The 51,722-nt window shown below is 57.7% G+C and carries 48 protein-coding genes and 1 CRISPR repeat array (1 of these 49 cut by a window edge); of the genes, 11 read left to right on the top strand and 37 right to left on the bottom strand.

Annotated features, from left to right (window positions below):
- Positions 1–13 precede the first annotated feature (13 nt).
- Positions 14–1,797: direct repeats of the CRISPR family, unit length 33 nt; unit sequence GTCGCACCCTGTATGGGGTGCGTGGATTGAAAT.
- Between the two features lie 382 nt (positions 1,798–2,179).
- From F4V43_RS10095 to F4V43_RS10080, 4 genes are all read left to right on the top strand, one after another.
- Positions 2,180–3,025 carry a copper amine oxidase N-terminal domain-containing protein gene (locus tag F4V43_RS10095; RefSeq protein WP_150458114.1) on the top strand — a complete coding sequence of 282 codons (846 nt, stop codon included), beginning with the start codon at positions 2,180–2,182 and terminating at the stop codon, positions 3,023–3,025.
- Between the two features lie 199 nt (positions 3,026–3,224).
- Positions 3,225–4,391 carry a hypothetical protein gene (locus F4V43_RS10090; protein WP_150458113.1) on the top strand — a complete coding sequence of 389 codons (1,167 nt, stop codon included), beginning with the start codon at positions 3,225–3,227 and terminating at the stop codon, positions 4,389–4,391.
- Positions 4,392–4,473: 82 nt separating this feature from the next.
- Entirely contained in the window at positions 4,474–5,151 is a 678-nt protein-coding gene (locus F4V43_RS10085; RefSeq protein ID WP_150458112.1) for a response regulator transcription factor, read from the top strand.
- Positions 5,151–6,506, top strand: coding sequence for a sensor histidine kinase (locus tag F4V43_RS10080; protein WP_150458111.1), 1,356 nt, complete (start codon positions 5,151–5,153; stop codon positions 6,504–6,506). Before F4V43_RS10085 ends, F4V43_RS10080 begins: the two co-directional genes overlap by 1 nt.
- 95 nt (positions 6,507–6,601) lie before the next feature.
- On the opposite strand, the gene F4V43_RS10075 is transcribed toward F4V43_RS10080, so the two are convergent.
- Together F4V43_RS10075 and F4V43_RS10070 are read right to left on the bottom strand one after the other, a co-directional pair.
- Entirely contained in the window at positions 6,602–8,044 is a 1,443-nt protein-coding gene (locus tag F4V43_RS10075) for a carboxylesterase/lipase family protein (protein ID WP_150458110.1), read from the bottom strand.
- A 139-nt stretch (positions 8,045–8,183) separates the two neighbouring features.
- The gene (locus F4V43_RS10070) at positions 8,184–8,933 is read right to left on the bottom strand and encodes a metal-dependent hydrolase (RefSeq protein WP_150458109.1); all 750 of its coding nucleotides are present in this window, start codon (positions 8,931–8,933) and stop codon (positions 8,184–8,186) included.
- A gap of 161 nt (positions 8,934–9,094) precedes the next feature.
- Here F4V43_RS10070 and F4V43_RS10065 point away from each other — a divergent pair, with 161 nt between their 5' ends.
- Both F4V43_RS10065 and F4V43_RS10060 read left to right on the top strand, forming a co-directional pair.
- Positions 9,095–10,123: a DMT family transporter gene (locus F4V43_RS10065; RefSeq protein ID WP_150458108.1), complete on the top strand. Its 1,029-nt coding sequence runs from the start codon at positions 9,095–9,097 to the stop codon at positions 10,121–10,123.
- 18 nt (positions 10,124–10,141) lie between these two features.
- Positions 10,142–10,948 (top strand): Cof-type HAD-IIB family hydrolase, encoded by an 807-nt coding sequence (locus F4V43_RS10060; protein ID WP_150458107.1) that lies wholly within the window; start codon positions 10,142–10,144, stop codon positions 10,946–10,948.
- Positions 10,949–11,133: 185 nt separating this feature from the next.
- Here the strand turns inward: F4V43_RS10060 and F4V43_RS10055 are convergent, their stop codons facing one another.
- Positions 11,134–12,372 carry an MFS transporter gene (locus F4V43_RS10055; protein ID WP_150458106.1) on the bottom strand — a complete coding sequence of 413 codons (1,239 nt, stop codon included), beginning with the start codon at positions 12,370–12,372 and terminating at the stop codon, positions 11,134–11,136.
- A 281-nt stretch (positions 12,373–12,653) separates the two neighbouring features.
- Between F4V43_RS10055 and F4V43_RS10050 the strand changes: the two genes are divergently transcribed.
- Positions 12,654–13,448 (top strand): PaaX family transcriptional regulator C-terminal domain-containing protein, encoded by a 795-nt coding sequence (locus F4V43_RS10050; protein WP_191089548.1) that lies wholly within the window; start codon positions 12,654–12,656, stop codon positions 13,446–13,448.
- Positions 13,449–13,534: 86 nt separating this feature from the next.
- On the opposite strand, the gene F4V43_RS10045 is transcribed toward F4V43_RS10050, so the two are convergent.
- Positions 13,535–14,134: a GNAT family N-acetyltransferase gene (locus F4V43_RS10045; protein ID WP_150458104.1), complete on the bottom strand. Its 600-nt coding sequence runs from the start codon at positions 14,132–14,134 to the stop codon at positions 13,535–13,537.
- 73 nt (positions 14,135–14,207) lie between these two features.
- On the opposite strand from F4V43_RS10045, the gene F4V43_RS10040 reads away from it, so the two are divergent.
- Positions 14,208–14,651, top strand: coding sequence for a MerR family transcriptional regulator (locus tag F4V43_RS10040; RefSeq protein WP_191089547.1), 444 nt, complete (start codon positions 14,208–14,210; stop codon positions 14,649–14,651).
- Positions 14,652–14,694: 43 nt separating this feature from the next.
- Here F4V43_RS10040 and F4V43_RS10035 read toward each other — a convergent pair whose 3' ends face one another.
- From F4V43_RS10035 to cysT, 5 genes are all read right to left on the bottom strand, one after another.
- Entirely contained in the window at positions 14,695–15,471 is a 777-nt protein-coding gene (locus tag F4V43_RS10035) for an MBL fold metallo-hydrolase (protein WP_150458102.1), read from the bottom strand.
- Between the two features lie 139 nt (positions 15,472–15,610).
- Positions 15,611–16,678: a sulfate ABC transporter substrate-binding protein gene (locus tag F4V43_RS10030; protein ID WP_411898457.1), complete on the bottom strand. Its 1,068-nt coding sequence runs from the start codon at positions 16,676–16,678 to the stop codon at positions 15,611–15,613.
- Positions 16,679–16,698: 20 nt separating this feature from the next.
- Entirely contained in the window at positions 16,699–17,763 is a 1,065-nt protein-coding gene (locus tag F4V43_RS10025) for a sulfate/molybdate ABC transporter ATP-binding protein (protein WP_150458100.1), read from the bottom strand.
- A gap of 1 nt (position 17,764) precedes the next feature.
- Positions 17,765–18,562, bottom strand: a complete 798-nt coding sequence (locus F4V43_RS10020) for a sulfate ABC transporter permease subunit (RefSeq protein WP_150458099.1) — start codon at positions 18,560–18,562, stop codon at positions 17,765–17,767.
- Positions 18,559–19,374, bottom strand: a complete 816-nt coding sequence (cysT, locus tag F4V43_RS10015) for a sulfate ABC transporter permease subunit CysT (RefSeq protein WP_150458098.1) — start codon at positions 19,372–19,374, stop codon at positions 18,559–18,561. The genes F4V43_RS10020 and cysT overlap by 4 nt, the downstream gene beginning before the upstream one ends.
- Before the next feature lie 226 nt (positions 19,375–19,600).
- On the opposite strand from cysT, the gene F4V43_RS10010 reads away from it, so the two are divergent.
- A complete protein-coding gene (locus F4V43_RS10010) occupies positions 19,601–20,002 on the top strand; it encodes a secondary thiamine-phosphate synthase enzyme YjbQ (RefSeq protein WP_150458097.1) in 402 nt (133 codons plus the stop codon).
- 113 nt (positions 20,003–20,115) lie between these two features.
- On the opposite strand, the gene F4V43_RS10005 is transcribed toward F4V43_RS10010, so the two are convergent.
- From F4V43_RS10005 to F4V43_RS09995, 3 genes are all read right to left on the bottom strand, one after another.
- Positions 20,116–20,697 (bottom strand): TetR/AcrR family transcriptional regulator, encoded by a 582-nt coding sequence (locus tag F4V43_RS10005; protein ID WP_150458096.1) that lies wholly within the window; start codon positions 20,695–20,697, stop codon positions 20,116–20,118.
- Between the two features lie 5 nt (positions 20,698–20,702).
- Entirely contained in the window at positions 20,703–21,335 is a 633-nt protein-coding gene (locus F4V43_RS10000) for a YigZ family protein (RefSeq protein ID WP_150458095.1), read from the bottom strand.
- 136 nt (positions 21,336–21,471) lie between these two features.
- Positions 21,472–22,827 carry a glucose-6-phosphate isomerase gene (locus F4V43_RS09995; RefSeq protein WP_150458094.1) on the bottom strand — a complete coding sequence of 452 codons (1,356 nt, stop codon included), beginning with the start codon at positions 22,825–22,827 and terminating at the stop codon, positions 21,472–21,474.
- 197 nt (positions 22,828–23,024) lie between these two features.
- On the opposite strand from F4V43_RS09995, the gene F4V43_RS09990 reads away from it, so the two are divergent.
- Positions 23,025–23,912: an NAD(P)-dependent oxidoreductase gene (locus F4V43_RS09990; RefSeq protein ID WP_150458093.1), complete on the top strand. Its 888-nt coding sequence runs from the start codon at positions 23,025–23,027 to the stop codon at positions 23,910–23,912.
- Between the two features lie 194 nt (positions 23,913–24,106).
- Here the strand turns inward: F4V43_RS09990 and F4V43_RS09985 are convergent, their stop codons facing one another.
- From F4V43_RS09985 to F4V43_RS09915, 16 genes are all read right to left on the bottom strand, one after another.
- Positions 24,107–24,427 carry a pyrimidine/purine nucleoside phosphorylase gene (locus F4V43_RS09985; protein WP_150458092.1) on the bottom strand — a complete coding sequence of 107 codons (321 nt, stop codon included), beginning with the start codon at positions 24,425–24,427 and terminating at the stop codon, positions 24,107–24,109.
- Between the two features lie 33 nt (positions 24,428–24,460).
- The gene (gene tkt / locus F4V43_RS09980) at positions 24,461–26,512 is read right to left on the bottom strand and encodes a transketolase (protein WP_150458091.1); all 2,052 of its coding nucleotides are present in this window, start codon (positions 26,510–26,512) and stop codon (positions 24,461–24,463) included.
- 163 nt (positions 26,513–26,675) lie between these two features.
- The gene (locus F4V43_RS09975) at positions 26,676–30,578 is read right to left on the bottom strand and encodes a hypothetical protein (RefSeq protein WP_150458090.1); all 3,903 of its coding nucleotides are present in this window, start codon (positions 30,576–30,578) and stop codon (positions 26,676–26,678) included.
- Between the two features lie 15 nt (positions 30,579–30,593).
- Complete coding sequence (locus tag F4V43_RS09970) at positions 30,594–32,849, bottom strand: hypothetical protein (RefSeq protein WP_150458089.1); 2,256 nt, start codon at positions 32,847–32,849, stop codon at positions 30,594–30,596.
- Complete coding sequence (locus F4V43_RS09965; protein WP_150458088.1) at positions 32,846–33,481, bottom strand: hypothetical protein; 636 nt, start codon at positions 33,479–33,481, stop codon at positions 32,846–32,848. Before F4V43_RS09965 ends, F4V43_RS09970 begins: the two co-directional genes overlap by 4 nt.
- 104 nt (positions 33,482–33,585) lie before the next feature.
- A complete protein-coding gene (locus tag F4V43_RS09960) occupies positions 33,586–34,083 on the bottom strand; it encodes a hypothetical protein (protein WP_150458087.1) in 498 nt (165 codons plus the stop codon).
- Positions 34,084–34,095: 12 nt separating this feature from the next.
- Positions 34,096–34,476, bottom strand: coding sequence for a hypothetical protein (locus F4V43_RS09955; protein ID WP_150458086.1), 381 nt, complete (start codon positions 34,474–34,476; stop codon positions 34,096–34,098).
- Positions 34,477–34,485: 9 nt separating this feature from the next.
- Positions 34,486–34,629: a hypothetical protein gene (locus F4V43_RS19710; protein WP_191089546.1), complete on the bottom strand. Its 144-nt coding sequence runs from the start codon at positions 34,627–34,629 to the stop codon at positions 34,486–34,488.
- Positions 34,626–34,820, bottom strand: a complete 195-nt coding sequence (locus F4V43_RS09950; RefSeq protein ID WP_150458085.1) for a hypothetical protein — start codon at positions 34,818–34,820, stop codon at positions 34,626–34,628. Before F4V43_RS09950 ends, F4V43_RS19710 begins: the two co-directional genes overlap by 4 nt.
- Positions 34,821–34,878: 58 nt before the next feature.
- Positions 34,879–35,748 carry a hypothetical protein gene (locus tag F4V43_RS09945; RefSeq protein ID WP_150458084.1) on the bottom strand — a complete coding sequence of 290 codons (870 nt, stop codon included), beginning with the start codon at positions 35,746–35,748 and terminating at the stop codon, positions 34,879–34,881.
- 14 nt (positions 35,749–35,762) lie between these two features.
- Positions 35,763–36,803 (bottom strand): hypothetical protein, encoded by a 1,041-nt coding sequence (locus tag F4V43_RS09940; RefSeq protein ID WP_150458083.1) that lies wholly within the window; start codon positions 36,801–36,803, stop codon positions 35,763–35,765.
- A 1-nt stretch (position 36,804) separates the two neighbouring features.
- A complete protein-coding gene (locus F4V43_RS09935; protein WP_150458082.1) occupies positions 36,805–38,361 on the bottom strand; it encodes an ATPase, T2SS/T4P/T4SS family in 1,557 nt (518 codons plus the stop codon).
- Complete coding sequence (locus F4V43_RS09930; RefSeq protein WP_150458081.1) at positions 38,358–39,422, bottom strand: hypothetical protein; 1,065 nt, start codon at positions 39,420–39,422, stop codon at positions 38,358–38,360. The genes F4V43_RS09935 and F4V43_RS09930 overlap by 4 nt, the downstream gene beginning before the upstream one ends.
- A gap of 28 nt (positions 39,423–39,450) precedes the next feature.
- Positions 39,451–40,170 (bottom strand): hypothetical protein, encoded by a 720-nt coding sequence (locus F4V43_RS09925; RefSeq protein ID WP_150458080.1) that lies wholly within the window; start codon positions 40,168–40,170, stop codon positions 39,451–39,453.
- Positions 40,171–40,399: 229 nt separating this feature from the next.
- Entirely contained in the window at positions 40,400–41,299 is a 900-nt protein-coding gene (purU, locus tag F4V43_RS09920; RefSeq protein ID WP_150458079.1) for a formyltetrahydrofolate deformylase, read from the bottom strand.
- Between the two features lie 2 nt (positions 41,300–41,301).
- Entirely contained in the window at positions 41,302–42,423 is a 1,122-nt protein-coding gene (locus F4V43_RS09915) for a deoxyribonuclease IV (RefSeq protein WP_150458078.1), read from the bottom strand.
- An 82-nt stretch (positions 42,424–42,505) separates the two neighbouring features.
- Between F4V43_RS09915 and F4V43_RS09910 the strand changes: the two genes are divergently transcribed.
- The gene (locus tag F4V43_RS09910; protein WP_150458077.1) at positions 42,506–43,411 is read left to right on the top strand and encodes a TIGR01777 family oxidoreductase; all 906 of its coding nucleotides are present in this window, start codon (positions 42,506–42,508) and stop codon (positions 43,409–43,411) included.
- Here F4V43_RS09910 and F4V43_RS09905 read toward each other — a convergent pair.
- The 9 genes in view from F4V43_RS09905 to F4V43_RS09865 are tightly spaced (at most 52 nt apart) and all read right to left on the bottom strand, a layout consistent with a single transcriptional unit that may run on beyond the window.
- Positions 43,390–45,018, bottom strand: coding sequence for a DUF6382 domain-containing protein (locus F4V43_RS09905; protein WP_150458076.1), 1,629 nt, complete (start codon positions 45,016–45,018; stop codon positions 43,390–43,392). The two genes, F4V43_RS09910 and F4V43_RS09905, sit on opposite strands and share 22 nt — an antisense overlap.
- Positions 45,019–45,046: 28 nt before the next feature.
- A complete protein-coding gene (locus F4V43_RS09900) occupies positions 45,047–45,562 on the bottom strand; it encodes a prepilin peptidase (RefSeq protein WP_150458075.1) in 516 nt (171 codons plus the stop codon).
- An 18-nt stretch (positions 45,563–45,580) separates the two neighbouring features.
- Entirely contained in the window at positions 45,581–46,591 is a 1,011-nt protein-coding gene (locus tag F4V43_RS09895) for a pilus assembly protein (protein WP_150458074.1), read from the bottom strand.
- A 13-nt stretch (positions 46,592–46,604) separates the two neighbouring features.
- Positions 46,605–48,866, bottom strand: a complete 2,262-nt coding sequence (locus tag F4V43_RS09890; protein ID WP_150458073.1) for a hypothetical protein — start codon at positions 48,864–48,866, stop codon at positions 46,605–46,607.
- Positions 48,867–48,918: 52 nt separating this feature from the next.
- Complete coding sequence (locus F4V43_RS09885) at positions 48,919–49,563, bottom strand: TadE/TadG family type IV pilus assembly protein (RefSeq protein WP_223879846.1); 645 nt, start codon at positions 49,561–49,563, stop codon at positions 48,919–48,921.
- Between the two features lie 34 nt (positions 49,564–49,597).
- Entirely contained in the window at positions 49,598–49,786 is a 189-nt protein-coding gene (locus tag F4V43_RS09880) for a Flp1 family type IVb pilin (protein WP_150458071.1), read from the bottom strand.
- A 13-nt stretch (positions 49,787–49,799) separates the two neighbouring features.
- Positions 49,800–50,678, bottom strand: a complete 879-nt coding sequence (locus tag F4V43_RS09875; protein ID WP_150458070.1) for a type II secretion system F family protein — start codon at positions 50,676–50,678, stop codon at positions 49,800–49,802.
- Positions 50,679–50,691: 13 nt separating this feature from the next.
- Positions 50,692–51,609 (bottom strand): type II secretion system F family protein, encoded by a 918-nt coding sequence (locus tag F4V43_RS09870; protein ID WP_150458069.1) that lies wholly within the window; start codon positions 51,607–51,609, stop codon positions 50,692–50,694.
- Positions 51,518–51,722: the 3' portion of a CpaF family protein gene (locus tag F4V43_RS09865; RefSeq protein ID WP_150458068.1), read on the bottom strand. The gene runs 1,133 nt beyond the window's last position; the window shows 205 of its 1,338 coding nt (coding positions 1,134–1,338); the start codon falls outside the window, past its right edge; the stop codon is at positions 51,518–51,520. Before F4V43_RS09865 ends, F4V43_RS09870 begins: the two co-directional genes overlap by 92 nt.

The following is a 51,722-nucleotide window of genomic DNA, read 5'->3' as shown; positions in this document are numbered from 1 at the left end:
CGGCAAGGATGCCGTCGCACCCTGTATGGGGTGCGTGGATTGAAATCACCGGTATACGTACCTTGGTCTGGATTTTTAAGTCGCACCCTGTATGGGGTGCGTGGATTGAAATACCCGTACGCCATTTTGTTTCTTCCAAATGCAGAGTCGCACCCTGTATGGGGTGCGTGGATTGAAATTTGGCGGAGACGGTAAGGGGCGGCGGGGACTTAGTCGCACCCTGTATGGGGTGCGTGGATTGAAATCACGTAGCTGAGATTCCGCTTGCCCGAAACGACCGTCGCACCCTGTATGGGGTGCGTGGATTGAAATATATATCACGTAGGTGCCCCCGACTATCGGACCCCGTCGCACCCTGTATGGGGTGCGTGGATTGAAATTCGCTCCGCTTATCCTCTGTCATTAGGAGTCACAGTCGCACCCTGTATGGGGTGCGTGGATTGAAATAAATCGCTGAACAAGCCGATCACCGTTAGTGACATGTCGCACCCTGTATGGGGTGCGTGGATTGAAATAGAAAAAAGGATTTTCGTAGCTACCAAAACAAGGTCGCACCCTGTATGGGGTGCGTGGATTGAAATAGGCGGAAGCCGGCGCTGCCCGAACGGAAGTCCTCGTCGCACCCTGTATGGGGTGCGTGGATTGAAATCGGAACTTCGTCCCACGTCCCGGCACCGAGAAGATGTCGCACCCTGTATGGGGTGCGTGGATTGAAATCGCTGTTAATTTATCGATTTTTGCCATGTTTATGGTCGCACCCTGTATGGGGTGCGTGGATTGAAATTCGGACAATACACTAAGCGGCATCCACGGATCGGCGTCGCACCCTGTATGGGGTGCGTGGATTGAAATAGGGTCAGGCGGTACTTTTGCAGCGTCACCGGCGGTCGCACCCTGTATGGGGTGCGTGGATTGAAATTTCAGACACATATCGGAACTCCGGTGAACCCGCGCGTCGCACCCTGTATGGGGTGCGTGGATTGAAATCGTGTGCTGGACAACAACCAGGAACACAGCATCAGTCGCACCCTGTATGGGGTGCGTGGATTGAAATGAGCAGCGACGCCATATGGACTGGTCCGCCGCCCGTCGCACCCTGTATGGGGTGCGTGGATTGAAATTTTTCGGCGGAGCGGGACATGGTGACGGCCTACATGGTCGCACCCTGTATGGGGTGCGTGGATTGAAATTCACTTCTCCTTGGAGCACGTCAAGGACTTCTTGGTCGCACCCTGTATGGGGTGCGTGGATTGAAATCGAGCGTGATTAAACGCTCTCCGGTCTCTCGTCGTCGCACCCTGTATGGGGTGCGTGGATTGAAATCCGTGTTAAGCGAGGCATTGACGGACTGGGCGGAAGGGGTCGCACCCTGTATGGGGTGCGTGGATTGAAATCATCAGATTTGCGACAAGTGTTTTGCACTTGGCGTCGCACCCTGTATGGGGTGCGTGGATTGAAATAAATTTGGCGTATAATGTATATAACAATCTGACTCGTCGCACCCTGTATGGGGTGCGTGGATTGAAATCGCCCAGCTTACCCAGGTCGCCGACCACTCCGCCGTCGCACCCTGTATGGGGTGCGTGGATTGAAATAACCCGATTGCCCCGGGCGAAACAGGCGCGCGCTAGTCGCACCCTGTATGGGGTGCGTGGATTGAAATTTGCTTACAAGGGGGCGGCGCTGATGGACTTCGTGTCGCACCCTGCATGGGGTGCGTGGATTGAAATCAGATGATGCGTAAAAGTATTCATATTCTAGCCCGTCGCACCCTGCATGGGGTGCGTGGATTGAAATTTTTCGTTCGGAGAACAATACGTCATAGTACTTGGTCGCACCCTGCATTGGGGTGCGTAAATTGAAATCTGCTCTTCGACCGGGGTTTCCCGGGTGTTATCTTGTCGCACCCTGCATGGGGTGCGTGGATTGAAATTCGACCTCGGCCAGATGCGCCGTCTCCTTGATGCGTCGCACCCTGCATGGGGTGCGTGGATTGAAATCGTTATTCGGCGTCATGGCCCGGGGCGACGGTCGGCGTCGCCCCCTGTATCGGGTGCGTGCATTGAAATCCCTTTGTCAAGTTCCCGTCGAATGGTCTTTAACAAGTCGCGTCCCGTACGGACTTCGTGCTTTGACTAATAAGAAGGTTCATTTTACAAAGTAAGAGGAGGACGTCCTCATGAAGCTCTTAAAATTCGGACTGGCTGCTGTACTAGCGAGCACTTTATCTTGGTTTCCCTCCAATTCTTCTTTTGCTGCGCCTGCTGCAACCACTAAATCCCCGGTGTTATTGCAGATCAACGATTATGCCGTTATCTACACATATCCCAAAGCCCCTTATCTGGATCGCCAACAACGGCTGATTGTCCCCCTCCGCGCGGTAAGTGAATTACTGGGGGCATCGGTAACGTATGACGCGGAACTGAAGCAGGCGACAATCCGAAAGAATGGAAAAGAGCTTATTTTAACCGCGAAATCGAACCAAATTCTTGTCGATCATGTACCCAAGACGATGGATACGGTTCCGACTATAGACCAGCAGTCTTTCCTGCTCCCTGTTCGTGTACTGCTGGACAATTTAGGTTTAAAGGGAACCCGGGACAGCCAGACCGGTATTTTGCACGTGGAAGAGGACGCAATCAATGATTTCCCTATGATAAGGGACAGCAAGGAATGGGACCTTTCCGCCGATAATTTTGCCAGTTCTAATGGAATTACAGCAACCTCTTATGAGTTGACGCTTCAAGCATCCGACAAAAGTCAGCTTCAGCACGGCAGTCTCCAATTATCTGCACAAAACCGCACCGGTCACTCTATCCCCGCGGGCAAGGAAGATCTGCATCTATTGTTTGTGTTCAATAACACCTATCAAATGGAGGCTGACCTGAATCCGGAGCTGGAACAGAAACGCCCTCGCCCCGCTCTCGCCAACGGTCAAGTTTTCCACCGAACCACGGATTTTGCAGGCGCCAACTATGGGGACACCTTGAAATATATCTTTGCCGTGGGCAGGGTGCTCAAATAACATAATGCTCACGCAAAAACGAGCCTCTGGAATAGCATCCGGGGCTTGTTATACGTTTTGGGGATTCCGGTGCGCGCCGCTGACCTAATCGGTGTCAATTTGCGGATAAATGGGGTGTGATCTGATTCAGCGTGTAGTCATAAGGATAGGATTGGCCATCGTTCGGATATCTTGTCTCTTGGGGGATGGGTAAATGTACATGAGAAGCATGATTGTATTATCCCTGTTTCTGCTTCTGACCGCTGTTCCTGGCTCTTCAGCGGATGCGGCGCCCGCTTCCCGTGCAGGGCTCGACAGCAGCCTTCGGGATGCCATTCTAACGGAGCTTATGCTTGACGGCGGCGTGCCCCGGCAATCGGTCGGCATCGCGGGTCTTAACGGTTCTGATTTTGACTCCGGTCTCAACCGGATGTTGTCCGATGGCAGGGTGAAGCCGGACACGAAGCAGAAGATCGAACAATTAAGGAACGGAGAAGTCTTTCGTCTTACAATCGGCGCAGACGGCGCTCTTCTGGAAGCAACCAGCTCCAAGCACGGCGACATTCGGGCAGAGATCGAGAAGCAGCCGGCCGCAGGCAGACGGGAAGCCGCTGTTGACTCGGCGTTCCGGACAACCCCCCTCGGCAGTCAGGGCAGCAGCAGCGGCAGGCAGACGGGCGCTTATCACCGGCTGCAGACTCCGGCAAGCGGTTCCACGATCTATAACGGACTCGTAGCGGATTCGCTCACCTTCCCCGGCTATCCGATAGCCGAGGCCTACAATCAGGGGGAAGCCGCCTACCTGTACGCCGGTATCGACGGAATCGCAGAGGTCGGATTCGCAGGCATCATTTCGCAGATTACGCCTGCCGGCTGGTATCCGGTCTTCCATGCCAGAGTCACCCATCAACTGGAGCGCGGCGACGACAACGGCAATCTGCCGCTTGCGGCATCGGAATATACCTACGTCCACCGTTCGAAACGATACCGGAGCGGCGACACCGTCAGCGGCTACAAGGTCTATTATTACTCCACCGACAAGAACTTGACGATTCGGGAGCAGATCAATTACAGCGATGTCTATATCGTTACGTTCCTGGGGCAGCCGTCGACCGGACGCTCAGTCAAAAGAGTCACCGCCCTTGCCATGAACCGCTCTGCCTCCGCTTCGTCTAGCTATCATTATTCGTTCACGACGCCGGCCGTCTGGAGGAATATGCGCTTTCTGATTAACAACAGCGCAGACGTGCTCTATCCCGACGAGATTCCGGGTCTTGCCGACGATGTCTGGCTTCACGGCGGACGTATCGAATACCTCTCCAACCACGCGAAGGACCGCAGCCGGATCGAGAGCTATCGGTTCCTGAAAGAAACGGGCCCGGCCTGAAGAGCCTCCTTAAGGTTCATTAAAGCTTATCCTGCTATAATGATCCCTGTACCGCTGAACCATAGGGAAAGGGGATCGCCCCATGCGAATATTGATTGTGGAAGACGAGCAGCACCTGGCCGAGGCCGTAACCCAGATTCTGAAGAAGCACAACTACTCCGTGGACGCCGTCCACGACGGCCGAAGCGGGCTGGATTACGCGCTGAGCGGCATCTATGACCTGCTGCTGCTGGATATTATGATGCCCGAGCTGGACGGGATCGGCTTGCTGAAAGCGCTGCGGAGCCAGGGAATGGCGACGCCGGTCATTTTTCTGACGGCCAAAGGCGAAATTCACGATATGGTGACAGGGCTGGACCACGGCGCGGACGATTATATTGCCAAGCCGTTCTCCTCGGAAGAGCTGCTGGCCCGGATCCGGGCGGTGCTGCGCCGCAGGGGCGAAGTGCTGCCGGACGACGCGCTGAAATTCGGCGATCTGGAGCTGAACACCACCAGTCTGCGGCTGGCCGTGAACGGCAAGGAGATGAAGCTCGGGCTGAAAGAGAGCGAACTGCTGGAACTGCTCATCACCCGGCGGCAGGCCGTGACGTCCAAGGAGCAGATTATCGAGAAGCTCTGGGGATTTGATTCGGAGGCCGAACATAACAATGTGGAGGTCTATGTCTCTTTTCTGCGCAAAAAACTGACGTTTCTCGGGTCGGAGACCCGGATCTCGACTATCCGCGGCGTCGGTTATGTGCTTGAGGGGAATGCCTGATGTTCAAAAAACTCCGAAATCGCTTTCTGATTGTCAATCTGGTCACGATTTCTCTGACCATGCTGCTGGCCTTTGCGGCCATCTATTTCATCACCTACCAGGATGTCAGCGGCGATATTTCGCTGGACCGGCAGAATATTGTGGAATTCTACGAGAAGTTCCCGGCAGACCGGATCAACGGCGGCCAGGAGCGTCCTGCGGATACCCAGGTGCCGCCGGCAGACAGTCCGGTAAGCGGGACCGGGACAGCTGATGCGGTCTCGCCGGGAACCGGAGACGGAGGCCTGCTGCATCAGGGCGGGCGGGGCGTGCACGGAATCGGCGGGCCGCCGCCGGAGCGGTCGGTCTCCTTCATGCTGCTGACCGACAGCGACTGGAAGGTGACCGCCAAGGAATCGCGGGTCCCGGTGGACGACACGCTCTACGAAGACGCGCTTCAGAAGGCGGTGGCGCAGAACCGGAACACGGGCGAGTTCACGCTTGACGGCAGCCGCTGGACCTTCGAAATTCAGCCGACGCCGCAAGGTCACATGCTCGTCTTCCTGGATATTACCGCCCGCCGCGACATTCTGACCGAGATGATTTATACGTTCAGCATCGTGGCCGTCGTCATGCTGGTCATTCTGTTCTTCGTCAGCCGCACCTTTGCCAACCGGTCCATCAAGCCTGTGCGGGAAGCGTTCGACAAGCAGAAACAGTTCATTGCCGATGCCTCCCATGAGCTGAAGACTCCGCTCGCCGTCATCAACACCAATACGGAAGTGCTGCTTGCCAATCCGGATGAGACGGTCGGTTCCCAGGCCAAATGGCTCCAGTACATCAAGTCGGAGACCGAACGCATGTCCCGGCTGACAAGCGATCTGCTCTACCTGACTCGGATGGACGATGCCCGGATCGGCGAAGTCCACGCGCCTTTTGATCTGAGCGAAGCCGTGATGGACATTATGCTGACGATGGAGGCGGTCATCTACGAGCAGAATGTCCTGCTGGACTATGACATCGCCCCCGGCCTTACCGTGCAGGGCAGCCGTGAAGGGATCAAGCAGGTGGTGATGATTCTGCTCGACAATGCCGTCAAATACTCCGGCTCATCCGGCAAGGTAGCCTTGACGCTGAAACGGCAGCAGGGCGAGTCGCTGCTGACCGTATCCAACACGGGAGAAGGCATCGCCCCCGAGCATCTGGAGCGTATCTTCGACCGCTTCTACCGCACGGACACCTCCCGGTCCCGGGCACAGGGCGGCCACGGCCTCGGCCTCGCGATTGCCAAGTCGATTGTGGAGCAGCACAAAGGCCGCATCTATGCCAGAAGCATTCCCGGCGAACGAACGACGTTCTATGTGCAGCTCCCCTGAATCGGCGCGACCTGAAGCAGCCCGAACCGGACAAGCCGGTTCGGGCTGCTTCAGGTGGAACGGAGCCGCGCGGTGAGCCGGGCGGCAGAGAAGCGCTACAGGCCCAGCAGCTCCCGCCGGTCTCCGTCGGGGTCTGCCGCTACGGCAGGCGGCCGGCCGAAGATCATCGTCTCCCGCCGCTTCGGATCATAAGCCGGCCAATCTTGAAGCGGCGGCCGGCCGTGCGCGAATGCTGTCCAGGCCTCCTGCATCTTCGCGGCCAGCTCCCAAGCGTCCGGCGGCAGCTTGACCCCGTAGGCTTCCAGCAGGGAGAGCGTCCCCCAGACGAACGGGATTTCCGCAGCGTGAATGGCCTGTCGAAGCAGCGGATGGCTGTCGTCCGTCCAGTCGAACCGGTACATCCAGACCGGCGCATGGGCGCTCTGGGCGGAGGCGAACTGCACGGCGCCGCGCCAGAAATACAGCTCGGTCATCATCCGGGCCTGCCCCCGCCCGTCCTTCGGGTACAGCGGAACGAGCCTGGCCGCATCCGTCATCCCCGTCATGACCGACAGGGCGTAGCCGAGCGCCGCCTCGGGCATCGGCGGCGAATCCGGGCGGAAGAACATGCCGCCCTCGTCCCGGTTCGTTCCGATCAGCAGCGGAATCTTCGCCGCAGCTCCCTGCTCGGCCGCGGCGGCCGGCGATACCGGCAGCGACGCCGGGTCCAGCACCGGCTGGAACGGGAGCATCATCCCGCCGAGCGATTGTTTCATCCGGCTCATGGCGGCAACCAGTTCTCCGGCCGGCAGTTCCCGCAGCTTGTGCGCCTGACCTGCGCTAAGGCCCAGCTCGGAGAGCAGACCGGCCGCAGACCGCTGCGCCTGCCGGGGCGCCGCAGCCTGGGAAGCGCCGCTCTGCAGGATCGCCCGGCTGAACAGTCCCCGGGCGGCAGGCATAGCCATCAGCGCGGCAATGCTCATTGCGCCCGCGGACTCCCCGAATACCGTCACGCGCGCCGGATCGCCGCCGAAGGCGGCAATTTCGCGCTGAACCCACTCGAGGGCGGCGATCTGGTCCAGCAGGCCGACATTGGCTGCCGCATCCGGCACCCCGAAGGCGCTCCAGTCGGAGAAGCCGAACGGACCCAGACGGTAATTCATTGTAACCACAACCACCCGTCCCTGCCGGGCCATCTGTTCTCCGTTATAGAAGGGAAGACTTCCCGAGCCTGTCTCGAAAGCGCCGCCATGAATCCAGACCATAACCGGCAGCGGCTCCCGCTCCGGCTCCGGCAGACCGGGCGCCCAGATATTCAAATAAAGACAGTCCTCGGACATGTCCCCAACCTCTCCGATTCCGCCGGCCGGCTGCGGGCAGGAGGGCCCGTATGCCGCGGCGCTGCGGATTCCTTCCCAGCCGCCGGGCGGCGCGGGAGCCCGGAAGCGAAGCGGTCCCACGGGAGGCGCTGCGTAGGGAATGCCTTTCCAGGAGCGGACGCCGTTCGCCGCCTGTCCTTCCAGGCGGCCTTGACGCGTCGTTACGATAAGTTCTGTCATAGCAGGAGCACCTCTTTCTGGTAGCAGGATGGAATGCTCTTCCATTATAGAACCGGCACTCTGCGAACACAAAAAAACGGCCGGGACGTTATCCCGGCCGCAGACTGGCCTTCTTCGGCTTCCCTGCACTCCGTTCTCTTTATCTCGGCAGCACAAACGCATACATCGCCAGAGCTGCCGTCAGCAGCACGCAGACCTTCTCGACCGCGCTTCCCTGCTTGGTGCCGGTGCTCATCAGCTTCAGCCGCAGCTTCAGCGGAAGGGGCGGCAGCGGGGTAATCCCCCGCTGGGTCATGGCATCCGCCAGCAGATGCAGCAGATAAGACAGGCCGCCGGCGACCCAGAGATGGCGCGGATCGGCGCCGAGGCGCAGCTCCGGCAGGCCGTGGCCGGCGACAAGCCCGCCGCCGGCCGCATAGAGCAGCAGCGCCCAGGCTCCGGTGGCATAGAACGTATGGGTCAGCCCCCGGTGCGGAACCAGTGTGGCGAGAATCAGCACACCGCCGATGACATAGTTCCAAGGGTCGAAGCGTTCGGCAAAAGCCATCAGTCCCAGCGCCGCCAGCAGCATCGCAAGCTGGCGCAGCCGCCGGCCCGGCAGGAACGCCACGCTGGCGACCAGCAGCGACAGCGTCAGATTCCAGGGCCATTCCAGGCCGCCCTGCCAGTAGAGGCCAATTCCGGCGGCCAGCAGGACAAGCTGGAGCACGCGGATGAGCCAGGGCGGCAGCGCCCCCCGTACCAGCATCGAATTCGGCTCATCAATATCGGGCAGTACGGAGCTGACCGCCGCCACGGCGATGGCCGGAATGGTGATCCGGTAACCGGCCAGTTCCATGAGCGACAGAGTGACGCCGGTTCCGATCACGAGATGGGAGCGTCCCATCATGGGCGATCACTCCTTTCTTGGCAGTTCAACAATAGGAACAAGTGTGCGGCTATCGCAGTATAGCAAGCCGTAGGATTTTTGTCCAGCCGTCCGATTGCTTGTCGTTCCCCCGGATATAAGATACAATTTGGTCAACTTGCCTGCAGAAAGGATGAACTGCCGTGAACCGCTCCCGCTGGGCGGACCTTGGCCTCCTGCTGGTGGCGATGATGTGGGGCTGCACCTTCCTGATGGTGCAGGCCGCAGTTCGGGTCCTGCCGCCGCTGGCCTTCAACAGTATCCGGTTCCTGGGCGCGGCGCTGCTGCTTGCCCTGATTACGGCGCTGCTTTACCGGGAACAGTGGCGTTCCGTCACTCCCCGGATGGCGCTGCATGCCCTGCTCCTGGGCGGGACGCTGTTTCTGGGCTATGCCTTCCAGACCGTCGGCCTGCTGTATACGACGACATCCAATACCGGGTTTATTACCGGCCTGTCCGTCGTGCTGGTGCCCTTTCTGTCGCTCCTTCTGGCGCGGACGAAGGTCTCCCGCTACACCTGGATCAGCGCGGCGCTGGCAGCGGCCGGCCTCTACCTGATCGCTTTCGCGGGTTCGGCCTTCTCGCTGAACAAGGGCGACGGCCTGGTGCTGCTGGGCGCCGTCAGCTTCGCGCTTCAGATTGTGCTAACCGGCTTCTATGCGCCCCGGCACCCGGCGCTGCCGCTGGCGGTTCTGCAGATGGCCGTGGTCGGCCTTCTCAGCCTGGCCGCTTCGCTGCTTCACGACGGTCCGGCGGCCTTCGGCGGCGCCGGCGAGTGGGCCCGGCGTCCAGAAGTGCTGATCACGCTGCTCGTCTCTATCGGACCGACCAGCGCCTTCGCCTTCTGGATTCAGACCGCCTGCCAGCGCTATACCACGCCCGCCCGGGTCGCCATCATCTATTCCACCGAGCCGGTGTTCGCCGCAATCACCGGCGTGCTGTTCGGCGGCGAGACGCTGGGCCCTGCCGGAATTCTGGGATGTGCCTGCATTCTTGCAGGCATGCTCCTGGCCGAACTCGGTCCCGGCGGCGGAGAGAACGCCGCCGGAGGCATTGACGCCGAAGACGCCGCCAGGGACATTATCGCCGAGGATGAAGCACTTCCGCCCTCCGCTTATCAAGCCGCACCGGCCGCAGGCGGCCCCCTGTCTGCCGGCCCTACCGAATCTTAAAGGAGAGAACATAATCCCATGTACAAATTGATTGCCATTGACATCGACGACACGCTCATCAACGACGAGAAGGAAGTCACTCCCGCCACGCAGGCGGCGCTGGAGGCTGCGGTGAACGCAGGCGTGGTCGTAACCCTTGCCACGGGACGCGCCTACGCCTCCGCCCAGGCCGTCGCCCGCCAGACCGGGCTGAATGTGCCGATCATTACCTACCAGGGCGCACTGGTCAAGAACCTGATGGACGAGAAGGTGCTGTATGAGCGTTATGTGCCGCAGGAGGCGGTGCATCGGCTTTTTGAATACTGCATCGAGCATGACCTTCATCTTCAGACCTACATCGACGACAAGCTCTACTCCCGCGAGGAGAATCAGAAGCTGATCGACTATGCCGCGCTGAACCGGACGAAGTATTACATTGAGCCGGACTGGCACAAGCTGGTGGACCACCAGACGCCGAAGCTGCTTATTATCGACGATCCGGCGTTCCTGGATGAGCTGGCGCCGAAGCTGCGCGAGCTGCTCGGAGACAACGTGCATATTACCAAATCGAAGCCGAATTTCCTGGAGATCATGCACCGCGAGGGTACAAAAGGCTTGGCGCTGGAATTCCTGGCCGATTACTTCGGCTGCGACGTGTCCGAGACCATTGCCGTAGGCGACTCCTGGAACGACCACGAAATGCTGGAGACGGCCGGTCTCGGCGTCGCCATGGGCAACGCCATTCCCGCGCTGAAGGAAATCGCCGACTATATCACCCTCAGCAACAACGAAGACGGCGTCAAAGCGGTCATCGACAAGTTCATTCTCGGCGCGCAGGAAGCTTAGGCCGCAGCGGCCAGCCTTTTGGGACGGCGTTCTGCCTCGAACCACTCGCCTATCCAGGCGGAGCGCACCCCGGAAGCAATGCGCACCAGTGTACCCATGCAGCAAGCCCCCGTCTCCACTAAGGAAGCGGGGGCTTGCTGTGCATTCCGGGCCTTCGCCGTTAGCCGGTCTGCCCTTCTTTGGTATTAGCTCTTGGTACGGCGGAACAAATGCCGACCAGACGGTTGCGAAGCTATGGCCGCCGATACCGCAGCAGGCCCTTGCGCTGCCGCTTCAGAAGCTTGCGCCACTCCACTTCTCATCCATAACCAAATGGACAGCGCATAACATACCGCAGCGAAGAGCGTAACCCCCACAAATCCATTCCACTGTGCATAGAGAATCCCCGCGATGTAAGTACCAAAGGTCGTTGCCGCATACATGGTCGCATTGGACAGAGCGGCGATCGTTCCTCTCGCCGTTGTCGAGAGCGTCTGCAGGAGCGCCATCATGATAGGGAAAATTGTCCCTGCGATAATATACAAGAAGAAGTAGGAGACTTTAACGAGCGCGGGGGAAGTCGTGGTATTAAGCAGAAGATACAAAATCCCCATAATTGCGATGCCGTACAGCAGCGTGTTGCGCTTGCCAAGCTTAGCTACCACATTGCTGCCGAAAAAGCTGCCGATAATGTTGCCGAGTCCCATGAAAATCAGCACGTTCCCAATCTCCGAGACAGTGAGGTCGAACTTGTCGGCCAGCCACGTTCCCAGGAAACTGAACACAGCGAAGTTGCCGGACTGGAATACAAAATAGGCCAGGAAGGACTTTTTTGCTTTTCCCTCCCCCAGCAAGGTGCCGTATCGTCCGACAATCGAAGGCTGCTTGCCGGAAATCGCCGGTTTGAAGTCGGGGACGATCCATATAATCAGGAGGAACAGCAGGAACGCACAAGCTCCGATAATAAAGAACGGCATCTTCCAGGACTGGACAGCCAAATAGGTGCCGATCGGCACTCCCAAGGTTTGCGACACCGCCAGACCGGCTGTCGCAATCCCCATAGAACGCATAATTTTTTGCGGCGGAACAAGGATCGGAATGGTGGCCCAGACTTGCGGCGATGTGAAGGCGGCGAACACCCCCGCCAGTCCCCGAAACAGGACCATCGTCCAGAATCCGTTGGCAACGCCGCACAGAAACGTCGAGACGGAAAATCCGAGAATGCCGAACAGCATGACTTTCTTGCGGTTCAAGCCGTCCGACAGGGGCCCTGCAACGAGGGCAAACAAGGCGAATCCGAGGGCATAGGCCCCCACCAGCCAACCCGATGCTTCAACGCTGATATTGAACTCATGTCTCAGCGTAGGCAGCAGAGGCGAAGTCAGAAAGGTGTCTGTGCCGATGATGAACATAATCAGGAAATACAAGCTCAGTATTTTTCTCATAGTCCCTCCAGTACTCAATGGACTGCACAATCCGGGTTCCTCTGCGAATCCATGACGGATAGGCACTCGATTCAAGTGCTAACCGTCTATCCTCTCTCATCCCCTATATATCTAAAATTGGATATGATTGTGTTGTACTCCGAAAATAACACCTTATAGTGCGTTGGTCAATATTTTTATTATAAAATATTTCTATCCCGCTTCTCCTTGATTGTCAGTGTCGGATGGCCTGGTTATAATTAGAAATACACAACCACGATTGAGGTGTTGGGATGATCTCATTGGAGAAGCAAATCTTGTATATGATCCAGCATCGTCACGTAATTACGGCAGCCGAGCTGATTGAAATTTACAAGGATCGCGGAAAGACGGAGCAGACGATTCGCAACGCGCTGTCCTCCCTGAAGCAAAAGGGGTATATTCTCGCGGAGGAGCGAAGATACACGCTGACAGAATCCGGTACCGCTTTCATCCAGAGTCTCCAGCTCAAGATTTCCGGCTCGAACAGCGAGTGGGACGGACGCTGGCATGTCGTCATGTTCCGGATCCCGGAACAATTCCGATCTCTTCGAAATACGTTTCGGCGAGAGCTGGTGCAAATCGGCTACGGTCTTTTGTACGACGGCGTGTTCATTTGTCCCTATAACCGTTGCGCATCTGTGATGCAGGTTGCGAGACTGACGGGTCTGGAGAAATGGATTCGTATGGGCAGCCTAGATCTGGAGCATGGTCCGGTCACGGCAGACTTAGCGGAACAGATCTGGCCTGTTCAAGCCGTTAATGAGAAGTACGGGCTGTTCAGTGCGTGGGCGAGCGCCCAAATCGATAAATGGTCTGCTGCCGCTGCCAATCCGGCGGCGGAACCATCGCCATGGAATGTGCTGCTGCTGGTGTTGGAGCTCGGGGAGAGATTCGGTGAAATTTTGCTGGAGGACCCTTTCTTGCCGGAGCAGTTATTGCCGAAGCCTTGGCAAAAGGAACAGGCCTGGGAATTATACAACCAACACTTAAATCAGCTTGTTCCTCTCCTTCGAAGCGAGAGTCATTTATTCTCTTTAATCGTTCCAATTGATTAACGGGTTGATGTTAAAAGCCGCTCCTCTCTCCACCGAATGCGTAAAGGAACGCGGCTCTTCTTGTTTCCAAGGCCTCTGAACCCGGCTTACCCGAACTCCGCGCCCCGCACCTTCGCATAGATCCGGGTGTCCTCCCATCCGCCGGCTGGACTCTTCTGATTGCGGCGCAGCACGCCTTCGAAAACGAAGCCGCAGCGCTCGGCGACCGCGGCGCTGCGGCGGTTCCGGCCGCTGCACCGGATTTCCAGCCGGTTCGCTCCCAGCTCGGCGGCCGCCCAATCCACGATCCCGTTGACCGCTTCCGTCATATATCCCATTCCCGCGCAGGAGGTGCGGATCCAGTAGCCGATCTCGAACCGCCGCAGCGACCAGTCGATCCGGTGCAGTCCGCTGCACCCGACGAAGCCGCCGGTCTCTCTGTCGTAGAGCCGCAGAGGCAGATCGGTCCGCTGCTTGAATTCATCCCGCCCCAGACGGGTCACTTTCTCGGAACTCTTCGGGTCGGGTTCGGTCTGCGCGAATGCCATCCACGGGCGCAGCTCCTCCAGGCTCTCCCGGATCGCCGCGCATAGATCAGCGCCGTCTCCCGTACGGGGAGCACGAATCAGCAGGCGTCTTGTTTCAAAGCTGTCGCGAAAGGACAGGGACTTCGGGTCAAAAGCTTCGGAACCGGCTGGAACGGTCATCGTGACAAGCCTCCTTTTGTCGCATAAGAATCTGCTATTCCTGTATTATAATGGACAGCAAAGGAGGATGGCTATGAAGTATACGCGCGGAGAATTGGCCCGGAGGACGGGCCTGCACAGCGAGACGCTGCGCTATTACGAGCAGCTCGGGCTGATTCCGGCTCCGGCCCGCTCGGAGTCGGGTTACCGGATATACGGGGAGGAGACGGAGATACGGCTGGGCTTCATCCGGGACGCCAAGGCTCACGGGTTCAGCCTCAAGGAGATTGCCAAGGCGCTGAGCTTATCGGGCGGAAGTCTGACTCTGGAGGATTTTGAAGCGCTGATTGCGCGCAAAAAAGAACGGCTCGACCGGCAAATCGACGCCCTCCGGGCCGAGCATGACCGCCTATCCGCTCTATGCCTGGCTGATTCCCGAAGCGGAGCAGGCCACCGCCGAGATGGGACGGCACGTCGAACAGTGGCTGGACAAGGAGCAGTCCTGACGTCCGCCTGCCGAGCCGACATTGCCGGATAACGGAAGGGCCGAGCACGGGAAAAGGCCCACGAAGAAGGGCCGCCTAACGGCGGCCCAGCTCCAGCGTCAGACCCGCGGTCGCCAGCGTGACGCCGGACGGGAGCGGGTATTCCTTATTCAGATCAATATCGTGGGACATATGCGTGTATACCGCCTGTCCCGGCCGGACCGCCTTCAGCAGCTCCGCCGCCTCGGTCATATCATAGACGGAGCGGGTGGACAGTTCCGCTTCTTCTTTGTAAAAGCTTGTGCCCAGCACGAGCAGATCGGCGTCCCGCATCCGCCGCGTCTCTTCCTCCCCGAGCGAAATGGAATCGGGGCAGTAGACCCAGGCGTATCCGTCTTTTTCCAGCCGATACGCATAGGAATAGCCGTTCTTCCCGTGGCAGACGCGCCAGGCCGCAATCCGCCAGCCCTGAAGCTCGAAGCCTCCGTCGGCTTCGTGGAAGTCGATATGGCTTCCCAGCCACGGATATTGGCGCATCATCAGCGGAATCACCTCGGCCGGGGCATAGAGCTGCCCGCGCACGCCGAGCCAGCGGCAGGCATCGGCCCATTCCGGAAGACCGCCAATATGGTCAAAATGCCCGTGCGTCACCAGCAGCGTATCCATCCGCCGGATGCCCCGCGCTTCCATCTGCCGCCGCCAATCCGGCCCGCAGTCGATGACGAAGAAGTCTTCGCCGTTCTCCACCAGCACGGACGAGCGCAGCCGCGCATTCTTCCCGCCGGTTCTCGCCTCTTCGCACACCCCGCAGCCGCAGTACACCCGCGGCGTCCCCATCGCATCGCCTGTTCCCAGAAATACCAGTCTGTCCATACGCCTCTCCTTTGCCTGTCCGTTGGTAAGCTGTCTGTCTATTGTAGTGTATTTTCAGCCGGAAGGCCAAGGGTGCGGGCGACGCCCGGACAGCACCAAGAGCCGCGCCCTCTTCAGGCGCAGCCTCTTGATCGTTCTTCTATATTCCCGCCAGCACCTGATACCAGACGCCGCGCTTGGAGTAGAGGGTGCTCCGGACTTCGTCCCAGCCGCCGAGGTAGGAGATATCGAACAATCCCGGCGGTACCGGATAACGGTCCGCGTTGGCTTCATAGACGGACTTCTCCACCGGACGGAAGCCGTGCTTTGCAAAGATCTCCTGCGCCTGCGGCGTTGCCAGGAAATCGACAAGCGCCTGGGCTGCCTGCCGGGTGCCATGTTCCTCCGCGTAATGATCCACCACGGCGGCCGGATTCTCGATCAGAATCGTGTCGTCGGGGATAACGACTTCATATTTCACCCCTTGAGCGATGCGGGCCAGCAGCTCGTTCTCATAGGTGACGATGACGTCGCCCACCCCATACTCGAAGGCCGCCATGGAGGCCCGGCCGCTTTTATCGAGGGATTCCACGTTGGCATGCACGCTCTTCAGAAAAGCCTTCGCCGCCGCGGGGTCCTTGACTCCGCTCTTGGCCTCCGAAGCCTTCAGTCCCGCCCCGTAAATGGCGTTGATATCCCACTGGGCCCCGCCCGACGTCTTCGGGTTCGGGTACAGCACCTTCACGCCCGGCTTCGCCAGATCGGCGAAGTCCCGGATGCCCTTCGGATTGCCTTCGCGGGTGCCCAGCGCCACAACCGAGCGCGTAATCATCCCGTTTACCCCGCTGCGGCTCCGCCAGTCGTCCTTCACCAGTCCGGCCTTCACCAGCTTGTCGACATCGCCCTCCATAGCCAGTAGCGTCACATCGGCCTCAAAACCGCCGGCAATCGCCCGCGCCTGGGTACCCGAGGCTTCATATGATTCCTGGAATGCGATGCGCTGCCCGGTCTCTTCCTTCCATTTCGAGGCAAAAGCCGGCAAGATCTCTTCCATTGCGTCCCGCACGACGCTGTAAGCGCCGATGACCAGCGTTAGGTCCCCCGCAGGCTTACCTTCCGGCCCCGGGTCCGCGCTGCCGCCGTCTCCGCCGCAGCCAGCGGCCGTCAGCGCCAGCAGCAGAAGGCCCATTCCTATGTGCAGTCGTCTGCTCCTCCAGAATCCCTTCATGTCTACCCTCATTCCCCGGCCTAAATATATACCGGCATCGGATCTTCCTTCAAGCCGTTCTCCTGAATCCAGCTCTTCTCGTCATTGAACATATAGGCCCGGTGAACCAGCACCGAGATCTCCTGTCCCGGATGCAGCGTCTCTTTCTCCAGCGAACGGTAAGTAACCAGCTTGTGGCCCTTAACCTCGATCTCCAACAGCCATTCGCTTCCCCGAAAATGCAGATGCTTCACGACGCCCCGCTCGGTCGCCGATATTACCCGGAACTCGTGCGGCTCGCCGACTTCGATATATTCCGGCCGGATCAGGGCTTTGGCCGGCGCCCCGGACCCTGTGCCTCCGAAGCCCTTCAGCTCGGACGCGTCTTCAATCAGCGTCGATTCGCCGATGAAGGTCGCCACGAACGGCGTCTTCGGCTCTTTGTAGATGTCCCAAGGCGTGCCTTTCTGCTCCAGCCGTCCCTGATTGATAATCATAATCTCGTCCGCGACCTCGATGGCCTCGTCCTGGTCATGGGTAACGAAGATGGAAGTGATGCCGACCCGTTCGATCAGCTCGCGGAGCCAGGAGCGCAGCTCCTGCCGGATCTTGGCGTCGATGGCCGCGAACGGCTCATCCAGCAGCAGCAGCTGCGGCTCGGGAGCCAGCGCCCGGGCAAAGGCGACCCTCTGTCGCTGGCCGCCGGAGAGCTGATGCGGGTAGCGTTTTTCAAAACCCTTGAGTCCTGTCAGCTCGACGAGCTCCATCACCCGTTCGCGGATCACGTGCTTGTTCGCCTTCTTCACCCGCAGTCCGAACGCGATATTCTCGTAGACGGTCATATGCTTGAACAGCGCGTAGTTCTGGAACACGAATCCGATGCCCCGCTCCTGCGGCGGCAAATCGTTCACCTTCCGGCCGTGGAATACGATCTCGCCGGCATCCGGCGACTCCAGCCCGGCGAGCATGCGCAGAATGGAGGTTTTGCCGCCGCCGCTCGGACCCAGCAGACCGATCAAATGCCCTTTCTCGATTCCGAAGCTGACATCCTTCACCGCATGAAAATCCCCAAAATGCTTGTTCAGTCCCCGCACTTCCACATGCATATCAGCGCACTTCCTTTCTCTTCTTGCTCCATTCCATCAGCAGCAGCAGCCCTACGGAGAAGGCCGCCAGCACCAGCGCCAGCCCGCCAGCCGCGGTCACATTGAAATTCTCGACATCCTGGTAGACGAGCGTCGTCGCCGTCTGGGTCTTGTTCATGATATTGCCGGAGACGACCAGCACCGCCCCGAACTCGCCGAGCGACCGGGCGACGGTCAGAATAACGCCGTAGAGCACCGCCCACTGAATCGACGGCCAGGTCACCTTCCAGAAGGTCGTCCAGCCGTAGGCGCCGAGCGTTGAAGCCGCCTCTTCCTGCTGGGCCCCGATCTCCTGCAGCACCGGCATCACCTCCCGCACCATAAGCGGGAAGGTCACGAACAGAGTCGCAATGACCATGCCCGGAAAAGCATACACAATATCGACCCCGATCCCGGCCAGCCAGGCGCCGGCCGGACTGTCCGGGCCCAGCAGCAGCACGATCATCAGGCCGCCGATGACCGGCGAGACCGCGTAGGGCAGATCCACCACACTGTTCAGGATGCCCTTCAGCCGTTTCGGCAGCCAGGCGGCCCGAACGAGATACAGGGCGGTCATGATGCCGAATATCGTATTCAGCGCCGTCACGACGAGAACGACAAGCAGCGTCATCATCAGCGCGTGCAGCGCTTCGGGGCGGGTCAGCGCGGACCAGAACCCCGAGAAGCCGTCAGCGAAGGCGCCGGATGTCATTTTGGCCAGAGGAGCCACAATCAGCAGCAGGAATACGGCGTAGGTCAGTCCGATCCACAGTCTTCTCATGCCCGTCTCCCCCTCATCTGCACCACGTGAATGAGCCAGAGAATCAGGAACGACAGCGTCAGCAGAATGACCGAGACCGCAGCCGCTCCGGCCGGATTGTCGCTCTCCACCTCGCCGTAGATGAACACCGAGGAGACGAGCGTCCGGCCGGGAATATTGCCGGCAACGAGCACAACGGCGCCGAATTCCGCCAAGGCCCGGGAGAAGGCCAGCATGCCTCCGCTAATCATCCCCGGCATCATGGAAGGCAGGATAATCTGCCCGAATACCCGCGGGCGCCCGGCTCCCATCGTATAGGCGGCTTCCTCTTCGGAAGCATCCAGTTCCTCCAGAAGCGGCTGCACCGCGCGGATAACGAAGGGAAAGGTCACAAATACCATTGCGATCACAATGGCCGGCTGATGAAAGACGATTTCCAGGCCGAGCGCTTCCGCGATCTCTCCTGCAAGACTTCCGGGCCCGAGCAGCAGCAGAATCATGAGGCCGCCGACGGCGGTCGGAAGCGCGAACGGGAGATCCACCAGACTGTTGAGCAGCGCCCTGCCCGGGAACCGGTAGCGGATCAGCACCCAGGCGATCATGGTCCCCAGCAGAACATTAATCAGAGTCGCGATCAGCGCCAGCCTTAGTGTCAGCAGAACGGCCTTCCACGCGATGGGATCGGAGACACTCTCCCAGAAGCCTTCCAGCCCTCCGGTGAATGCATTGTAATAAACACCCAGAATGGGACAGACGATCAGCAGTACGAAATAGAGCAGTACGGTTGTCCGGAATCCCCGGGTCCAACCCTTGTGACTAAGCAGCGAATTCAAACACAGATACCTCCCCGCCTCCGGTTGACCGGTCGGTTCGCCAGGCATGCCGCCAAGAGACCGATTATTATTCCTATTAATATACTTGGATTTATGTGTATTACTTTACCAAGGAAGAAGCCTATCGTCAATTGGTTTTACGGCTAAAAGTGTAAGGTTCGGGCGGCAGCGGGTATAATGGGGTAGACACGGCCCGTTACGAAGTCCTGGAGAGGAGAATAAACTTATGCTGTATACCGTTGAAATTTCAACAAGCAAGCGCGACGAAATGCGGGATATCACCCGCGACTGCCTGTCCTATGTCCGGAAGAGCGGCGTCCAGCAGGGACTGCTGCTCGTCTACTGCCCGCATACGACGGCCGGCATCGCGATCAACGAGAATGCCGACCCCGACGTGAAACATGATGTGCTGATGCGTATGGATGAAGTCTATCCTTGGGAGCATCCGAAATACCGGCATGCGGAGGGCAATACCGCCTCCCATTTGAAGTCGATCACTGCGGGAACTTCCCAGACGGTCATTATCCATGACGGCGAGCTGCTGCTCGGCCGCTGGCAGGGCATCTACTTCTGCGAATTCGACGGCCCGCGGCGCCGGCAGTATCATCTCAAGATTATGGAGGGCTAACTCTGCCTGCGCCGGCAGGCATGGAAGCGGACAGGTGGCTTTTGCATAGCAGAGAAGCATTTCGTCACCGATTCACAGTCCTAAAGCACCGGCGCGCAGCAAAGCCCCGTCCGTCACAAACTGCGGCACAACACCTTAACATGCATGCGCGCCAATGCCTCCACGTCTTCAAACCGCACCTTGTCTTGAATATAGTAGGATATAAAACCATGAGCGGAGAGAAACAGCGTCCTCGGGATATTCTGCCAGTCGCCTGCGACATGGCCTTCTTCCTTCATATGCTGACGCACGATATCCGCGAACAAGTCGAAACATCGTCCCTGTTCGTTGCGACAATAGGCCAGCAGTTCTTCGTCCCGGATCATGAACATAATTTCGTACTGATACGGATGGTCGAGTCCGAATCGGATAAATTCCAGCACGAGCTGCTCCACCTTGGTCATGCCCGGTTCGGGAGGGTGATCCATCGCCCTGCCGAGAAGCTCGGCGACATAATTGAAATCCTCCACCACAATGGCATAGAACAGCTCGGCCTTCTCTTTAAAGTGATAATAGAGCGATCCGTGACTGTACCCCAGATGCTGACCGATACTGCGCATGGAGATCGCCCGGTAGCCCTTCGTGATGAACAGATGCCTGGCTGCTTCCAGAATCCGCTCCCGCGACAACTCCTGTTCCACTGCTCTTCTCGCCATTTTATCTATTCCCCTTCGTTAAAATAAAGCCTCCTGCCTTCCGTAATTACGGCTTGCCCCTGCGTCAGATCCGTCATCCAGGCGGTGAAATTGCCCTTCTCCCCCTCCTCCGGCAGGCACAACAGTCTGACTTTATCGCTAAATTCGGTATTGCCGGTCTTGACGCCGCGTCCTCGAAGTTCGTTCTCGACCTTGCCCAGCCAGGTGTATTCCAGCTCGACGAATATCTCCCGCCGAAGCACACGCGTAATCACCTCGCCCGCCTCCAGCGCCAGAACGGCGCCATCGGTATAAGCCCGGATCAATCCGCCTGCTCCCAGCAGAATTCCGCCGAAATAACGGGTCACGACGATTGCCGCATTCTTGACGCCCTGGTTCCGGATAACCTCCAGAATCGGCTTGCCGGCCGTTCCGCTTGGCTCCCCGTCGTCGGACGCCTTCTGAATTTCGTCCCGCTCCCCAATGACATAGGCGGAGCAGTTATGAGTCGCATCCCAATGCTTCTTCTTGATGTCTTCGATGAACCGCACCGCTTCCTCTTCGCTCTCCACCGGCATAACATGGCCGATAAAGCGCGATTTGCGGATGATGACTTCCTTGGAACCCGGGGCGCGCACCGTTCGATACTGCTGCAGCATATTCGTTCATTCCTTATTTGGCTTCTTCATTCAAGATACCGGAAGGAGCAGTCCGGGCGTATACCGCCTCTGTGGGACTGCTCCTCTCCAGTGGATGAATAATAGGTTGCTTGTGATGCTTGTGATACTTCCGGTGCTATTCGGTCAGACGGGCTTCCAGTTCGGCTTTCTCCTTATCATAGCCCGGCTTGCCGAGCAGCGCGAACATGTTCTTCTTGTAGGCTTCCACACCCGGTTGATCGAACGGGTTGACGCCGAGCAGGTAGCCGCTGACGCCGCAGGCAATTTCAAAGAAGTACACCAGGTAGCCGAAGCTGTAAGGCGTCTGATCCGGAATCGTAACCACCAGGTTCGGAACCTGTCCGTCGGTATGGGCCAGAAGCGTGCCCTGGAAAGCCTTCTTGTTGACGAAGTCAACGGTCTGTCCGGCCAGGAAGTTCAATCCGTCCAGATCGTCTGGATCGCTCTCGATGGTGATGTGTTCGCGCACGTTCTCCACCTGGATGACGGTCTCAAAAATGTTGCGGTTGCCTTCTTGGATGAATTGGCCCATGGAATGCAGGTCCGTCGAGAAATCAACCGATGCCGGGTAGATGCCTTTGTAATCCTTGCCTTCGCTCTCGCCGAAGAGCTGCTTCCACCATTCGGAGACATAGTGCAGGGATGGCTCGTAGTTGACGAGGATCTCCGTGGTCTTGCCCTTGCGATACAGTGCGTTGCGGACGGCTGCATACTGGTAAGCCTGGTTCGTCGCTACGTCCGGATTGTTGAAATCGTCGGCAGCAGCGGCTGCGCCCTTCATCATCTCTTCGATGTCGATGCCGGCAACGGCAATCGGCAGCAGGCCTACGGCCGTCAGAACGGAGTAGCGTCCGCCGACGTCGTCCGGAATGACGAATGACTCGTAGCCTTCTTCATTGGCCAGCGTCTTGAGCGCGCCCTTGGCCTTGTCGGTCGTGGCATAGATACGCTTGCGGGCTTCATCTCTTCCGTATTTCTTCTCCAGCGCGGCGCGGAAGATCCGGAAGGCGATAGCCGGCTCGGTTGTCGTTCCCGACTTGGAAATCACGTTGATGGAGAAGTCTTTGCCTTCAATAAGCTGAAGCAGGTGAGTCATGTAGGTCGAACTGATGTTATTGCCGGCAAAATAAACTTCCGGCGTGCCGCGTTTGCCCTTCTCCATGTTGTTGTAGAAGGAGTTCGTAAGCGCTTCGATCGCGGCGCGGGCGCCGAGGTAGGAACCGCCGATGCCGATCACGATCAGCACTTCGGAATCGTTCTGAATCTTCTTCGCCGCTTGCTGAATGCGGGCGAATTCTTCCTTGTCGTATGCATGCGGAAGATCGATCCAGCCCGTGTAATCGGAGCCCGCTCCGCTCTTGCTGTGGAGCTGCTCGTGAGCCAGCTTGATCGGTGCGGCGAAATAGTCGACTTCATGCTGGCTGACGAAGGATAGGGCTTTGCTATAATCGAATACGGCTTTCTTGGACATTGAAATGGGTCCCTCCTGTTAGTTCTTTCATTTGGACACGGATGGTCGCAACTTTCTAATAGGATACTTTAATTTGCCATCACTGACAAGGGCGCCGGTCACTGCGGCAGATGCCCCTTCCTTTGTTCACTTGTTCACTCCCCCGCTGCCGCGTGATAAAATAGAACCCATTAGGCCGAAAGGAGTGTTAGCATTTCATGAAACGTATTGGATTTATTGGCCTTGGCACCATGGGAGCCCCGATGGCTTCCAACCTGCTGCGCGCCGGATTCCCGGTAACCGTGTATAACCGCACGGCCGCCAAGTGCGAGCCGCTGGCAAGCGAGGGCGCAGCCACCGCCTCTACGCCCCGCGCGGCGGCGGAAGGCCAGGACACGCTGATTACCATGATCAGCAACGACGTTTCCATCCGCGAGGTCTTCTACGGGGAAGACGGCGTGCTCGCCGCGCTCCGCCCGGGGATGATCGTCATCGACTCCAGCACCATTTCTCCCGGCCTCGTCAAGGAGATCGCCGCCGCGGTGGAAGAGAAAGGCGCGTGTTTCCTCGATGCGCCGGTAACCGGAAGCAAGCCGGCCGCCGTTGAAGGCACGCTGGTCTTCATGGTCGGCGGCAGCGCCGATGCCATTGAGCAGAGCCGCGATCTCTTCGACACGATGGGCCGGCTGCTGCTGCATATGGGCGACAACGGCAGCGGAGCGGCGGCCAAGCTTGCGCACAACGCCATGGTCGGCATCCATAACGTGGCGTTGGCCGAGGGCTTCTCAATCGCCGTCCAGTCCGGAGTACCGGCAGACAAGTTCCTGGAGCTGGTGAAGAACGGCTCTGCGGGCAGCAAACAGGCCGAACTGAAGGGCCGCAAAATTATCGACGGCGACTTCAGCAACCAGTTCTCGCTGGGTCTTATGCTCAAGGATCTGAAGCTCGCTTCCGCGCTCAGCGATGCCGGCGGCGTTCCCACGCCGGCGCTGGAGCTCGCCAAGAGCCTGTTCCAGGCCGGCTATAACGGCGGCTTCGGCGAAGACGACCTCTCCTCGGTCGTCAAGGTGTATGAAGCCTGGCTGGGCCGCCGGATCGGCGAATAGGCCGGCAGGAACAGGCCGGGAAGAATGACCAGCAAAACCGGACCGTCCGCGCACTCTGCGCGGGCGGTTTTTTTGAAGTGGAGCTGAAAGGGGGCGGCTTTCGGCTGCAGCGGGTCGCTTCAGCGAATCATAAAAAAGCGTACCGGCGGCCGCCGGTACGCTTGAGTTCAAATCTTGCGGGGTCCGGGGAAGCGTTACAGCTTGTCCGGGTAAGAGCAGCAATAATCGGTAACGGTGAAGACCTCCAGAGCGAACTTGGAGTTGCCCGGAACGTGGAAGGTTTCGGGGCCCTTGATCTCCTGCCAGACTTCGGCGCCGGGAAGACGCACCTTCAACTCGCCGGACAGAATTTCCATCGTCTCCGGTCCTTCCGTTCCGAATTCATAGACTCCGGGAAGCATGATTCCCAGCGTCACCTTGAGGCCATCCTGCAGAGTAACAGTACGGCTCGTTACCTTGCCGTCATAATAAATGTTCGCTTTCTTCTGAACGGTTGCCTGCTCGAATTGTCCCATTGTCCCCAGCTCCCTTATTCTTCGAATATAAGCTTACAGCAGCGCTTTGACGCGGCTGACTACATTCTCTACCGTGAACCCGTATTCCTTGATAACCGTGTCGCCCGGAGCCGAAGCGCCGAACGTGGTGATGCCGAGAATATCGCCCTGGTCGCCGACGTAGCGCTCCCAGCCGAAGGTCTGGGCCATTTCCACAGCCAGGCGGGCCTTGACGTCCGGAAGAAGAACGGAATCGCGGTACGCCTTATCCTGCTGCTGGAACAGCTCCCAGCTTGGCAAGCTGATGACGCGGACCTGAATTCCTTCTTCGGCCAGAGCGGCCTGCGCCTTCACGGCAAGCTGCACTTCCGAACCGGTCGCGATAATCTGGGCCTGCGGCTTGCCGTCCTTCGCATCGGAGACGACATATCCGCCGCGCTTGATGTTCTCGCGCACGTTCTTCGTAGTCCCTTCCAGGATCGGCAGGTTCTGACGGGTCAGAACCAGTGCAACCGGGCCGGACTTGTTCTCCATGGCATACGCCCAAGCTGCCGATGTTTCATTGCCATCTGCCGGACGGATAACCGTCAGACCCGGAATGATGCGCAGCGAAGCAAGCTGTTCGATCGGTTCATGAGTCGGACCGTCTTCGCCGACCGCAATGCTGTCATGCGTCAGCACATACGTCACCGGCAGCTTCATGAGCGCCGCCAGACGGACGGCCGGACGCAGGTAGTCGGTGAACACGAAGAAGGTGCCGCCGAATACTTTCAGACCGGTATGCAGAGCGATGCCGTTCATCGCGGCAGCCATGCCGAATTCCCGGACGCCGAAATAAATATTGCGGCCGTCGTACGACTCCGGCGTGAACGCAGGCAGACCCTTCAGATGGGTCATGGTGGAGCTCTCCAGGTCGGCGGAACCGCCGAACAGCTGCGGAACGCCTCCGGCCAGGCCGTTCAGCGCGTTGCCCGAAGCGACGCGGGTCGAGACCGCTTTGTCTTCCGTGCTGTAAGTCGGGAGCTTGGCATCCCAGCCTTCTGCCAGATCGCCGTTCAGCACCGTGGTCAGCTGCGCGGCAAGCTCCGGATAGGCCTTCTGGTAAGCCGCGAATTTCTCATCCCATTTCTTGTTCGCTGCAATGCCCTTCTCTTTCACTTCGGCAAAACGGGCGCGCACTTCATCCGGCACGTAGAAATCTTCTTCATAGACCCACTTGTAGAATTCCTTGGTCAGCTTCGCTTCCGCCGATCCCAGCGGGGATCCGTGCGTACCGCCGTGGCCGCCGATGCCCTGCTTGTTGGGGCTGCCGTAGCCGATGATTGTCTTGACTTCGATCAGGGTCGGCTTACCGGTCTCTTTCTGCGCTTCTTCAATGGCGCGGCCGATGGCCGGAAGATCGTTGCCGTCTTCCACGCGCAGCACCTGCCAGCCGTAAGCTTCAAAACGCTTGGCTACATTCTCGGAGAAGGCCAGGTTCAGCTTGCCGTCGAGCGAAATATCATTGGAGTCATAGAGAACGACCAGCTTGCCGAGCTGAAGATGGCCTGCCAGGGAAGCCGCTTCCGAAGAGATGCCTTCCATGAGGTCGCCGTCTCCGCAGATCGCATACGTATAATGGTTGATGATGTCATGGCCTTCTCTGTTGTACGTTGCGCCGAGCTGCGCTTCCGCAATCGCCATGCCGACCGCCATCGCGATCCCCTGTCCCAGAGGACCGGTCGTGGCGTCCACGCCGGCGGTATGTCCAAACTCCGGATGACCCGGCGTCAGGCTTCCCCACTGACGGAACTTCTTCAACTCTTCCATTGGAAGATCATAGCCGCTCAGGTGCAGCAGACTGTACAGCAGCATGGAGCCGTGTCCGGCGGAGAGAACAAAGCGGTCGCGGTTCACCCATGTCGGATGCTCCGGGTTATGGTTCATCGTCTTGGCGAAGAGCTGATAGCCCATAGGAGCGGAGCCCATCGGCATCCCCGGATGGCCGGAATTCGCCTTCTCGATGGCGTCGATGGCCAGAGTTCGGATCGTGGTGATCGCAAGGTTGTCCACCGTGGAGTTCTCGTCCTGCGGCAATGCCTGCTGTTTTGCCTGTTCTTCGGTCATTATTATCCTCCTCAAGACTCATAAATGTCATTTTGACTATTATTGTATCACTAAAGTGGAAGCATTTCCAATAGTGTTTTTTGAAGCGGCGCTGCTGCGTTCCGCTTATTCAGTGTCGTATACAGGCTGTTTTTTTATGCGGAACACTCCCTTCGTTCTCTGTTTATTTCACCCGATGATTCCGGAAGTAATCATCCCAGGCCCCCCGGATTTCGACCACAACGCGGTCCACTTTAGTGTGATAGGCATTGCGGGCAGTGAATGTAAAAGCGAGCGGTCCATCAGGCAGTAGGGCAAACGCCGGATCGGACATTTCTCCGGTCCAGAGCGTTCTGTCTTCATTTAGCGGATGAAGCTCAGCCTGCCTCCCGCCGTCCATCTGTGCAGTAATTGTATCAGGCAGCCCCGCAGCTTCGGCATAGAGCACAAACTTCTCCCCGGCCCAGAACACGCGGTATCCCCGTGGCAGTTCGGCATTGCCGCTCTGCTTCAGGTTGTACTGCTGCCGGTTCGCGTTCCAGTCGTCCGTATGCTTCACGCTGCCAGTGACGCTGAGCAGGTTGGCCATAAGATAACGGGGATCGGAAGTCGTGCTTCCGTAACCGGCCCCGTCCGGCCCGTCATATACGGTGACGCTGACCTTGTACACCTTGTTCTCGACCAGCGCATTCGCCGGAACAGTCCACTGGTTCGCGCCCGACAGGGTAAGTGGAGACTCCAGAACCGGCGCATTCGTCGCAGCATCCCTGATATGAACCTGGTACCGGTGCTGTTCGTCGCCGTCCGGATCGGCGTAATTCCACTTGATTACCGGCGTCAGGGTGCTGGCAATCGTCGGTTTGGCGGAGCTCTGACTGGACGGAAAGGCGAGCTCTACGGTCGGCAGCCGGTTCTGAACCGCCAAGCTGTGCGTTTCTTCCCGGTACAGGCCCAGCGAATCCGTCACCACTTGGCGAATCGTAAACGTCCCGTTTGTACTGAACTGCTTTTCCCAATCGGCTACCGAGCTTATTAGGCTCTCGCTGCCGCCGCTTGACTTCAGGTAATAGCGATACGTGATCGTGTCGCCCTTTGATTCATCATCGTCATAGGCGGTACTGGTGATCCGCAGCGTATCCGTCCGGTAAATCGGAACTCCGGTTGCATCCCGGCCGGTGTCGGTGATTAGCGTAAACCCGGGCACCGGCGGATTATCCACGATGAATGCCCGCTCGTTCGACAGCTCGGACCAGCTCTGCTTGGAATAGACGCGCCCGATGACGCTATAGGGAACAAAAGGTTCGAACTTCATCGCCGGGCTCTGCCACTTCCGCGCTGTGCCTGCCGCGTCGGTGTTCTCGGCGGTGGTGCAGAGCAACCCGGCCTTGTCGTAAAATTCCAGCCGATACTTCTCTTGTGCGTCATTCTCGGGGTCCGAGTATGACCAGGTTACGAACGGATCGCCGTCCTTGACAGCATCCAGGATGGTTGGATTTGTCGCGGTTCCGCTTGGAGCCGTTATCGTCATGACCGGAGGCAGATTCGGCGCAACATTCACCTTCAGCGCGGCAATATTGGACTTGGCCCCGATCGGGTCAACGGCCCAATGTTCCAAGGTGTAGACACCGGGTTGGTCATAGTCCATCTGCACATTCGGCGTGCGTCTTATCTCCTTCGCCCCGTCCTCATTCGTGATGCGCCAATAATACTGAAGATTGCCCGCATCTGAAGAATCTCCGTCCTCATCGGCCGATGTGTACGTGTATGTCCGGTATTGAACAGCCGCATCGGATCCGCCGATTGCGGCGACCGGAACGTGGTTCAATACCTTGAAGAGCCGGGTGGCATTGGAGCTTAAGGTGCCGTCCGACGCCGTGAGCCGCATTTCCCAGCCTTCCGATACGGCTTGCCTTTCGGTCAGCCCCATCTGAGTGATCAGACTGCGAACACTGACGTTCTGATTGCGGTTGCTGCCGGCAAAATAGTAGCTGCCGCTGCCAAGCCGCGCATTCCATTTATAGCTTACAGCGTCTCCATCCGCGTCCGGATCGGGAGTCGTATTCTCCATCGTGACGACCGAATCCCGGTACAGCTCTTCCAGCATCGCAAAAGCCGCAACCGGAGGCGCGTTGGTCACCTGAATACTCTGAGAATACGGGCTGGACCACAGCCCCCGGCTGTCGCGGACTTTGAGAGTCAGCGTATAGCTGCCGACGCCGTAAGCGGCAATATTGGGCGGCATGGTCGCCGGTCCCCAGGAGTGCCACTTTGTTCCTTCACCGCTCTTCTCTAGCGTCCACTCATACGTATCCAGCACATCATTATCCGGGTCGAAGGAGCGGTCTGCCACAGTGGTATTCTTGCGGTAACTGACATTATTCGGCGTCACTGTGAAGAGTGCGACCGGAGGCATATTGCCAGGTTCGCCTACACCGACTTGATACCAGTCGCTCCATACTCCGATTCCGTCCGGTCCGTCAATGTCCCGCACCCGCAGCCGAATTTCATAGGCGTCATTGGCCGGAAGTACCGATAAACTTCCCTCTGTCCAGGTCTCGTCGGATTTCTTCTTATACTGCCACTGACGGGCGTAAATGCCTTTGTTCGGAGCCGAGACATGGTCCAGATCATAGGACTGATCCGCAATCGTAACGTTTCCGTTATTCAGTCTGGCCGTGAACAGCGCCACCGGCTTACGATGAACCAGGAACGTCATGCTGGAGAGATTATCCCGGCTCCATTGCCGGAACTCATCGAACCGGTTGTCGTTCAGCGGGTTGTCCCGGTTCTGAAATCTCGCTGCGTAAGCGCCGCTGTATGGAAAAGAAGTGTACCTGCTGCTTCTCCACAGCCCGTTATCTGAAATTAGCCCCATCGGATTATCGAAGAATCCGGGGTCTTGTTCATACATGTACCGTTCTGCGTATTTGGGATCGTTCTCCGGATCGGCGTAGCTGCCGGATATGCTGACCGGCTCATTGACCAGAATATAGGCTTTATTCTTCAGCCGCTTCGTTACGGTGAGGCTGGTTGAGGCGACTGCCTTCATCTTGAAGGGATCTACCGCTTTTACCTGTATCGTGTACGTGCCCGGCGACAGGCTGTCCGTCAAGGTATCTACCGGGATGATGAAATTCTTGGGCGATCCGGTAGCGGGTATGGATATTTTCCGGTAGAACACATTCGGAATTTCGGCAATCAAATCGAGCGTATCATTGTCGGGGTCCTGCACATAGCCCTCCAGATTGTAAGTGCTGAACCCCGACTCGTTCATGATGCTTCCCGGAAGCGAAGTCAGCGTCAGTTTCGGTGCTTTGTTGGTCGTCAGCGGGATTGTAACCGTATCGGTAATGCTGTAGGGATAATGATTTGTACGGTTGAAGTTCATATTGAGCGTATCATAAGAGTCCGTATATTTTAAGGTAAGTATTAGCGCTACTGGCTTCTTGGCCGGATCAAGCGGAAAGTAGGAACTGGGCACAATGTAAGTTTGAGAGTAATCGAGCTGGTAATAGTCCGGATGATTAACGGGGTCAGGGTACCATCTTTTATAATAGCCCATTGGATTCTCCCGGATTTCATTAGAACCATTATGATATCCGCTAAGATCGCCATTCTCGTACATGCTGTTAAAAGTGCCGCCGTGCGTGTTGGCTAATTGTTCTATGGTGCCGTCACTGTATTTAAGATCCAGATTCTGATCCCACCAAGTATCATACCCATGCCAGGCCCGGTCCCGCGTCCAATTCTTCGCCAGCTCTCCCAGAGGTTCCCGATGAACCTCAACTCTGGTCGGAGCGTAGATGCCGGTCATATCGAGATAGAGAAGATGCTGGACCTGGTCGTATTTGATTTTGTACGTGTTCTCTCCGAAATTCGCCTCCATCGTACTCGCATACCAGTCCGGGTCTCCGGGGTAACTGGCGGGCCTTGAAGCCGTATAAGAACGGGCCGGAATGGTGACATCGTTATACTCGATGATTTCTCCCGCAGCTTGTACCTTCTCCGGAGCCGGATTGAACCAGGGAAGCAGCGCCAGAGAAAGGATACCTGCAAGTACTCTGCGCCAAATGGTCTTTAAATTCATCTGCTTTCTTCCCTCCTACCAGGACCAGTCCACTACCGGGGCGCGGTTATATACCGTCAGGATCTTCTCGGTGGCACTTTGTGAATCCGTATTCGCGGATCTTCGGTCCGCAGGCATTACAAACTCCTCCAAGGTCGGCTGATCGAACTCTTCCGTTACGGTTAAGCGAATTTCATAGCGGCCTACAGCTGCCGGATTGAAGGCAATGCGGCTCTCGTTGGCATCGCTAAGAGTAGACCAGGCTTCGTCGCTGAAGCTTCCGTCATTATCCGAATCATACCGGTACTGCCAGAGCCGGTGACCGATGAAGTCATAGTCCGGCGAAAAAGACATGTCGTCCAGCACCGCAGCGGCCTTGTTGCCATGTTCCGGGTCCCGGTAAGCCTGGTTTGGAACTGAAAGGTACGCGGTCGGCGGTTCGTCCGGCGCGATCTCAAACGTTATTTCAGCGGTATCCGAGTAGCCGACATTATTCACGACATAAATCGTAGCCCGGTAGGTTCCTGCTTTCTTGATGACCAAATCCTTATCGCTCACGCCGGTTAACGTGCCGCTGTACTTAATGTCACCTGCCGTCCCTCCGCTGACCGCCTGGATCGTGAACCGGGTCTTGGAGGAGTCTACCGGGAAATGTTCGGCAAGATTTACGCTGGCATCGTGGAGCGTGATTTTCCGGTTCTCTTTCTTCGTGCCGAGAATTTTAACAGCTGCCTTCGGCTTTGGGGCATTGATATTCACTTTGGCCGTAGTGCTGCCGCTAAAGTTATCATTGTCGGTTACCAGCAGGCTGATTGTCCGGCGGTTCCCCACCTCGGATAGCGGATACCAAGTAAAACCGTAGGGGCCGGTGACTGGCTCTACCGCCGATCCGGTGCCGTAATCATAATCCGTGATTGCTCCATCGGGATCGTAGGAGTCTTTTCCATAGACCAGGAACTCCTGGCCGGCCATGACAGAGTCGGGAACGCTAAGGACGGCGACCGGTCGCTTGTTGCCCCCGCCGGATGGCGGGTTTCCCGCAGAATCGGTTACGCCTACCGTTGCTTTCATCGTCTGGCTTAACGTTGTAACACTCCCGTTCAGGGTGTCGATCGGCTTCGAAAAGCGGACCGTAACGGTCAGCGTGTATTCCTTCTCATATTCCCCCGTGGGAACCCTGCCTTTAGGAATGACCAAGTTGGCGAAGGTCTCGCTGCTCTTGAGCGCCTTGATATAATTCTTCTTCGTATACACGGTACTGCTGCCAGACTCCTTGGCATAGAACACCCATTCTTCGATGTTAGAAGAATTATTGTAGGCCAGTAGCTCGCCGTTAATCTTCAAACTGACCGGGATATCCTTGCCCTGGTTGCTAGTCGGGTTGGGGTTAGGGGCAAGAACGGTGACGATGCCTTCCAGAGCCGGTTCAGTCAAAGGTTTGTAGTCAAAAGAAACTTTGCCCCCGTAGCTGTAGGTGGTGAGTTTGGCGGTGGCGGTGTAATGATAATTCACAGTAGCTTTGTAGAATCGACCTTCCACCCAACCAGTAACGGGTATGGTAGCCGCATCTGTCTGATCTTCATAGGTAGAATTTATTAAGGGGCTACCCTCGGGACCAATAACGTAGTTTGTGATGATTTTCCCGTTTTTGAATTTAGGTTCTCCTTTCAAATAGTCAGAACCTGATACAAACACAGGTTTTACTGTAGAATCAACGACATACTGATTTTCTACAACCGCGCCATTCGTTGTATACCAAACTCGCCCCACCGTACTTTGATTGGATGCCGCAGAAACCAGCGTCATAGGCGGATACTTGGAAGGGGTTGTCCAGTCACTTGCATCTTTTGCCTGGTAGTCTAGTGTATCCTTCGCTTCGTTATAGTTGTTAATTTGCCAGCGTCTGCCGTCTGCATATAACCAAATACTATTGCCGATGTTGGTTGTGAAGTCCTCACCGCGCACCCCGCTGTATCCAGAAACCTCGACTGTTTCAGGCTTGCTAATGCCTTTCAGCGTGACTTTAATTTTGCCGTTTTCGAGAGACATACTGACCAACGTATTATCCCCGCTGTATTTCAAGCTGCTTGTCGAAATCGACGATGCACTAACACCGCTGGGCAGGTCAAGATAGAACGCCTTTGCGCTGTTGTCATTTCCCCGAAGACCGCTGGATAACGGAATTCCAATTGAAGCCGATTTCGCATCCGCAGCCTGGGCATCTGTAACAGGCAGGGTGGGAATCAGGAGTAAAAGGACCAGCAGAACCAGCAGTAATTTTGATCCGTTCATTCTGCCAACTCCGGATCATTCGCTACATACTTGCTTACATAATTCCCATAATTAAGAGAAATTCTGAAGTATTCAAATTTCCCCTTATAAAGATAAGCCTGATAAGTAGTCAACGATTCGCCAGGGTTTAACGTGAAGTTTCTAAGCGCTTCCTTGCTATTTTTAACTTTAAGCATAGTTTGCGGGGTAGCATCGTAAGCCTCCCCTTTAGTATCAGCAAAGAATAATCTCCACTTGTAGAGAAGGTCTGGCACCCCGCGTTTTACAATTTTTTGCGATTTATTTGTAATCGTAATCTTGGTCCAGATGAAGTATTTAGGATTGGTTACCATCCCATTGCCATCTACGAACTTATACTTCTCCCGCAGCGCTACCGCCGCAGGCGAATTGTAATCATAAATCATAATCTTCTCCAACGTATAACTGAGCCCCCCGGCCGTTACCGTCACCGGCAGCTCCACATCCTTCTTCAGACCATACTTGGACAGGTTGTCCAGCATGACCGGGGCCGCTGCTTTAGCCGGGCTGGCAGCTGTCGCTGCAAGCTTCACAGGAGCGGCGGTTGCTTGGGATGCGGTGAATGGGGCGGCAATCAATGCTGCTGCCAAGGCTGCTGTCAGTACGTTTTTCATAAAATACAAACTCTCCCTTATTAATTATTTAGTCTTGGGCTCTGGGCTTATTAGGGCAACCCGCCCGAACTTAGGCGGGTTGCCCGATAAACCCGGAGTTATCGTCACTGATCCGGCTTGTACTCCTGGATGGCAGGGACCCGGATGGGTTCCTGCGAATTTAACCGGGCAATCAGTTCGGGATGGCGGGTCTCGATTACCGCTATGACGGACGGACCCAGCAGGTACTTGGTAATGCCGTATTGGTCGTCCTCATAGAGCATGGGGAATTCTGCTCCTGAACTCTCGTCCAGAACCTTGAACTCTACAATTCGAACGGCCGCATTCAGCGGACTTCCGGGAAGGGGCGCCAGCGTGCGGTCGAGACCGAGGTTGGCCTCTAGTCCCGACTTGAAAATCTCCAACGCAGCCGCGCGGTCAATGGTGATCCGTCCCTCCGCCAGTTCCCCGGGATCCAGCGCTCTGGAGGCGTCATGCACCGCCAGATTGTTCGCGTCCTTCAAAAGCGCGCGCTCCGTATCCCATTCCTGGTTCTGGGTCTGAAACAACCAGGCATATACGAAGATCAGCAGGACAAAAGCAAGCTTAATGATGTAGTCCATGTCCGGGCCCTCTCATTCCACATACTCGCTCATAACCGAGCCGTGTCCGTAGTACTCTTCCGGTTGCTTCGCTGTGCCAAAGAAGTACGGGAACATTGGAATTCGGGGAACACGAATATACACGTCGATCCGGGCCTCGCGATTCTGCACGGCTTCCGTACTGCCGGTTACTGAAATGGAAGAAGGCGAGAAGCCCAGCGCCTCCAGGTTATGGACAACCTCATTCTTCAGAGAAGAAGTCACTATGCCCTCAGTCGCAGCCTTTTGGGCCAGATAGGACGTATTGGCTTTCACCTGCAGGTCCAGCAAATAATCGATATAGGTGAAGATCGGCTGCAGCATTATAAACAGGATCAGCCACATGAACAAGGCACGAATTACCGTCTCTTTCATGGCCGGCCCCTAGTAATGTTCTACTTGCTTCACATGCGAAATGATACCGTCCTGGCTGCTGCCGATGATATGTACAGCCGCTGCGATGAAGATGCCGGCAATAACAAACCCGATGGAGAGAAACAGCGCCACGGAAATCGAGTCTTTCTTCATGCCGGGTATCCACCACTTGGGGTAACGAAATCGGAAGGAAGCTGAAGGCTAACGGCCGGGATAGCCGGACGGTTGTCATCCGCATCATTAATAACATCCCGCACGACCGGAAGCAGCACCGCGATAACAATCGCGACACAGAGGAATCCGATGGCGATGAACAAACCCGTAGAGATGGCGTCTTTTTTCATTGTTAATTTCTCCCTTTTCATTTTATATTTTTTAAGGATACTCGAATATGACAAATATTCATCGGAAGAGATCCACTCCGTTAAAGTTTCCTTTGATCAGCATAATGTACTGCATAGCGAGAACTACGATCATCAGAAAAATAGCGACGGATGGAATCACATTGATAACCGATGCGACGTCCCCGATCATGGACCAGCGCCGCAGATACTGGTCGCTCGACATCCGGGCAATCATATGTCCTTGTTCCCGCAGATACGCTGCCGCTTCCAGATCGTCATCCATCCCTTCGGTAGCGAGCAGAATGGACCGCACTTCTCCAATCAGGGAGTGCCCGCTGCCAAACCGGCTGCAGAACCACTCGATCGCCTCCTCATTCCCTTCGTCCACCGCCACTTCCGAAAGACGGTACAGATCCTGCCGCAGATAGTGAAAGTGTCCGGCCGATTCGGCGCAGAATTGCCCGAACTGGACATAGCCTCTCCGGCGCAGCCGGTTATTCTCGTAGAGACGAAGAAAAGAGATGAGTTCGCTGTCCTTTTGCAGCAGCACTCTTCGGTTCATCCATCTCAGCAGCCAGCCCATCGGCATGAAGCGCGCCGGACTGCTTACCAAAAGCAGCATAAGCACGGTCAGCCCATCCGAAGCCGCCGGCGGCTCTTTTCGCAAGAAACAGCTCAGACTCTGCACACCGAGATAGAGCAGTAGCGCCCCGTACCGGAGGAGAGATACACTTCTTGCCGAGACTGTCAGCCCCGCCCCATCCAAAAGCTGCTGAAGGCTGCTGGCCTTCAGCCGTTCGCCAACCGCCTCCCATCGCCGTCCGAGGCGCTTTAAATAGCGTTCTCTCCCGCTCTCCGCCCCGATCAAGGCCATACAAGCCAAATACAAAACGCCCAGAATGGCGACCAGCTGCAACAGCCGGCTCATGGCATTCCCCTCCCCTAATGGTAATCCAGCTTCGGCTTCGCCAGAACGGTGCTGACTGCGAAGGACAGGAACAGACCGGCCGCGATGACCATGAAGAAGATCAGCCCGGATCGGGTCTGAAATTGCAGCCGGAAGTATACTCCTGGCCTCAGCATGTACATGAAGGTTCCCACCGAACTGAATAGAACGATCAGATTGCCGTACAATCCGAGACTGATGGCGTCCCTGGCATTGGCCTTGACCGCAAGAATCGTCTCGCGCTGTTCTTCCATAGACCGGGTAAGCGGAAGCAGCGCATTCTTGAGATAGCCTGTTCCTTCCCGCTCGGCATACCGCAGATCGGATACAAAGGCAGCGGCAAATGTAGTGGAAATGGAGGACGCGAACCGGATGGTCTCCTCCCGAAGCTCATGCTCCGTGCTGTAACCGGCAAACGAAGCGGCCAGCCTCTGAAGCGGATGGCGCAGGACGTTGTCTCCGGCCAGCGAAGCCGCGGTCTGTTCCAGCAGCGCATCGACCGGCAAGTGCGTATATTTGGCTGCAAGTTTGACAACCTCCAGCAGGTCGTAGCTTGCTTTGACACGGATGCCCGCATACCGGTAACGAAGCCTGAGATAAGGCAGGAGCGTAGCCAGCACGGTGAGGAACAGCGCCAGCCGCCATGATCCCGTTCCTGTCCGGGGCGAGGCATGGAGGGTACCGCTCAGCAGCGCATTGTGATATCCCAGGTAGCCGGGCAGCTCCCGCAGTGTGACCCAGGAGGACAGAAAGACGGTCAGACCAAGCAGAACGGTTCCTGCCAGAAAACGGACTACCGCTGTGCCCGGAGCATAAAGGGGCGAAGCCAGATAGAGCAGGTTGTCCAAATGCCGGCAGAATCGGTACTTTCTTTGAATTTCAGCCCACCGTTCTCCCCCGTCCCTCTCCCGCCGCAGGCCCTCGGTCCGAAAGTCAAGCCCCTCAATCACCGGTACGATCAGCGGCTGAACCAGCAGCCATAGTCCGCAAGCCGCTACGAGATGAAGCGTGAACCGCACCATCGCCAATACTGCCATTTCATCGCTCGCCTCCCTCTTCGCGGAGCACCATGCGGGATTTGAGACTCTCCTTGCGCGGATGGCGCAGCGGCTTCCCGCCGGCCAGCCGGGATAATTCACTTTGGAAGATACGGGCGGAGTCCCGGTCTTTTCCGCTCATTTTGACCCTCATGCTCTCGCTGATTCCTTCATGATACCTCCACTCCCCGGCCTCCCTGTCCCAGCGCATCAAATCATGGGCATACACGGAACGGGAGGCCTCATCGTACACGATCTCCGAAATCCGGCTCAGCCTTTTCTTCCCTGCTCCGGCGCTCTCCAGAATGTAGACAAGCTCGCAGGCTTTCAGCGCAGAGACCAGATGCCCCTTCAGGCTGCCTCCAACCCGGGTCGATACGGCAAAAGCGCCCTGATACGGAATGTCCTCCGGATCAACCGTATGGAAAGTCCCCGTCAGCCCGTCATAGCCCTTCTCGCCGCTCCACAGGTAGAACTCCCATTCGTTGTAGCGCATCTCCGTCATGAAGATGAGATTCGGATCATGCCGCAGCGACTCCATGCCGACTTCCATCAGCTCCTCGTTGGCTGCCTGAATCGGGATAATCCGGTGGCCTTTAATCTGGTGGGGCAGCGTGGATTCAGGATGCTTCTCGATCATCACCACGCCCATGCAGGAGTCGGCTCCAAGCAGTTGTTCCCCTACAATCGTATTGGCAAAAGTCGTTTTGCCCGATCCCACGGCTCCGGCAATGACCGTATTGCGGAAGGTTCGCGCCAGCGCGCGAATCATCGGGACGGCTTCCCCGGGTACACACCCGGTTCCCGCCTGATCGTCGAGATCGAGGAACTCGACCACCTGGCGGCGCATTGACAGCGTTGTAAAGCCGTCCCATACCCGGGGCTGCACCCAGATGGCCAGCCGGATGAAGCGTCCGGGCCACAGCGGGTCATCCATTTTGAATTCGGCGGAAGGATGATCCTTGTTCAGCCTCTGCGCAGGATCACTCTTCAGCAGCGCTCTCTTCAACTGCTCTACCCGCTCCAGCGACGGCATCTCATAGGGGTAGGGCACAAATTGCCCTTTCACGTTGTAGAAAATCTGACGGCCGATAATCTGAAGACCCGTTGACTCGCTGTAAGCCCTGTCCGTAAACCAGCGGTACGCCGGCCCGAACCCCTTCCATTCATGGAACAACGCTTCCGCAGCGCTGTCGTAAGCCTCGGGAAGCCTGCCGCTGAACGGCGTCTTCCTCAAATACTTCTCAATCTCGTTCATGAAAAAGCTGACCGCCTGCGGCTCACCGACCAGCGCCCGGCCGTTCAGCTCGAAATAACTGCCGTCCTCACGCTCCAGTCCGGCCCCCAGCTCCCGCTTCATCACAGACAAGAATTCCTGAAAATCCTCTTGTCCGGCCGGCCTGCTGCGAAGAAGGCTGGCTTTCAAGGAGAACGGCTTTCGCCGGCCGCCTGCGGCTGCGGAAGCAGAATCTCCCCTGCCGGCCGTACCGGGAGCCTTGATCCACTTCGCCAACGGGACGCCGGGCCGGCCAAGAGCCGGTCTTCGTATGGCATTCATGCCAGCACCCCCTTCTCCCGGCCGCGGCCAAAGAGGCCGTAGGCGCACAGCATCGCTTTTACCTTGCTGTCCAACAGCTGAAGCTCCCGTCTTCCCAGCGGAAGACGTTCTCCGGCCGGGGCATATTCGGGCAGCTCCAGCAGCAGCTCGCAGCCTGTCCGGGCGGCAAGCGTTTTGGCGGACAGACCGTCGTCGGGACGGCAGCGGTTGGCCCACAGCCGGAAGTCTCCGGGTGCCAATTCCAGATGTCCGGCCAATTCAAGCAGGCTGTGCAGCCGGTATTCATGCCGGGGACTCGCTACCATTACGCGAAGCGAAGACTTCTGCAGCGCCGCATACCAGGCTGCGCTCTCCGGAATGGAGCCGCAGTCGGATATCACCACATCGAACTGTGCGGCTGCTTCTGTCAGAAGATACTCCATCTCATCCTCTTGATAGTCCAGCGCGCTTAAATAATCGAAGCTGCCCGGAAGATACAGATAGCCGTCCTGTCTTACCCATTGTTCAAAATCCGTCGGATGCAGCCGTTTGCCGGTCAGCTTGGGCCGCAGCCGGTCCAGGCTGACCGAAGGCTTATGGTCATACCCGGGATCGTACACGTTCATCCCAAGCAGAAGGACCCGGCAGCCTGCGGCCGCCATTCGTTCCGCCATCAACCGGGCTGCGCCGGTACAGCCAACGCCCGCGCCGGTTCCGAGAACCGCAATAATATTAGCCCTTTCTTCGGCCTGCCGGTCGAGCATCAGCCGAAGCCGTTCAATCAGCGCGGGCGGGGTCGTTCGCGGCGGGAGGAAATGGATATCCCGCTCTTCGCACAGCATGTGCACCGTGCGGTAGCCGCCGATGCCGAACTCGCGGTACCAATACAGCAGCCGGGCATCCGGATACCGCTCCCGAACCCCCGCCAGTGCTTCAGGAGCTACCTGCTCACTGGTCAGAATCAGCAGCCCGTCCTCCACCTGTCCCGGGTCCGGTTCCGATTGGTGATCAATAATTCCGTAGCCCGCATTCCGGATCGCATGAATCGTCAGCTGATCCAGCCCCAAGCTTGATATCTTCATGAGAGTTCCACCTTTCTGATCTGCTTGCCTACTCCACGCGCACAATCCAGATTCTGCATCCGCTGCCCAGGGCTTTGACCAATGCTTCGCCGTCCTTCCGGGCAAGCCTAAGCTCGGGAACCGCCACTTTACCGGTCGAGGTAAAGCGGTGGTTGTCATTCCCGTTCTCGGTATCTCTTACATCATTGTTATCCTCGGTGCGGACATAATTGACTGTCACGCCGCTCAGGAACAGACTTCCGGACGGCGGCTGGACTTCGTTCCCGGAGAGCTCCCCGCCTTCGCCGCGGGCCAGCGGCCTGTCCGCGGAACCTTGAATAAGGTACAGATCCACCTTGTCCCGGCTTCGCAGAGACCCGTTGATTGCATAAATACTCTCCTTGGGCACCGGAAAAATCCCCTCTCCGGGCCCCGGTTCCAGGTTGCTTACGTCCACAAGCGACTCTGTCAGAATCATACCGTCGGTAAGACTGACATTGGCCATCTTGCCTTCCGCCTGTCCAAGCGACACCAGCGCTCCCTCCGGGACATCCTGGGACTGTACAGAATCAAGGTACAGGTCCGAGGCAAGCAGCACCCGGTTCTTCGGAAGCAGTCCATAATCTGCCACTTTCACCTTGACGACGGTCCGGGCCAGCACATAAGGCTTAATATATAGATCGTATGCCAGCAAACCGCCGAAACCCGTCACCAGAACGAGAACAGCCAGAATGACGTTCCGGCGGAGCCATTGACTTCTCGAGGGCATTTTGCCGCCCCTCCTTTCAACTCCTGCCTTTTTGTTCCTCCCTCCTCATCGCTCCTCCACATTTCCCTCCGGCAGACATGACAAAACACACCTTGGATATCATTATCCAAAATGTGGTAAAATGCTTTTTTACCTGCGGGAGAGACATATGGGAATGGAAAAGAGCGTGAGGCAGGAGGGGATTCTTGCTTAAAAAGACCGGCAGGGCGGGCACCCCGCCGGGAATAGACTAATTAAATACGACCGTCTTGTTCTGATGTACCAGAATCCGATCTTCAATATGCCATTTGACGGCCCGGGCCAGCACTACGCGCTCAATCGTCCGACCGATGCGCTTCAGCTCGTTCACGTCGTCGCGGTGACTGACCCGCTGCACGTCCTGTTCAATAATCGGTCCGCCGTCGAGTTCTTCAGTAACATAGTGGGCGGTCGCTCCGATAATCTTCACTCCGCGGGCGTAAGCCTGGGCATAAGGCTTGCCGCCGACAAAAGCGGGCAGGAACGAATGATGGATATTGATAATCCGGTGCCGGTAATGCTCAATGAAGGCCGGAGAGATAATCTGCATATAACGAGCCAGAATAATTACATCAATATCATTGCCGATTACCTCGAGCTGGCGGCGCTCGGCCTCGGTCTTCGTCTCCGCCGTTACCGGGATATGATGATAGGGAATACCGAAGGATTCCACGTATTCCTTCATATCCGGGTGGTTGCTGACAACCAGTGCGATATCGGCGTCCAGATCGCCGGCCTGCCATTGCCAGAGCAGTTCAACCAGACAGTGGTCTTCTTTGGATACAAAGATGGCCAGCCGTTTCTTGTGGCTTACCTGGAAAATCTGCCAATTCATCGAGAACCGGCCGGCAATCTCCGCGAACTCGGTCTTTAGCTGTTCAAGCCTGTCATCGAGACCGGGCAGATCAAACTCGATCCGCATAAAGAACATGCCGCCCGCAGGGTCCATTGTATACTGGTCCGACTGGACGATGTTGGCTTCATGATCGAACAGGAAGCGGGATACCGCCGCCACGATGCCCGGACCGTCGGGACAGGAGATCAGCATCCGGGCTCTCTCCGGATAAGCGCTAGTATTTGATGAATGTTCTGGTTTAACGTGAAGTTCCATGATTAGTTGTTCATCTCCTTGCCGGCCAGCCACACCATCAGCCGGTGATTGATCGCTTCTTCGCTAAGTTCCGGGAAGAGGGCGGCTTCTGTCACCATATCATAGAGCCGTTCCAGCGGCTCGCGGGGATCAGCCTTCTTGGCCTTGGCATCGCTCTTCAGAACGTTCCAGACCCCCAGCACATACGGACGGGGCGCAATGTCCCGTTGGGCAAAGAAAGCATGAAGCTCCTCCACCTGTGCAAGAAACTCTCCGCCGAAGCGTTCGCCGACATTGCCCCGAAGCAGCGCAATCTCGGCCTCGTACATCGGACGCTGGGTCTTGGCATCCTTTCCGATCCAAGGCGTCTCCAGAATAAAAGGCAGACCCTCAAGCAGCTCATGATGGACGACCCGGTTGAGCGTCTCATAGCCGATCCAGCCGGAGCCGATTGGCGTATGCCGGTCTTTGCGGGAGCCGACCGGATTCTTGCTGTCATTGATGTGCACCACGCCGATGCGGTCTAATCCGACAATCCGATCGAATTCCTGAAGCACACCGTCAAGATCGCCGACAATATCGTAGCCGGCATCATGGATATGGCAGGTATCCAGGCAGACCGACAACCGCTCATTATGCTCCACCCGGTCTATAATAGAAGCAATCTCCTCAAAGCTGCGGCCAATCTCGGTTCCTTTGCCCGCCATGGTCTCCAGAGCGATATGAACATCCGTCTCCCGGGTTCCGTTCAGCACCTCGTTCAGTCCGTCGGCAATCCGCTGAATTCCGTATTCCGCATCCTTGTCCGTATAAGCGCCGGGATGCAGCACAATATGCTTAACACCAAGGGCATGGGTTCGATGAATCTCCTCCTGGAGAAAATCGACGGCCAGCTGGTACGTGTGATTTTTGTAGGAGCCGAGGTTAATGATATAGGGAGCATGCACGACAATCTCGTCCACGCCGTTAGCGTTCATGAATGCCCGGCCTTCCTCTACATACATCGTTTCAATCGGTTTGCGGCGCGTATTCTGAGGCGCACCCGTATATATCATAAATGAACTTGATCCGTATTCCTGGGCTTCGTTGGCCGCGCTCAGGAGCCCTTTCGCCGCGCACGACACATGCGAACCTATCTTCAGCATTCAGCTATCCCTCTTTCTTCACGAATTACAGCTTATTTTATCGTGATTGGGATAAGAAATCCATCCACACAGGAGGCACTCCATGAAAGCAGCCATTTGCGGAGGCACCGGCTATATCGGATCGGCACTCGCCAAGTTCTGGATTCAGGCGGGACATGAGGTGCTGATCATTGGCCGGAGCCTGCCCGGAAAAGATAGCATCGTGCCCGGTGCAGTCTATCTTACCTGGAATGAATTGCAGGCCGATCCGTCTCCGGCTGAAGGCTGCCGGGTCCTCGTTAACCTGGCCGGAGCCACACTCAGCCAGCGCTGGAGTCCAGACAACAAGCGGCTCATTATGGAATCCCGGTTGAAGACTGTCGCCGCTGCCGGGTCTTTGCTGGACTCGCTGCACAGACTCCCGGAAGCCGTTATTCAGGCTTCAGCCGTTGCGATCTACGGCACATCCGAGTCAGCCGTATTCACGGAAGCTTCACCTTCCCGTGTCTCCGACTTCCCGTCTGAAGTCGTCAAGGAATGGGAGGATGCCGCGGACCGTTCCTACCACGGAGTCCGGCTCGTCAAGCTGCGCACCGGCATTGTGCTGGGCAGCAAGGGAGGCGCTTTTCCGAAGATGAAGCTGCCCTTTCTGCTTGGATTCGGGGGACGGATCGGTACCGGACGGCAGTGGATGTCCTGGATTCACGAGGACGATATGATAGCCCTGATCGATTACTGCTCCCTGAATCCCGTCTTATCGGGCCCCGTCAATGCCGTAGCGCCTATCCCTGTAACCAATGCGGAATTCGGCAGAACCGTTGCCCGCGTCTACCAGCGGCCCTACTGGTTCCCTCTTCCGGCCGCTCTGCTGAAGACCGCTCTCGGCGAGCTGTCACAGGTTCTGCTCAGGGGCCAGCGGGTGCTGCCCGCCAAGCTTCAGGAGGCCGGGTTTAACTTTGGCTATCCCAAGCTTGATTCTGCCCTTCGTCATCTGAAGTCCAGAGATTGACCCGCCCGGAACAGGTAGCGCCCGCCCGCTATGGTGAACACATCTCCTTCTTGGAGAGGATACTCCTTGTAGGGAATCAGCGGCTCATCGCCAAGCCGTGTTCCGTTGCGGGAATCCAGATCCTTAAGTACATACGTACCGCCGCTGCGGGAGAGTTCGGCATGAACGCGCGACGCCCCTTCTGTATCCTCCATGTATTGAGCCGCCTCTCTGGAGCGGCCGATAATGAAGCTGCCCCGGTTCAGCGGGATCACTTCCACGCCATCTGTCCCTTCCCGGGTTCGCTCAAGAAACGGCTGGAAGCGGTTCTCGCCTCTCTTCCTCCCTTCCGGTTCCCGGACAAGCAGCGTCGTAGCCGGTTCATCGAATCTGGCTGGACGCTCTTTCTGGCTCTCGCCCGTCAGACCGGACGTTAGGCCGGTCGTTAGGTCGGACGAATCACAATCCACCTGTATAGCCGCAACAGGCCGAGCGGATGGCTTGGTTGGAAGAGAAGCTTGCGGCTTCAAAGTCAAGCCTTCCGCTTCGTAAGGTTCCGAGGCCGCCTTCCCGCCGGGCTCCGCTTCCCCTTGGCCGCCTCTCCAGGCTGCCCAGGCCAGAAAGCCCAAAGCCAGCGTTCCCGCTCCTGCCGCAGCCAGAGCTGCACGGCCAGGGTGGTTCAGGTATCCATAGCGCCAGAGCAGCAGATCCGCCAGAACGCAGCCTGCTATCCAAACCGGACGGTTCCCGCTCTGCCGCCTTCCGGCACTGTCGCCTTCTTCCCCTTCGGCCGATTCCTCCTTCCGGGAAAGCTCATTCTCCCTTCCCTTCTTCCGTCCCATACGCCCCATCGACCACCCGGCCGCCTGTTCTCCGACAGCCGCAGACTCCCCGGTTCCAAAGAGCGGATATCCCTTGAACCAATCCGTCGGCTCCGCGGGGCTCGCCCTCTTCTCGGCTTCCTGCGCAGGCAGCGGAGAGATGGTCCTCATAGTCCCCTCCGATAGAAGGGGCTCCTGCTTCTCTCTCAGAAGACCCGGCAGTCCGCTCTCCCCGGACAGCAGAGCGGAGAGAAGGACTTTCCAACCGTTGATCGTGAACTCTTCGCTGCCGGAATAATGAAGAATTCGCTGGATACCATCACCCCTAAGCTCGGTAATGCCCTTCAAAAGCGAAGAGGTCAGCCGCAGTACACGCTCGGCCAGTTCCCCTTCTCCCGGATTCCGCCGCAGCGGAATGTAGGTCAGATACACCCGTCCTGTTCCAAGCTCGCCGTCCACAAAGATATAATCTTCGTGCAGCGCATACTGTTCGGGTCTTAGCATATGAAGAATCCCCTCTTCGAGCGCTTCTGCGATCTGCAACAGCAGAGCATAAAATTCCGTAAGGCCCATTTTTCCGCTCTTCATTAAAGAAGACAGCATCTTCGCCCCGCAGAGCGAATATTCCAGAGTGGCGTTGAAGTCGATCTCTTTGAGATAGAAGGGCAGATGATGGGCAATCTCCTTCGAACCGAGCATCCGTACTTCTACCGGGTTCAGTTCTTCTGCCGGCAATCCGCCGCTGCGCCCCAACACCATCCGGAATCCTTCCAGCTGTACAAAATCCCGCGTCAATCCAAACAACATCTTCCCTCCTCTACCCCGCTTCTCTGAATCAAGCTCCCCACATAGCCAGGAGGGTTCCCGGCACTACCGCAAGCATGAAGGGGAAACGCAGCATCTCCTCCCGCCCTGATCCGGCATACAGCCGAGGATTGCGGGTGATATAGATTCCGGCCAGCATGCCGGCGGCTGTGCGCAGACGCCTGAGTCCTTCCTGTCTCCACAGCACAATGCCCCAACCGATTACCGCTCCGAACAACAGCGAATACAGAAGGGTCTGGACGGTAAAGGCTGCGCCTGTCCAGGCGCCAATGGCAGCGAAGAGCTTAACATCCCCTGCGCCTACGGCTCCGATCCCGTACATGAGCAGCAGCAGAATCAGACCTGCACCGGCGCCCGCCAGCGCCGCCGTCATACCGTCCCACCCGCTGATTACAGTCTGTACCGCCACCCCGCCAGCCGCAGCCGGAACCGTGATCCGGTTCGGAATTCTCATGGAGCGGATATCCGTCCACAGGGCTGCCGCCAGAACCGGCGCTACCCCCAACAACTCCCAGTGTTCGATCATTTCTATCCCCTCTCTGCCTCACGGCGCCCGCCCCGGCTTCTTCATCACTCGGAAGCGGCCCTCTGCGGCAGCGCCCGTCTGACTCTCGACCCTGAACTCAGGCCATGTATCCGGGGTGGTATTGCCGCCCACAATCCATTCCCATTCGATAAAGCCGTCCTTATCGGCATTCTTCCAACCCAAATACTTGGCAACGCTCTTGCCGCTCTTATAGTAAATGGTCAGATTCGCTGATGCATTCGGTGCCAGCCTTATACGGATTTTCCCTTTGCTTCCCGGATAGGCCGGGTCGGGAACGGAGAGAACCCTAATGGTATCCGTTGAATCCGGCGGCTTATCTTCCCCGGACGCTCCTTCTCTATTGCCGATCCATACCCGTTCCATAGCGGAGGCCTCCAGAACAATCCGCTTATGAATAAAAGGCACCTGCATCGGAAGCGCGTAACTCGCTTGTATTCCGAAATAAGCATCCTGCCCTTCCTCTGCGCCCGGTATCGTAATATTCGATATATGCAGCCGCGTAAAGTCGAGCAGATCCGAGGCCAGATAAGGCTTCATGAGCGGCTTGACCGCCTGGTCCAGTACAGCTTCCGTACTCTCCGCCTGTACACGCTGCAGAGGACCTTCTCCGCGTTCTATGGCTTCCCGAACCCATTCTTTCAGCGGAGAGGGAAGCGCAGACACATAGGCCCCAGCCCATTCCTGCATCGACAGCCGGGGAACCGTCCATTGCCCCGTGTTCAATTCCCGGCCGGCCTGAGACTTCTCTGCGTCGCGGTTCGTTCCGGCCGGCTGATTCGTTCCTCTTCTCTCTTCAAGTGCCAGATTAACCGGATACCAATGGGCTGATGTCATCTTTACCGTATCCGACACGGTACTCTGAAGCGCCGTTGAATAGAGGGTCATCTGCACCATGAAGATCAGGAACAGCACGAAGAGCAGGAAGAACGGCATCAGCATAGCGGCCTCTACGACCAGGACGCCTTCCGTTTCCGATAACCGCCGCAATCTCCGGCGCATGTGTCCCATGGCGCTCACCTTCCTAATATGAGAAATCGGCGCGCACCGACCGGAACCGGATTCCGTTCTCGGTCTCTCCCGGCATCGCTCCCGTGTACTGAATCAGCTTCGCGATACCCGGAAGAAACCACAGCCTGATGCCGAACCGGACAGTAGCCGAAGCGTAGGTGCAGCTCTCCTGCGGATTGACTCCGGTATGATAGCGGATCAGTGCCAGCATCCGGGCAAGCTGCGGTTCACCGCTGCCGTGCATGAACAGGAATAACCGAAGGTAATCCCGGTAGGCAAGCTCTGCCGGTATGGAACGGGCCAGCGGGATAGACCCCTTGCTGCACAGCAAGGCCATATCTTTCAATGCTTCGGTAATCCCGTATACCAAGGCTGCCGCAACGATCAGCAGCGGATGGCCGAGACCGGCCTTGGAGGCGAAGCCTTCCATAGTCCGGATGGCCAGGCGTATGCCGAAGATCTCCGCATAGGCGGCCGCAATGTTGGCGCCGGGCTTATCCAGACCGTACAGCACATACTCCAATTCCTGGTCCTCGGGTCCCAAGCCGGAGATCGGTCCGCCGGCAGGTCCGTTCCTGCTCTCCGGCGAAGTCCCAAGCGAGGTAACATTGCAGGCCGGAAAATAAAGCGCGGCATATTCGCTCTGGAACAGCCGATTGCCCGCTTCCTGAAGGACCGAACCGAGCGCGCCGTACAGCGCGTCGGTGGAACTCATCGAAGCGGCGGCTGCCGCTTCGGGGTCATTCTCCCCGCCGGGCAGTGCGGCCGAAGCAGCCTGGCTGCGGTTGAATGCGGCATTCTCCTGCGCATAGCGCCGGATTGTCGCGAACGCTTCCGCCCCGGCTTGAGATTCTCCGCCGGACCGAAGGCGGCCAAGCACCTCTGACAGACGGCCGAGACTGGTCTTGGCCTCCTGTTCCAGCGCCTTGCGCTCCTCATCCCCGGCACGTCGGCTCTCCACGTCCCTTCGCTCCCGTTCAAGCCTGGTTCCGGAGGTGCCATAATCCCGGACATAAGCATCAAGGCCGGCTGCCGCCGACAGAACGGCGATCTTCAGCCGCTCGCCGTCGGCCCCCGGAGCCGCGGAGGGAGCAAGTGCTGCGGGCAGCCGGTCTGCGGCCGCAACTCCCCGGTCGGCAGCCTGCCGCTGGTCCGAGAGCCACCCGTCCATACTGCTTAGCAGAGAATCCGGAAGAAGAAGCTGCTCTGCCTGTTCTCGAAGATTCGCCGCTTCGCCGGACGCGCTGCCTGCCGGGGGCACCTCCCAAGAGTCGGCGGAGGCATATCCGGCCTGCCTGGGCGAAGCTCTCTCTTCCTCGATTCTCCGCCTCATCTCCGCATTGAGGCTCCCGGCTTCTTCCATGGCCGAACCGGCCTCCTTCAGCAGACGCGCACTCTCCTCGCTGTAATCCCCGACAAGCTTGGCGATATCGGCAATAACGGCGCTTCTCTGCTCCTGGTAACGCGAGATGGCCTCAGTATAGCGAGGCGCCTCCTTCTCGGAGCGGTTCATGTCCGAGATACTCTTGCCTTCGTAATCCCGGTACTGCGCCGCGATGTCCGCCGCATTCGCAATCGAACCGAGTGCGCTGTCGGCAATGCTTCCGCCGGGAGGCGCCATAATTCGGTCCAGCAGCTTCCTTGCAGCTTCAGCCGCTTGACGCCGATTGTCCAGCATCCGGTCCAGCGCCGCCTCGCGCTGATCGTACAAGGGTTGAAGATTCGCATACAGTTGTGTGGTTCGGGATGCTTCCTCCATCGCTCCGGATAAGCCTTTGAATTTGCCGGCCAGCTCCAGAGCGGTGTCGATCGGCGCCTTGTATTTCATTTCCTCTGCAATTTGCCGCCGGAATACCGCATAGTCGCCGAGCGGCCTGCTCAAAGACACTTCAGACGAGTCCGCTGTCAGCGGAACGATGTTCATGATGTCATCCCGGCCGCTCCTCTCCAGGGAGCCGTTCAATACCCGGCTTACGGCTTCTTCGGGACGTTCTCCCCCATAGACATAGAGTCCGTAAGCCTGCTGCAGATCGGCATCATACATCGACATCAGGGAACGTACAGCTGCCCGGGCCAGCCTTTCACCCTGCACATTCGCAGCCGCAATTCGGGAATAGTCAATGAGAACGGCCGTGAACAGAAAGATCAAAGCCAAGGCGAACATCAGAAAAAGGGATATCGATCCATCCGTTCTTCCTCTCTTCCGTATTCTTCGGCTGTGTCCGCCGTCCGCTCTGCGGCTGTCGGGGCGGGTTCTATACAGAATGCGAATCATATTTGTCCTCCTTTCATCCAAGCATGCCAACTTGCGGCTTCAACCGCACCGCCTATTTGTCTGCCAGCCTGCCCATAACCGCGGAAGCATCCGTCTTCTTCATTCCGCCGGCCGCTCCCGTCCCGTCCCGCTGAAACTTGGATCCCAGATAACGCATCAGTTCAACCGTACGGATGAATTCAACCGGCTCCGCCACAAGAGAACGGGAGACCGCAGCCGGCTGCGCTTTGTCATTCAGCATGCTGTCTATCACAGGAAGATTCAGAACACGCTTCAGTTGAACCGTCACCCTTCTCCCTCTTAGGGCATAGCGGTAATTCAGGGCACCGGACAGCTCCGAAGGGATTCGGGCTGCTGTGTGAAGCAGCTTCGCGACAGGCAGGGAAGCTTTATCTTCGGTTGAGGCATCGCTGCCGGGAAGCTGAACGGTTGCTTCTTCAGAAGCCCCGCCTCTGACTGCGCCGGTCAATTCGGCCAGAAGCCGGTCGTCCTTGATGCGCCAATACAGCGAATCAGTCTCCCCGGCCGCGAATGACCCGTCTTCCGCCTTCCGGCTGTTGTCCCAGGTATACGCAGCCCGTTCGGCGGCAGCGGAAGACACCTGCACCAGCATGGTCTTCTGGTAGCTGTAGAGCGCGAAGAACAGCAGCAGCATGACCATCGCCAGCAGAATGGGCAGCAGAAGCGACGCTTCCAGCGTGAAGCTGCCGTCTTCCTCCCTTCCCAGGCTCTTAATCGTTGAAGACCTCCTGGCTCTTGTTGCCCGCGATCGCGAACAGCTTCGTAATCAGATCCTTGATCTTGTCCTTGAAGAGCAGCACCGCCGCTACCAGCACCGCGATAATCAGAATCATCTCCAGAGTCCCAAGCCCCTCTTCTTCATGCCAGAGTTCCTTCATCATAACTGCCAATTCCTTCATCTCCGTTCCTCCTTCACAGGTTCAGCATCATTAATGCGGGAGCCCCCACCAATACCATTACAATCACAAAAATCAGAACCATCGGAAAAATCAGCTTCGATGACGCCTGCTCCCCCCGGGTCCGACTGACCGCCTTCCGCTTCTCCCACAGCACGCGGGACAGGTCCCGCAGCGCAAGAGCCAGGTCGGAACCTCCTCTCCGGTGGTTCAGAAGAATCGTCGTCGTGAACAGCGACACTTCCTGCACGGCGCAACGCTTGCTGAAATTCTCAAAAGCCTGCTGAATCGAATAGCCGCTCTCCCATTCCGCCATCAGCGTGAACATCTCGCGGTACAGGGGGTGCTCCGTCCGGTCCCGGCGGCTCTCCATGCAGCGCACAATGGACCGCTGGACCGTCTCGCCCGCGCCGACCAGCAGCAGGATGCCGTTCAGCAATTCAGGCAGTTCCATCAATATCAGTTCTTCGCGCTGTCTCACCTTGCTGTGCAGATCCATTCCCAACGCAGCCGGAACCAGCACAGCCAGCAGCAGTCCCATCACCAAGCCGCTCATCCCTGCCCCCAGCAGCGTCATTGCACAGCCGCCAAGCATCAATAGCCAGGCGTATGCGAGCATCTCTGCCATGAACAGCAGCGTCCGTTCCGAGGATTGCCGGATACCATGGATTCGCTGAACGGAGCGCTGGAGGCGGAGTACATATCCCGGAAAAAGGGCTTTTGCAGCAGGCCGCTCCAGCAATGCCAGCATCGGTTCGCCAACGGCCCGCAGCCGAAGGCCTTCCATCGGAAGGCTTCGCAGCGCTTTCAGCCGGCTGCTTCTCTCCAGTCGGAGCTTAAGCCCTGCCCATAGCCCTGCCAGCAGTACGGCGACCGCAGCACAGATCAGCTTCATGCCGTTCCTCCTCTCACAGCGGGATATTCATAATCTTGCTGATCCAGCCATAGCACAGAACAAGACCGCCCAATGCCAGCGTAGAGATCACGAGACCGACACCGGTGTGCATAGGCTGCATGTAATCGCCGGCCGAGAGGTTCATGAACAGCAGCATGGCCAGCGGCGAGAGCAGCAGCGCCTGAGCCTCGAATCTCTTCTGGGCGACGCTGACGGCAATCTCCTGCTCGATATCCAGCTTCTCGCCGATAATGCCGGACGTCCGGCGGACAACCTCGATCAGATCGCCCCCTGTTCGCTTGCAGACGCTGAATACGTCGGCGAACCGGGCGACATCCTCCATCCCCGCCCTGCGGCTGAAGTCCTGCAGCGCCTCCTCGATCGGCTGCCCGTACTCCAGCCGGGTGCAGATGATATTCAGCTCGGCAGCCATGTCTCCGCCCCCGTCGGGGTCCAGCAGCAGCAGATCGCGTATTGCCTCGCGGAACGCATTCTCGACCGAACGGCCGGCCGACAGGGAGGAGGACAGCGAGAACAGCGTCTGCTTGAACTGAAGATTCAGAATCCGGCGGCGGCGGCTCCGCATATAATTCCGGAGCAGGCGCGGGGCGTAGAATCCTCCCGGTACCAGCAGCAGCGCCAGCAGGGGATTGGAGTAGAACAGGAGGCCGACGCCATAGAGAATCGTGCAGCCGACGGCCGCAGCAAGCCGGGTCGTCTTTCTTCCGAGTGTATACTGCTTATAGTCCGGAAGGGCGCTCCCCGGCCGGCTTCCTCTTTCGGGCCTTTCAACCCCGTCATTCTTCGCATCCGTTCCATTGTCTCTGCTTCTCCTCTCCTCATCGGTTCCTTTCCTCCATCTCCTCCGCGAGCCGCTTCTGTCTGATGCTCTCCCCGCTCCGCTCCGCGCGGAAATCTGAATTTGCCTCATAGGGTTCCTCCTTCATAAGCCTCTGCAGATCTCTGCGGCAGCCGGCCATGTCGATCTTGCCGGTATGCAAAAGGGGATTGCCGGTTCTTTCGAGCGTTCCGCATATCCGCCCT

The organism is Paenibacillus spiritus (assembly GCF_008710135.1).
Lineage (GTDB): Bacteria > Bacillota > Bacilli > Paenibacillales > Paenibacillaceae > Paenibacillus_AQ > Paenibacillus_AQ glufosinatiresistens.
The sequence above is the reverse complement of the archived record's forward strand: the minus strand, read 5'-3'. Positions and strand labels throughout refer to the sequence as shown.

What these genes read in the sequence shown, in the direction of transcription:
- F4V43_RS10085 (WP_150458112.1), top strand. Translation starts at nt 4,474, where the DNA reads ATGCGAATATTGATTGTGGAAGACGAGCAGCACCTGGCCGAGGCCGTA.
- F4V43_RS10070 (WP_150458109.1), bottom strand. Translation starts at nt 8,933, where the DNA reads ATGATGGGACGCTCCCATCTCGTGATCGGAACCGGCGTCACTCTGTCG.
- F4V43_RS09960 (WP_150458087.1), bottom strand. Translation starts at nt 34,083, where the DNA reads ATGGACTACATCATTAAGCTTGCTTTTGTCCTGCTGATCTTCGTATAT.
- F4V43_RS09905 (WP_150458076.1), bottom strand. Translation starts at nt 45,018, where the DNA reads ATGTTGTTTGGATTGACGCGGGATTTTGTACAGCTGGAAGGATTCCGG.
- F4V43_RS10060 (WP_150458107.1), top strand. Translation starts at nt 10,142, where the DNA reads ATGTACAAATTGATTGCCATTGACATCGACGACACGCTCATCAACGAC.
- F4V43_RS09940 (WP_150458083.1), bottom strand. Translation starts at nt 36,803, where the DNA reads ATGGCAGTATTGGCGATGGTGCGGTTCACGCTTCATCTCGTAGCGGCT.
- F4V43_RS09945 (WP_150458084.1), bottom strand. Translation starts at nt 35,748, where the DNA reads ATGAGCCGGCTGTTGCAGCTGGTCGCCATTCTGGGCGTTTTGTATTTG.
- F4V43_RS10035 (WP_150458102.1), bottom strand. Translation starts at nt 15,471, where the DNA reads ATGGACAGACTGGTATTTCTGGGAACAGGCGATGCGATGGGGACGCCG.
- F4V43_RS09950 (WP_150458085.1), bottom strand. Translation starts at nt 34,820, where the DNA reads ATGAAAAAAGACGCCATCTCTACGGGTTTGTTCATCGCCATCGGATTC.
- F4V43_RS10030 (WP_411898457.1), bottom strand. Translation starts at nt 16,678, where the DNA reads ATGAAGGGATTCTGGAGGAGCAGACGACTGCACATAGGAATGGGCCTT.
- F4V43_RS09915 (WP_150458078.1), bottom strand. Translation starts at nt 42,423, where the DNA reads ATGCTGAAGATAGGTTCGCATGTGTCGTGCGCGGCGAAAGGGCTCCTG.
- F4V43_RS09985 (WP_150458092.1), bottom strand. Translation starts at nt 24,427, where the DNA reads ATGGGACAATTCGAGCAGGCAACCGTTCAGAAGAAAGCGAACATTTAT.
- F4V43_RS09910 (WP_150458077.1), top strand. Translation starts at nt 42,506, where the DNA reads ATGAAAGCAGCCATTTGCGGAGGCACCGGCTATATCGGATCGGCACTC.
- F4V43_RS09970 (WP_150458089.1), bottom strand. Translation starts at nt 32,849, where the DNA reads ATGAACGGATCAAAATTACTGCTGGTTCTGCTGGTCCTTTTACTCCTG.
- F4V43_RS10080 (WP_150458111.1), top strand. Translation starts at nt 5,151, where the DNA reads ATGTTCAAAAAACTCCGAAATCGCTTTCTGATTGTCAATCTGGTCACG.
- F4V43_RS09875 (WP_150458070.1), bottom strand. Translation starts at nt 50,678, where the DNA reads ATGAAGCTGATCTGTGCTGCGGTCGCCGTACTGCTGGCAGGGCTATGG.
- F4V43_RS09990 (WP_150458093.1), top strand. Translation starts at nt 23,025, where the DNA reads ATGAAACGTATTGGATTTATTGGCCTTGGCACCATGGGAGCCCCGATG.
- F4V43_RS09965 (WP_150458088.1), bottom strand. Translation starts at nt 33,481, where the DNA reads ATGAAAAACGTACTGACAGCAGCCTTGGCAGCAGCATTGATTGCCGCC.
- tkt (WP_150458091.1), bottom strand. Translation starts at nt 26,512, where the DNA reads ATGACCGAAGAACAGGCAAAACAGCAGGCATTGCCGCAGGACGAGAAC.
- F4V43_RS09975 (WP_150458090.1), bottom strand. Translation starts at nt 30,578, where the DNA reads ATGAATTTAAAGACCATTTGGCGCAGAGTACTTGCAGGTATCCTTTCT.
- F4V43_RS09870 (WP_150458069.1), bottom strand. Translation starts at nt 51,609, where the DNA reads ATGAGGCAAATTCAGATTTCCGCGCGGAGCGGAGCGGGGAGAGCATCA.
- F4V43_RS09955 (WP_150458086.1), bottom strand. Translation starts at nt 34,476, where the DNA reads ATGAAAGAGACGGTAATTCGTGCCTTGTTCATGTGGCTGATCCTGTTT.
- F4V43_RS10005 (WP_150458096.1), bottom strand. Translation starts at nt 20,697, where the DNA reads ATGGCGAGAAGAGCAGTGGAACAGGAGTTGTCGCGGGAGCGGATTCTG.
- F4V43_RS09900 (WP_150458075.1), bottom strand. Translation starts at nt 45,562, where the DNA reads ATGATCGAACACTGGGAGTTGTTGGGGGTAGCGCCGGTTCTGGCGGCA.
- F4V43_RS10055 (WP_150458106.1), bottom strand. Translation starts at nt 12,372, where the DNA reads ATGAGAAAAATACTGAGCTTGTATTTCCTGATTATGTTCATCATCGGC.
- F4V43_RS09935 (WP_150458082.1), bottom strand. Translation starts at nt 38,361, where the DNA reads ATGAATGCCATACGAAGACCGGCTCTTGGCCGGCCCGGCGTCCCGTTG.
- F4V43_RS10090 (WP_150458113.1), top strand. Translation starts at nt 3,225, where the DNA reads ATGAGAAGCATGATTGTATTATCCCTGTTTCTGCTTCTGACCGCTGTT.
- F4V43_RS10020 (WP_150458099.1), bottom strand. Translation starts at nt 18,562, where the DNA reads ATGAGAAGACTGTGGATCGGACTGACCTACGCCGTATTCCTGCTGCTG.
- F4V43_RS10095 (WP_150458114.1), top strand. Translation starts at nt 2,180, where the DNA reads ATGAAGCTCTTAAAATTCGGACTGGCTGCTGTACTAGCGAGCACTTTA.
- F4V43_RS10045 (WP_150458104.1), bottom strand. Translation starts at nt 14,134, where the DNA reads ATGACCGTTCCAGCCGGTTCCGAAGCTTTTGACCCGAAGTCCCTGTCC.
- F4V43_RS09930 (WP_150458081.1), bottom strand. Translation starts at nt 39,422, where the DNA reads ATGAAGATATCAAGCTTGGGGCTGGATCAGCTGACGATTCATGCGATC.
- F4V43_RS10000 (WP_150458095.1), bottom strand. Translation starts at nt 21,335, where the DNA reads ATGCTGCAGCAGTATCGAACGGTGCGCGCCCCGGGTTCCAAGGAAGTC.
- F4V43_RS09880 (WP_150458071.1), bottom strand. Translation starts at nt 49,786, where the DNA reads ATGAAGGAATTGGCAGTTATGATGAAGGAACTCTGGCATGAAGAAGAG.
- F4V43_RS09925 (WP_150458080.1), bottom strand. Translation starts at nt 40,170, where the DNA reads ATGCCCTCGAGAAGTCAATGGCTCCGCCGGAACGTCATTCTGGCTGTT.
- F4V43_RS10075 (WP_150458110.1), bottom strand. Translation starts at nt 8,044, where the DNA reads ATGACAGAACTTATCGTAACGACGCGTCAAGGCCGCCTGGAAGGACAG.
- F4V43_RS19710 (WP_191089546.1), bottom strand. Translation starts at nt 34,629, where the DNA reads ATGAAGAAAGACTCGATTTCCGTGGCGCTGTTTCTCTCCATCGGGTTT.
- F4V43_RS09895 (WP_150458074.1), bottom strand. Translation starts at nt 46,591, where the DNA reads ATGGGACACATGCGCCGGAGATTGCGGCGGTTATCGGAAACGGAAGGC.
- F4V43_RS10040 (WP_191089547.1), top strand. Translation starts at nt 14,208, where the DNA reads ATGAAGTATACGCGCGGAGAATTGGCCCGGAGGACGGGCCTGCACAGC.
- F4V43_RS09995 (WP_150458094.1), bottom strand. Translation starts at nt 22,827, where the DNA reads ATGTCCAAGAAAGCCGTATTCGATTATAGCAAAGCCCTATCCTTCGTC.
- F4V43_RS10025 (WP_150458100.1), bottom strand. Translation starts at nt 17,763, where the DNA reads ATGCATGTGGAAGTGCGGGGACTGAACAAGCATTTTGGGGATTTTCAT.
- F4V43_RS10010 (WP_150458097.1), top strand. Translation starts at nt 19,601, where the DNA reads ATGCTGTATACCGTTGAAATTTCAACAAGCAAGCGCGACGAAATGCGG.
- F4V43_RS09890 (WP_150458073.1), bottom strand. Translation starts at nt 48,866, where the DNA reads ATGATTCGCATTCTGTATAGAACCCGCCCCGACAGCCGCAGAGCGGAC.
- purU (WP_150458079.1), bottom strand. Translation starts at nt 41,299, where the DNA reads ATGGAACTTCACGTTAAACCAGAACATTCATCAAATACTAGCGCTTAT.